The organism is Microcoleus vaginatus FACHB-2002, assembly GCF_040004035.1.
Taxonomy (GTDB): domain Bacteria; phylum Cyanobacteriota; class Cyanobacteriia; order Cyanobacteriales; family Microcoleaceae; genus Microcoleus; species Microcoleus vaginatus_C.
Genome location: NZ_JAMPLN010000016.1, coordinates 57,672 through 115,342 on the forward strand (window position 1 = coordinate 57,672; position 57,671 = coordinate 115,342).

Sequence of the window (57,671 nt, forward strand, 5' to 3'; positions counted from 1 at the left end):
GTTCCTTTTTTGCGGGTGACTTTAAACTGTTCAGGCGTGAGTTGTTGTTGCCATTCTGCGTCGGTTTTTTGAAGTTTTTGAGTCATAATTTGATATTTGGTTAAGATGTATTTAGCTGTTGAGTGTTGACGGTTAACTGTTGAGTGTTGACGGTTAACGGTATATTGCTAGTTAACTCAGGCTTCCATTAATATTAACCTAATTGGCTCGAAATGAACATACCAGGGAAAAGGATTGTCCTTAATAGCCCTCCACTTTTCCTTGAAAACTTCGGCTTGCAAGTGATAATCTTGGGAATCATTGGGAGGCGAGTGCAATTTGAGATATAATGTCACCCGGTGTGGAGTTTCTACAGTCGAGGCGATCCAACAAGCAAAAGTATTTTCACGATCGCACCCGCTAACAAAACTCAGTTGATGAGCCCGAATTCCCACAGAAACTAGAGATTTGGGAATTGGTTCGACTACAGTCAGAGTACAGCCCCAGTCGATCGCCTCCACGAGAGTTTCTGCGATCGGTTTAGCGGCAGAGAAGTTCTTACAGCCAGTCAACTGGGCGACGGTGAAATTGCCAGGGCGATCGAAAATGTTCTCCTTGGTATCAAAGGCGATCGGCTTTCCCTCAGCCAACACCAACAGATTTTTGCACACCCGGTAAACTTCCTCTAAATTGTGGCTGACAAACAAAGTAATTCCCCGATAATTAGCCAGCGTCAGCATTAACTCGCGTTCCAGTTGACTGCGTAAGTGAGTATCCAAAGCAGAAAACGGTTCGTCTAACAGCAGCAAATCGGGAGAAGGGGCGATCGCCCTAGCCAAAGCCACCCGCTGCTGTTGGCCCCCCGAAAGTTCCTGGGGGTAGCGGTTTTCCAGTCCCGACATTTGCACCGAAATTAGCTGTTGTTTTACCCGAAGTTTTTGCTCGCTTTCAGATAAATGCTGCAAGCCAAACGCAATATTTTGAGCAACAGTCAGGTGAGGAAATAAAGCATAGTTTTGAAACAAAAAACCGATGCGGCGGTCTTTAGAAGCTACATTAACACCCTGTGCTGAGTCAAATAACACCCTGCCATTGACTGAAATTTGACCGCTCCTAGGAGTTTCCAAACCGGCGATGCAGCGCAGAGTCATGCTTTTGCCTGAACCCGACGCGCCCAAAATTCCCAGCACTTCCGGGCCGATATCGAAGCCGACATCCAAGGCAAAGCTGGAGAGAGGTTTAAAAATGCTTAAACAAAGTCCGCTTTTCGGTTGTTGTTGTTGGGATTTTGTGGTAAAAGTAGACGCGACTTTAGGAAGATTTGATTGCAGTCTTTGGCTCGAATTCGGTTTGGGCGATATCCTTTGTAAATCAGTCCAAAAATTAACAGCAGTTAGCACGCTCAAAGAAAGACTCAGAATAATCAAAACCCAAATAGCAGCTTGCCCCATATCCCCAGCTTCCACAGCAAAATAAATTGCCATCGGGATAGTTTGAGTTTGTCCGGGAATATTCCCCGCTAACATCAACGTCGCGCCGAATTCACCCAAAGCGCGAGCAAATGCGAGAATAGTTCCTGCTAAAATTCCCGGCCATGCTAGCGGCAACATAATGCGCCAAAAAACTTGCCACTCCGAGGCTCCCAAAGTGCGGGCTGCGTTGAGAAGATTGGCATCAATTTGCTCAAAAGCTCCCAAAGCAGTTTTGTACATGAGGGGAAATGATACAACTGTGGCAGTAATGGCGGCCGCTTGCCAAGTGAAAATTATAGTTAAGTCGAATTGTAGAAAAAATTGCCCGATCGCCCCATTTCTCCCAAACAGCAGCAGCAGCAAAAATCCGACGACTGTCGGCGGCAAAACTAAGGGAGAAATGAAAATCCCTTCAATCAAAGCTTTACCTCTGATGCGAGTTGAAAGCATCCACCGGGCGGCGGCTATTCCCAGGAAAAAGGTGATAAATGTCGCAATTGCAGATGATTTAAGAGAAATCCAAAGCGGAGATAAGTCAAATTCCATATTTGGGATTAACTATCGCAGTCTTAAATGATTTGTGAAGGATTTTTTTTTTAACGAACCGCGAAGACGCGAAGAACACGAAGGAAGAGAAGAAAGTGAAGAAGGGTTTCTGAATATTTATAATTTTTACGCCTAATTATCGAACTATCCCAAATCCGTATTTCTGAAATACTATTTTAGCTCGATCGCCCGCCAAAAATTCAACAAACGCTTTCGCAGCAGCGGGATTGCGGCTGTTTTTAATAACTGCCAGCGGATAAACAATGGGCGAGTGCAAATTTTCGGCAGCCGTTAGCAGCACAGTTACTTTGTCGGAGGCTGTGGCGTCACTCGCATAAACTATGCCAGCATCAACGTTACCGCTTTCGACGAATGTCAGCACTTGGCGGACGTTATTTCCTAGCACTAATTTTGGCTGTATTTGCCGCCACAATCCAAGTTTATTTAGCATTTCCTGAGCATAGTGTCCGACAGGTACGCTTTTCGGTTCGCCGATCGCAATTTTCTTGATTCTGGCATCTGTCAACTGTTTGAAATCGCTCAAAGCAACACCGTTTTTGGGAGTAATCAAAACTAAGCGATTTGTTAGCAAATTGCGGCGCGTGTCGTTAATTAGCAGGTTAGATTGCTGCAAAGCATCCATTGGGTTGGTGGCGGCGCTGAAAAATACATCTACCGGGGCGCCTTGTTGAATTTGCTGTGCGATCGCGCCGGAAGCACCGAAATTATAAGTAATAGTAAAATTCGGATTACTGTTTTGATAAACAGTTTTGATTTCCTCTAAAGCTTTCGAGAGACTGATAGCAGCGGATACGTTTAAGGAGGTGCGCTGCGGCGTATCGACTGAGGAAAAGTTCTTAAATAGGTTCCAACTAATCAGCAGTGCTAGCATAACGGCGACTGCGAGAATCAAGTTGGGAATACGTCTACTGTTTAAGTTCACAGAAAATTGTTTTGAATCTTTTTACTCCTTACCAGGCTCTGCCTAGTAAAGCAGATTCGGAGGCTGTACCTCCAATTTTCATCCCGTCTTTGACGAGGCAGAGCCTCTGGAGATAGGTTCCCAGGCACAGCCAGGGAACCAGTTAATAATTAGTGCCGGAACGTTAATTTTAAATCTGCCTATGCTCGCCATTTGACGGAACAGCCTATCGCCTCTGTAGTTGAAGGCTCAACGGGTTGGTTATTGAGCAATTGGTCGATCGCACTCCGCAGATAAGACACCTGCACCGCCGCCGGATCGTCAGCGTTGTCGTCAATTAAACCTTTATAGCGTAGTTTGCCGTCTTGGTCTAACAAAAAAACCTCCGGCGTTTTAGAAGCCCCAAAACTTTCAGCCACATCTTGAGCAACATCTCGGATGTACGGGAAGTTGAGTTGATTGTTGGCGGCAAAAATTTTCATGTTCTCAAAACTGTCGTCGGGATACTGGTTTGCATCATTAGCATTAATCCCGATTAAAGTAACATCTCGATCTTGAAAATCTGCTTGAAGTTCTTTCATACGATTGAGATACAACTGCACGTAAGGGCAATGATTGCACATAAATATCACCGCTATCGCCCGAAATTTTTCTAAATAGCGAGCTAAATGGTGAACTTCGTCGTCAACTCCCGGCAGTTCAAAATCGGGAGCGTAGCCGTTAATGGGAGTACCCGTTGTATCCATTAGTAAACTCATGTTTTCAGGAGGTGAAGAGCAGTATTTGCCAGCATGAAAGATGAAACTGTCAGCACGAATAAAATTGGCTGTTGTTTGGCTTTAGCTTAATTCTAGCCTTGCCAACAGCCTATGAGTGATTCGTACTTCGCGATTTATTCCTCGTCTGGCTTTAGCCAACCTTGAGCCAGAGCTTGATATCCAATAAGTTTGTATGCTAATTTGGCGGCGGTAAATTCTGAGACTACAGAATCTACAATAGGTGCTAATTCCATAATGTCACACCCGATTACTTCGTAGGACTCGAAGATGCGGCGCAAAAATGCGGTGAGGGAATACCAATTTAACCCGCCCGGTTCGGGTGTTCCCACCCCTGGAATTAAAGTCGGATCGATGCCGTCTAAGTCGATCGTCAAAAATACTCGCTTAGTTGTTATGCTGGCAATTGCCCGATCGGCCCAATCCGGTTGAGTAGCGATTTCTCTGGCTCGAATCACGTTTAGCTGTTTTGCTTTAATCAAGTCGGCTTCTTCCTTGCAGATAGCGCGAATCCCGATTTGCAGTGTCGGTAAGCCCATATCGACAACACGTCGCATCACGCAGGCGTGGTTGTGAATCGAGCCTTCGTATTCGTGCCGCAAGTCGCCGTGGGCGTCGATTTGCACGACTGTGAAAGGTTCGTTTGGGTATGCTTGGCGATAACCTTCGACAACGCCTGCAGTGATGCTGTGTTCGCCTCCGAGAGAGATGACAAATTTATTTTCGGTAACTAGCTGATGCACTGCTGCTTGGGTGACTCGCAGCATTTCTGAGGAGGAAACTGGTTGCCTGTTGCGGGTATCGGCGATCGGCTCTTGTGTATAAATTCCGACATCGTAGCAAACTTCGGAGTCCAATTCTTCGTCGTAGCACTCGAGTTGATGAGAAGCTTCTAGAAGTTTAGCGGGCCCGTTTTCGCACCCCCGGCGGTAAGTGGTGGTAGCTTCGTAGGGAATTGGCAAGATTACTACTTTGGCGGTGTCGTAGTCTGGTACGATTTCTGACCCCAGAAACGGTACGACAGCAGTGGAAATGATCGTTGGCATAAGGGAAATTTTAATACAGCAAAGAAGTCAGCAGGTTTAATCGTGACATAATATCGGCTCTAACTGCAAAGGAAGAAGGAAGAGGAATTAACCGCAGAGGGCGCAGAGGGCGCAGAGGGAGGAGGGAAGGGAGGTTTGGGATTTATGTCCTAGCGGTTGCCTCGAATTGCGATACGGTTTGTAGTATTGACTTGAGTTCTTTGCAGTCTTGCATTCATCTAAAATCTAAAATCTAAAATCTAAAATCTAAAATCGTATGACATCTTCTACTCCCACTTCGTCAACTGCTGTTGCACCTCAAACTTGGCTGTGGAAAGGCTTTCCGATTTGCTACCAGGCTGCGGGTTCCCAGGGGCCTGCGGTGGTGTTTGTCCACGGTTTTGGTGCGTCTTGGGGCCACTGGCGCAAGAATTTGCCGGCGCTGGCGGCTGATTGTCGCTGTTATGCGATCGACCTCATCGGTTTTGGCGGTTCTGCTAAACCCGCGCCCAAGCTTGAGATTGACTATACTTTTGAAACTTGGGGACAGCTAATTGCTGATTTTTGTCGGGAAGTTGCGGGCGGGCCGGCTTTTTTGGTGGGAAATTCGATCGGCTGTGTGGCAATTATGCAAGCTGCAGTGGACTATCCCGATATTGCTGAGGGCGTAATTTTACTCAATTGTTCCCTGCGCTTGCTGCACGATCGCAAACGCGGCGAATTGCCTTGGTATCGCAGTTTTGGAGCGCCTATCGCACAAAAAGTTTTAAATGTCAAGTGGATAAGTCAATTATTTTTTAAACAATTAGCAACGCCAAAAACAGTAAAAAAAGTGCTTTTGCAAGCATATCGCCGTCCTGAAGCTGTCAGCGACGAACTGGTAAATATGCTGCTGAAACCTGCCCAAGATAGCGGCGCAGTTGAAGTATTTGTGGCATTTATCAGTTATTCTCAAGGCCCGCTACCGGAGGATTTGTTGCCACGTTTAAGCTGTCCGGCTTTGATTTTGTGGGGGACAGATGACCCTTGGGAGCCGATCGCATTGGGACGAGAATTGGCAAAGTTTCCGGCTGTTGAAAAGTTTATTCCTTTGGAGGGAGTGGGCCATTGTCCGCAAGATGAAGCGCCGGAATTGGTCAATCCTATTTTACTCGATTGGATTAAAGAGCGATCGGTAATTGCAGAAAATCCGCCCCTTTAATCAACAAAGGAATAGGCACTTTAGCTAAGCGATCGGGTTAACTTAGAATTGAGAGTTTTTAGGAGTTGAAGTGGGAGCTATATTTGCGCGATCGCGCCATAGCACCAACGGAATGCTTAACGTTCCTAAAATCATTACAACTCCAGTCAGAATCCAAACTAGCACACGATTTGGGCGATAATCACCTCGCTCAATTTGCCAGAATACTCGATTATAACGCCATGCTGCTAAGGCAATGACCGCAATCCCAAAAACGACCAGACTCAGCCCTAAAGTTTCTGAGTTGAAGAAGGGAGGGGAGGAAACTTCTTGCTGAGTCACTGTAGCTTGAAATTGACGCAGAAATAAACTGAACCGACTGATCGCAAACCCAAAACCAACTAAAGCCAGTGAAGTTCGTAACCATGCAAGAAAGGTGCGTTCATTTGCCTGATGTTCCCGCTGTCGGTCTATTTTATCACCCTTGTTCATCAACCCTACCTTTATAAAATATTTTAAGCTTTCCCTGGTTGATTATTGTTTCAGTTGAGATGGCGGAGGGAAGTATCGCTATTGCGATCGTGATTCATCATCACAAAAAAATATAGTATCAGTAAATCGACGAAAAAGCGATCGCCTCCATCTCATACAAACACAAAAGAAGAGGACACAGCAATGCTGTGTCCCTACCAATACCCCAGTTATAATCCAGTTTAAAAAGACTTAGCCGCACCGCCGGACTGAGCCTTTTTCTCCAACCAATCCTGACCCAATCTGATTGTCACATCCGACTGCAGAGAACCGGTACTCTCAACCAGCACATCTCCAAAACCCAAAAACTGGCGAATCGCTTGAGCACCTTTAATATCGCCCTGTTGAGCTACTAGGGTAGTTACCTCCAGCGGTTCGGGCCAAGCTTTATAAACCTGAACATTCCGATAACCGGCTTGAGTCAAATTATTGACAAAAGCTTCAACAGCCGAGGGATCTCCGGTACTATCTTGAATCGCCACATTCAGAAAAGTCGAATCAGCATTCTCAATTTGCCAAGTATTTTGGCCGAAGTCAAAATGTTCCGCCACCATAGTTTCGATGGCATATTGGTCGGGCAACCAAAAACTTGACTTGTAGTCCTTAGAATCGCTAAATTTACCGGGAACCATCAACATCTGCACGCCAGCGCGATCGGTTTGAGTAGCAAAACCAGCCAAAGCTACCAATTCTTCTATACTCAAATTGGTGTCAAGGTGAGACTGAATCACCGATAAAATCTTCGGTAGTCTAGACAGCAAACCTACATTTACTTCCTGTTCCACAAAAGCCCGCATCAACAATTGTTGGCGCTGCACCCGCCCAATGTCGCCCAAATCGTCGTGCCGGTAAAGCAAATATTGCACGATTTGTTCGCCGTTGAGCTTCTGCTTGCCCGCCTTTAAATCTATATATAAATGCTGGCTGTGATCGGTATACTTCATGTCTTTCGGGACATTAATAGTAATGCCACCAAGGGCATCTACCAAACTTTTTATGCCATGAATATTAACTGTGACGTAGCGGTCAATTCCCACACCGCCTAGGAGTCCGCTGACTGACTTCGCTGACGAAGCTGGACCCCCGTAGTAATTAGCTTCGTTTATTTTCACCTCGCCCCTACCTTCAACATAGGTGCGGGTGTCTCGCGGAATGGAAAGCACGCTTAACTTTTTATTTTGAGGGTCAAACCTAACCAACAGCATGGTATCGGTTAAGCCCTTAAATGAGTTTTCCCAAACCTCGTGTCCGACATTTTTGTTGACACTTCCTTCGATGTCAGAGGTCAGAACTTTAAGTCCTAAAACTAAAATATTAACTGGGCGAGTCAGCTCCGGCATTTTCATGTTGAGCTTTGCCATGTCGCCTTGAGAAAATACCGCCGCTTCTTCAGGGCTCAACTTTTGTTGCTGAAGCGGCGTTGTGGAAAGGGACACCGCTAGCAACGCTCCGGCTGTCGCTGAGAGCATTGCTACTCCCGCCAAACCAAAACCAAAACCCAGCCAGCGGCCTCGATGGGGCTGGGAAGCTTTTTTGGTTGCAGGTTGAGCAGTTGATTGTTGGATAGGGTCTTGATTAGGAATTTTTTGAGCTGGCACTGGCTTCCTCACACACAACAAAAATAAAAAAGATAATGGCAATATGTAGTATCAAGCTGAAGACGCACTCAATCAATAGGGTAGGGGCTTAAAAGAACCCTAAATTATGATAAATGTTTGCCTACTACTTGCTCGGCTACGCGACTAATTCCGGGCAACCATAGCGGTTGACGCTTCCAGAGGCGAACCATCAGTCCCAGAGCAACGATGAAATAGCTGGTGGTTAGCAGGCTACTCATTAATAACATGGGAAGTGTCGGAGATTCCGCAGAAATCGCTCCAGCTTCTAAAAGAATATGTCCTAAGAGCCAACTAAAAGCAAGGGCAATTGCCAATCGGCTGATGGCTTTGCGTTCGGGACTACCCTGACGGCGGTAAAGAGTCCACAGGGCGGGGAAAAAGCCGATGACGGGGATCATTAATACAAACAGACTGGCACGATCGAGTTCAGGATTTTCTAAGGGATCTGTTCTTTTCATAATTCGGTACTCAAAATTTGCAGAAGGTCAGATTTTGCACACAAGTTATTTGTTAGAGGGAAAATTTATATCCTAAACCAAAATTCGGAGAGCTGGGCTGGTGCGCGATCGCCAAACTTGTCTGTCAGAGGCAAAATTTTTCTGCCCTCCCAATCTCGCGACCGATCATTGGCAACTTTTCGACCCGGAGACCCGTATTTTGATAAACTGGATACAGCACAGCAGACAGGAGAACAGACTTAGCCATGACCCAATCCCAAAAACCAATCGTTATTGCTCCATCCATATTATCAGCCGATTTTAGCCGTCTTGGAGAAGAGATTCAGGCTGTCGATCGAGCTGGGGCTGACTGGATTCACGTAGATGTGATGGACGGTCGCTTTGTTCCTAATATTACTATCGGGCCGCTGATTGTTGAGGCAATTCGCCCCGTTACTACCAAGGTGATCGATGTCCACTTGATGATTGTGGAGCCGGAGAAGTACGTCGAGGACTTCGCTAAGGCTGGTGCTGACATTATTTCGGTTCACGCCGAGCATAATGCTTCGCCTCACTTGCACCGCACCCTCGGCCAAATTCGGGAATTGGGCAAAATGGCTGGTGTGGTTCTGAATCCTTCGACGCCGCTGGAGTTGATAGAGTACGTGCTGGAACTTTGCGATTTGGTGCTGATTATGAGCGTCAATCCAGGCTTTGGTGGTCAAAGTTTTATCCCGGCTGTTTTGCCGAAAATTCGCCAGTTGCGTAAAATGTGCGACGACAAGGGCCTCGATCCTTGGATTGAGGTAGATGGCGGTTTGAAGGGGAACAATACTTGGCAGGTTCTGGAAGCGGGCGCAAATGCGATCGTCGCTGGTTCTGCTGTGTTTAAGGCGAATGATTACGCAGCGGCGATCGAGGGTATCCGCCACAGCAAGCGTCCGACTCCTGAGTTGGCTGCGGTTTAATCAAAGATTTTTCGAGTTTTTCTGGTTTTTCTCGTTCCCAGCCCAAGCAGGCTGGGAACGAATTTTTAGACTCGGTTTCCAAGAGTCATCAATTATTTATTTCGAGACAGAGGCGAGAATGCTTTCCATCTCAGCAAGCTCGATCGCCCCGGAGAATGTTTGGCCGTTCATAATAAAAAATGGAGTGCCTTCAATCCCCAGTTGTTGAGCAAGTTGCACGTCTTTCTGAATGGCGGCTTCGGCAGCAGGGCTGTTGCGATCGGTGTTGAATTTATCTAATTTTAGATTGAGCTTTTGGGCGATCGATGCGTACAATGGTTCGCCTAACTCTTTCTGTCCTTCAAACAAAGCGCTGTAGTATTCCCAAAATTTGCCCTGCTGTTGGGCAGCCCAAGCTGCTTTAGCTGCTGGCAGCGCTTGAGGGTGAATTGAAGTCAAGGGAAAATGCTTGTAAGCTAAAGTAACTTTGTCTTGGTGCTTTGCCATAAACTGCTTGACAGTATCGTGAGCGCGCGCGCAAAACGGACATTGAAAGTCAGAGAATTCTAAAAGTACAATTTGCTGCGAAGCTGAACCCGTGGTGGGAGAATCCCCGATAGAAGATTTGGGATTAGTTTTCATCTCCTGCAAAAATGACTGCTGCGCTGCTTTGAGAGACTGCTGCTGCTGTTGCTGGTACGCTTGTACCGACTCTATAATTGCTTGCGGGTTTTCGCGGATAATCTGCAATACTTGCTCTTTCAACTTGGGATCGACTGAATTGCCAGCCACTGACTGGGCGGGGGAACAACCGATAAATACAAGGCAACCTGCCAGGAGTACAGCCAAGCAGAAGGCTTGCTGGCTGCGGAGTTTTCGCCAAATAGTGGATACGTTCATCTTTTTTTCTGATTCACAGCAACACTTAATCCTACATTTAATTTTGCGGAGTGTCAGGTATACCGCTGTTGACTGCTGTCGAGCTATTTTTAGCTTTCAGCAATAATTAGCCATTGGCAATCGGTAATTCGTAGTCGGTAATTTGCAAGGGGTGTTAATCACCTGAACACCGACTAACCTAATAATTAAGATTTAAATTATTGGAATTTATTATAATATAATTTCCCCTCAAACGACCCAATAAAAAATGTTTGTAGTTAAGACTTTAGTCCTGAGCAGATTCTGATCACTAAAGTCTTAACTACAAACGCGCTCACGGTTATTTTACTACAGGACTAGATATAAAAAATAAAAGGACGATCGCCCCGGCGATCGTCCTTTTATATACTGCACGTATTATCAGCTTTTAAACTGGTCTGAATCCGAGACTATTTGCGGTTGTTGAGCCATTTAGCCGCAACTATTCCCAAAATACCCGCCACAACGGGATTGCCCAAAAACTTCATCAAACTCGGCTGTTCTGCCAGCACTTCTTGGAAAATATCCGGGTGATTGTGATAGGTAAACGAAGCCAGCTTGGTAACATCGTCAGCATTCATACGGCTGGCGTGGTGGGTAGAAAGTCCTAGCTGCTTTTCCAATTTGCGATCGTCCAATCCTCTCTTCCCCAAATGCTTGAAGAATTCCCGCGCCACGTCGTCGCGTTCGTTGGGCTTAATTTGGGCGATCGCCTTTTGCAATTCCGGTTCCAACTGAGCCGGCGGGAGGGAGTCGTGATTCAGGGAACGCCCGAATAATTGTTTGCGCTGAGCCGGCGAAGTTCTCTGAGCAAAATCGTCAAAGTTTTCGTAATCTTCACCAGTTGTCTCCGGCATCATTTCTCGATCGCCCTGGGCTAAATCGTTCATGATTTGACGCTTGTAATTATCGCTGCTACTCATGGTAACTCTCTTCCAATCTACACAACATTTCAGTCTTAAATTGAGATGATTTCGACTTCAAAAAACTGCGGAATATTAAACCGCCACGCGGCTATCATTTAAGCTTGCTAACCCGGTCAAGACTTGTATTCAATCTGATTTGATTGCTGGTCGTACTTAGCAGTCAAAATCAGTTTCTTGTCAGGAGCGTAAACCAAAACACTTACATCCTGATTTGGGAAATTGCGGTGAAAACCTTGTGCTAAAGATTTCGCCAAATCTTTTACTTCAGTCGGGCGGACTTGCGGGGTAATTACAACTCCCAATTTGTTATTGTCGCGGACGTAAGCATCCTGAACCAAGCCCTTAGCGGTCTTTGTTACCCATTGACCAAAATCTTGACCTGCGGCGGTATTGCCACGTTCTAGCTGCGCGTAATAACCCTGACTGCCACCAATTGCTACAGGTACATCAGTCGGTTTTTGCGTTGAAATACTGGGCGCGCAGGCAGTCGTAACAGCCAGCATTAATACCAAGAGTACGCCCGCAATTATTTTGCGACTCTGCTGCAATAAACTCACCTTTTTTCCTCCGTTCTGAAAACAAGTTGAATATTTGAAAGGGTCAGGTTGTTCGACCCTCTCAATTAGGATGAGGCTTAGTCTAGTTTCTTTTTGAGCTCATCTTTTACATCTTCGATGGCATGACCAGCTTCAGCTTTTGCCTGCTTGGCTTTGCCTTCTGCTTTATCCTTCGGGTCGCCAGTAACATTACCTAGGGCTTCTTGAGCAGCGCCTGCGATGTTATTGCCAGTTGCCTTTGCTCTATCTTCAGTGCTCATGGTTTTCTCCCTATCTGTATCTAATCCGACATTTTTTACTTAATAAACTCATCATAGGTAACTAGGAGCTGCGTTGCACTCTACCTCTAGGAAGAAACAATGAAGAAAAAATGAAGAGGGAACATGAAAGATGGAAAAATTATTTTTCAATTTTAGACGGACTGCCACTCTCATACTTACCGGCTTTTTTTACCGTTTCTGCTGGCTGCAATCAACTATTTTTGTAAAAAACTGCTGGAGGGTTGCCCGTGCGTCCCAGACTATTTTTTTAAACCCAAAAGAATTTATGCTTGTTAAATTTTATTTAATTCTGCCTTAAAAAGGCGGGTGTGGGGAAGACCGCATCTTACCCACACCCGAAAAAATTCCGTATTAGTTTTAATCTACCTTATGATGACATTCTTCATCTATTTTGTGCTGCAGTTCTTCTTTCAACTGTTCGACAGCGCGCATAGTTTGAGCATCTTCTTGTTTTTGCGGGCCCAGGGCTTTTTCTGTTTCCTCACCGAGCAATATTTCCCTAGATTTTGGTAGCGTGACTTGGTTTTCGCTGCCAGTCTGGGTCGCGTTTTCTTGACTATTCATTAGTTTTTCCCCTATTGTTTGCAAAATTTATTTTTAACAAGGGTACTTAGAAGTTAACCTTATATTTATCATAAGGGAAATCACGAACACTTCCCTCTGTCTGAAGGGAGATAGGGGCTGGTGAAGAGTTTTGAGTTTTGAGTTTTATAGTTAAGATAAATTACGGAAACTGCCATTAGCCCCAAAGGAGATAGGTGAAGGGGAATAGTGCGTGAGATTGCTTGGTGAGTCGCAAGGCGCGGGCAGTGAAGGAGTTGGGAAAGGGGAGGAGGGGGGAGAATTTTTCTGCGGCGCGATCGCCATAAGTACCTTTTGTCGTTTGTTAGATGAGGCTGTTTCGACATCCTTGACATACTCCCCGACCGTCGCGGACGGAGATTCTAATTCATGGTTCATCGCAGTCTACTTGCTATCTCAGGGTGTATCGTCAATAGTAGAGGGGGTATTCTCCCCACGCTTTCCCTCTTTCGAGGCGGATTCCTCTTGCCCAGAGATACCGTTTTGCCCTTCCATCCCTAGCATCTTCATTCCCTGTTTCAGGATAATTAAAGTCAGTGAAGGAGTCGCCTCCTCCACTGCTCTCCAAAACTGAACGTGGGCGTTGATGAACTAAGGTATGATTAGTTCAAAGAAAAATTGGCAAAAACAATTAACTAAAAGTCAAAGCCTATGAAATGTCCTGAATGTAAATCAAGTCATCTCAATAAAAATTGCCATAAAAAAGGTAAACAGAATCATTTTTGTTTTGAGTGTGGTAAGCAATTCATAGAATGCTACCAACCCCATAAAGGTTACTCTCAATAAGTTAAGTAGGAATGCCTAAAGATGTATGTTAATGGTATGGGTTTTCGAGGAATAGAAAGAATCAAAGGTGTTCACCATACAACAATAATTAATTGGTCAAACAGGTGGGAGAACTTTTGCCAGACGCTTACGAACCAGACACAATTCCCGATGTCGGAGAACTAAATGAATTAGAAATATTTATTGGCTTAAAAAAAACAAAAGCTGGCTGTGGACAGCAGTAGACCACTTCAAAGCAGGTATTTTAGGATGGGTTTTAGGGAATCATAGTGCCCAAACATTTAAACCTTTATGGGAGAGCGTTGAGAAATGGAAATGCTATTTTTACGTAACAGATGGCTGGAAAATTTATCCCATGTTTATTCCCGATGGTGACCAAATCATCTCTAAAACTTATATGACTTGCCGTTGAAGGTGAAAATACAAGCCTCAGACATTATTGGGCTGGATTAAAGAGAAAAAATCTTTGTTATTCTAAATCCGAAGAAATGCTCAAACATTCAATTCGTTTACTAATTCACGATCCTCAAATTCTCGGACGTTCCCATTCCATATTCAAGTAATCATTTCGATACTCTGATGTGAACGCTATTCTACCTGAACTGCCCGGGACGGTTGTCTAATCATACCTCAATTCAGCAACGCCAAAAATTTTTGCAATGCCAGCACCACCAACTTTCTACTTATGGAATTGGTCAAGACGGAAGTATAGACGATTTATGGGAGGAAGGGTACTTTTCGGGACATCTTAGCCGTATCATCTGTTGTTTAGTTCACCCTACTTCATGCCGTTTCACCTGAGTTCGGCTCAGTCAAGGCAACTGCTAGTCATTGAGCAGCCTGCACGTTACTCATTGCGACTTCCCAAATGCCTTTTGCACAATAGCTGTAAAAGTTAGGAACAGGCAGAAACAATGAAAGCTACTGGTAAGGTGTATACAATTGATTTGGCTGGGAATCAGTATCAAAGCCCTCGCTACTTGCAAAGTCGGGCGAGGATTAACTCGCTCATCGACCATTATATGTCATTGGAAGTTTTGAGCGATCGACTTTCCGATCTCCCCCAGCAATTTTCCGCCCCGCATCCCCGCCCTTGGGAACCCATAGATTGGCAAGGAATCAATCGCGACCAAATTATTGGTGTCAAGCCCGAAATATTTTTACAAATTTTGGCAAGTGCGGCAGAAATTGAAGCTCCCATCCGCAGCTACGGTAGAGAAAGTTGGTGCTACTTACAGCATATTTACCCGCAAATGGCGCGGTTTATGGGAGGAATTTTTGATGACAACGGAAACATTCTAGAGATAGGTGTCTGGGAAAAAGAAGAACGCCAACATTGCCCGACCTTTAGGAAAATTTACCAGCAACTTACAGCAGAAAAACTGCAAGTTAAACCGAACTCTGTGAATGGCTGTCAATCCACAGGTGACGCTTGGCAAGATACCTACAAACACGTGATTAGTCGCCTGAGTACCGAGTGGGGAGCTACTTCTGTTTATTTATGGTTGATGGTACACTCAACAGGAGCGTTGCAACAGGCAATTTCCCAGCCTTTACAGGATGAGATCAATCATTTGGCTAAGTTTTGGGGTTTCAGCCGCTGGGCATTCTCCCAGAGTTATTTCAATCAACTGAAAGGCTCTACCAAAAACCTGATTGCTTTGCTGAAACACCATCAGATTGAACGCACGCACGGCAACGATGTGTTTAACACTTCACTCAGTCTCAAACAGCTTTCTTTGGTGTTGGAATTGACTTTTACATTCACGCGAGTGATGGTGCGGCTGCGGCGCTGGAACCGCGAACTTAGTCGTAGTTATCTCAGACATTTGTTTGGCACTGCGCCGATGGTTGATGCACCGCGCAAGGTCGCTTAAACTAAGTTACCCCCTCGCTCGGCGGTTGAAACAAGGGCAACCACGGGGGGATTGCCCCTACTACATAAACTTTCGTCCCAGCAAAGAGGGACTAAGAAATCAGGGGCATTTAAGCCGGATTTGGTATTAGCAATCAGAGCGGAGGCTGGAAGTTATGAAGCATAAAATCTACGCTGTTGTCAATCTCAATCACAAAAAACTATTCGTTGGTGAAGCCGCTCAGTTGACTATCAATTGGCCGCCTTTATTAGCTCGACTCAACAGCGGGAGGTATTCAGATACCGAATTTCAAGTTGTATGGAATCAGGAAGCAGACAAGCGCTTCTTTTCCTTTCACACTTGGCAAGATTTGGTGGATATAGCTAATACCTGCGATTTGGTAGGGTTGCCAAATTGTTAGACTTAAAGAGACAATTGAAATTAAAAGGTACTATAAATCATGCAAATTACGATCGCCCTTCCCGACAATCTCCCCCTGACTGAAGCCGATGTGCGACTCGAATTCGCGATCGGACTCGATCGGCATCACAGCGCTCATGACTGAAATATTGAAGTGCGATCGGGCATTATTTTCAAGTTTTATGGTTTGGGTGGTGGTTCCCACTTACAGATAGACTCTGGCGAAAGAGGACAAGTCTTGGGAGCGATCGGATTTCCGCTGAGGACTAAATCGGTCAGGTTAGTCAAGGATGCTAGCGGTTTGATATCGCTGATTTGATTGTTGTCGAGTCCAAGAAAAGTCAGGTTAGTCAAGGCTGCTAGCGGTTTGATGTCGGTGATTTGATTGTTGTCGAGCCAGAGAACAGTCAGTTTAGTCAAAGATGCTAGCGGTTTGATGTCGCTGATTTTATTATTGTCAAGGGAAAGCCAAGTCAGTTTAGTCAAAGATGCTAGTGGTTTGATGTCGCTGATTTTATTATTGTCAAGGGTGAGCGCAGTCAGGTTAGTCAAGGATGCTAGCGGTTTGATGTCACTGATTTGAGCTGCTTCGATTCTGAGCGCAGTCAGGTTAGTCAAGGATGCTAGCAGTTGGATGTCGCTGATTTGATTGCCGGCGAGGACGAGCGAAGTCAGGTTAGTCAAGGATGCTAGCGGTTTGATGTCGCTGATTTGATTGTTGTCGAGCCAGAGAAAAGTCAGTTTAGTCAAGGATGCTAGCAGTTTGATGTCACTGATTTGATTGTCTATGAGTGAGAGCGAAGTCAGGTTAGTCAAAGATGCTAGCGGTTTGATGTCGCTGATTTGATTTCCTTCAAAGACGAGCACAGTCAGGTTAGTCAAAGATGCTAGCGGTTTGATGTCGCTGATTTGATTTCCTTTGAGGGTGAGCTCAGTCAGGTTAGTCAAGGATGCTAGCGGTTTGATGTCACTGATTTCATTGCCGCCGAGGGCGAGCCAAGTCAGGTTAGTCAAGGATGCTAGCGGTTTGATGTCACTGATTTCATTGTTGTCGAGGGCGAGCCAAGTCAGGTTAGTCAAGGATGCTAGCGGTTTGATGTTGCTGATTTGAGCTGCTTCGATTCTGAGCGCAGTCAGGTTAGTCAAGGCTGCTAGCGGTTTGATGTCGCTGATTTCATTGCTGATGAGGGTGAGCGTAGTCAGGTTAGTCAAGGATGCTAGCGGTTTGATGTCGCTGATTTCATTGTTGTCGAGGGTGAGTTCTGTGACACTCGAAAGTTCTCGATCGGCCTCATCACACTCAGTAGTCCCTGCTTTCTCCAACAGCACTTCAACAGTATGTTTAGTTTCAGAACTCAAATCAGCTTTTTGGCGACACCAATCCGCAAATGTTCTGTTTTCCGATCGCGTTTCTTCGGCCTTCGCTCCAAGTACATTTCCAAATAATGCTACGATCGCACTCAAAGCAACTACTATCAACCTTGATAAATTCATATGTTTCTATGCAACTATAAATTTCATCATCTTGCATCTCTAATTTTCTGAATAGGCAATGGCAGGTTGGCAAACTGTCACGGCACTGCCAGATAGTTCTAAAATAACTGTGATATTAAACTAATAGCCAATAACTTTATCTGCACAAACTCAGGAAAATACCTTATGAACGGCCCAGCATCTTACGCATCATCTCAAATCACCGATCGCGATCGCGCTAACCTCAGCCGCCTGATCGATTACACTTCCATTCAATCGATACCCGAATTTTGGGCGATCGTCAAACAAAAATTCGGTCAAACGGTAGCCCTCCACGATCCCCACACCCAGCCAGAAATCAAACTCACCTACACCGACCTCTACCAGCAAATCCAGCAATTCGCCGCTGGCCTCCAAGCCCTCGGCATCGAACCAAATCCCGAAGAAGCAGTCCCTCCCCGCGTCGCCCTCTTCGCAGACAACAGCCCCCGCTGGCTGATAGCCGACCAAGGTATCATGATGGCCGGGGCCGCGAACGTTGTTCGAGGCGCCACCGCCGACCCTCAAGAACTCCTGTACATAATCCAAGACAGCGGCAGCACCGCCTTGGTAGTCGAAAACCTGGCATTACTGAACAAACTGCAACACCGCCTCCCTGATTTGCCCATTCAACTCATCGTCCTCCTCTCCGACGAAGAACCGGAAACCAGCCAAACCCTAAACACAGTTAAATTTTCCCAAGTGATGACCACAGGGGCAAACCGTCCCCTCAAACCCACCAACCACAAGCCTCAAACCCTCGCCACCCTCCTCTACACCAGCGGCACCACCGGCAAACCCAAAGGCGTCATGCTGACTCACGGGAACCTGCTGCACCAACTCAACACCTTGGGCACAATTCTCCAGCCCGAAGCCGGCGAATCTGCCCTCAGCATTCTGCCCAGTTGGCACGCCTACGAACGCAGCGTCGAATACTTCCTGCTTTCCCAAGGATGCACGCAAATTTACACCAGTATTCGCTATTTCAAACAAGACTTTAAAACTTACAAACCCCATTACATGGTCAGCGTTCCGCGCATCTGGGAATCGATTTACGAGGCTGTACAAAAGCAATTTCGGGAACAGCCACCTAACAAACAAAAATTGGTGAATTTCCTGTTATCTTCCAGCCAGCAATATATCGAGGTCCGCCGCATTTTCCAAGGATTAACTCTTAGTTTGAAACCGGCTTCTGCTTCCGAAAAACTAATCGCCCGCACTAAAAGCATTCTGTTGTCGCCCGTACACGCCCTCGCCGAAAAATTGGTTTACAAAAAAGTCAGGGAAGCTACAGGAGGACGCTTAAAATGGGCAATTAGCGGCGGCGGTTCTTTGGCAACGCATTTAGACAATTTCTTTGAAATAGCGAATATCGGCTTGTTGGTGGGATACGGTTTAACCGAAACTTCGCCGGTTTTAACTGTGCGCCGCCCTTGGCACAATCTTAAAGGTTCCGCAGGACAGCCGATCGCCCAAACGGAAATTAAAATAGTAGACCCGGAAACCAGACAGCAACTCCCAACAGGCCAGCGCGGCTTAGTATTGGCGCGGGGGCCGCAAATTATGCAGGGCTACTATCTCAATCCCCAAGCGACTGCCAAAGCCATAGACTCCGAAGGCTGGTTTGACACCGGCGATTTGGGCTGGCTGACACCGGGAAACGACTTAATCTTGACCGGGCGGGCCAAAGATACGATCGTCCTCAGCAACGGCGAAAACATCGAACCCCAGCCCATAGAAGACGCCTGCGTCCGCAGCCCCTACATCGACCAAATTATGCTAGTAGGTCAAGACCAGAGATCCGTTGGCGCCTTAATTGTCCCCAATGCAGAAGCCGTGCAGAAATGGGCAGAAACTCAGACTCCCCCATTACACGAAATTGACTGGAATAGCAAGACAATTCAAGATTTATTCCGCAAAGAATTGAACCGAGAGGTGCAAAATCGCCCTGGATACCGCGCGGACGATCGCATCGGCCCGTTCCGGTTGATTCAGGAGCCATTTTCGATCGAGAATGGAATGTTGACCCAGACCCTGAAAATTAAGCGCCCGGTTGTGACGCAACACTACCGCGATATGATTGACGGGATGTTTTGAAATATTCGCAGGACTTGGGGAATGGAAAAGAAAAAATTATCCCAACACCCGAGTCCCGAGTCCGAGTCCTCAGTCCTGGGCCATTAGTTCATGTTTACCAACTAATGACTCATGACTAATGCCTAATTCCTAATTGACAAGCAACAACTTTTTTATGGAACCACAATTACTCTTGAAACGATCGATTAACGTTAAAGTCATCGTTACTCCCCGCTGGAAAGAAGAAGCTCAACAGCAACTCCAAGCCCAAATCAACCAAATAGACTCTCAGCTACAACAGTTAGAAATGCAAGGGCAGCGGATGATTTCAGAAATCCAAAAGCAAAATCTGCAGCCACCAGGCCCGCAAGTAATGCAGCAAATAGAAAACATTCAAGTGCAGGTGAATCAAAGAAAAAGCGAACTGCTAGAACAGAAAAACCAAAACCTGCAACAGCTTCAGCAAGTGCAGGTGCTAGACCTGGAACAAGAAGTGAGTCAAGGTCAAATTGACGGCACATTCACTGTCGGGCTCGGAGAAAACTTGATTCAAAAAATGCAAGTAGAAATTCTCCTTCGCGACGGCATAGTCGAAGAAATTCGAGGTGATATTTAGAAATTGGTAAGTGGTAATTGGCGATCGGTAATTGGCAATTGATTTTGAGTCAACAGTCACACATCAAGAATGCGAGACACTGGCATAATAATAAGTATTGCCGGTGGCCGATCGCCAATGCTCAATTGCCAAATACCGATTACCTATTACCAACACAAAAGGACTTTTTACAGATGATTCGCGAAGTTTTCATGCCAGCCCTGAGTTCTACCATGACAGAGGGCAAAATTGTTTCCTGGGTCAAATCCGCCGGAGACAAAGTAGAAAAAGGCGAAACGGTGGTGGTGGTTGAATCCGACAAAGCCGACATGGACGTGGAGTCTTTCTACGAAGGCTATTTAGCAATAATTATCGTACCTGCGGGCGAAGTTGCTCCGGTGGGGGCGGCAATCGCCCTGGTAGCAGAAACAGAAGCCGAAATCGCCACAGCTCAGCAGCAAGGAGCCGCCGCCCCAAGCGCAGCAGCAGCCCCCGCTCCCAGCCCCGCTCCTGTGAGCGCAGCTACATCGTCAGCAGGTTTGCAGCAAAATGTCAGCCGCCAAAACGGCCGCAGCGTCGTTTCTCCCCGCGCTCGCAAGTTAGCCAAAGAGTTTAAAGTAGATTTGAATTCTATCAAAGGCAGCGGGCCCAACGGTCGCATTGTCGCAGAGGATGTGGAAGCAGCAGCCGGCAAAGCCCAACCCGCTCCGGTTCAGCAAGCGGTAACAGTCCCCGCAGCACCCGCCCCCGCCCCCGCAGCACCCGCCCCCGCGGCAGCCAAACCCGCACCCGCACCAGTCCCGGCGGTGGCACTTTCCGGTCAAAGAGTACCGATGAATGCGCTGCAAAATGCGGTGGTGCGGAATATGGAAGCAAGTTTGAGCGTGCCGTCTTTCCGCGTCGGTTACACAATTACTACTGATAATCTCGACAAACTCTACAAACAAATTAAGTCCAAGGGCGTCACGATGACGGGTATGCTGGCGAAGGCTGTAGCAGTAACTTTACAAAAACATCCTCTGCTGAATGCTTGTTATGTGGAGTCGGGAATTCAATACCGCGCTGATATTAATGTGGCGGTAGCGGTGGCGATGGATGGCGGCGGTTTGATTACGCCGGTGTTGCAAAATGCCGATCGCCTCGATATTTATTCGCTCTCCCGCGCTTGGAAGGATTTAGTCGATCGCGCCCGCACCAAGCAGTTGAAGCCTGATGAATACAGCACGGGAACTTTTACTCTTTCCAATTTGGGAATGTTTGGAGTAGACAAGTTTGACGCGATTTTGCCGCCGAATCAAGGCTCGATTTTGGCGATCGGCTCTTCGCGGCCGCAAGTAGTGGCAAACGAGGATGGTTTGATGGGAGTGAAGCGCCAAATGCAGGTGAATATTACTTGCGATCACCGGATTATTTACGGTGCTGATGCTGCGGCATTCTTGCAAGATTTAGCGAAATTGATTGAGACAAATCCTCAATCTTTGACGCTTTAATTAGTTAACTGTTGACTGTTGACTGTTGACTGTTGGCAGTTGACAGTTGACAGTTGACAGTTGACAGTTGACAGTTGACAGTTGACAGTTGGCAGTTGACAGTCAATGGTTTGCCATAAACTATGTTAAAGGAGCTAATATGGAAAGCTTCCAACAGCTAAGAGTTTATCAATTAGCGGAAAAAATATCAAATGAAATATGATTTATTGTTAAAAAGTGGGACGACTTTGCCAAGGATACGATGGGCAAACAAATAGTGCGATCGGCTGATAGTGTTGGTGCTAATCTTGCAGAAGGACATGGACGCTATAGCTAGCAAGATAATCAGCGTTTTGTGAAAATTGCTCTTGGGTTCATTAAACGAAACAAGACATTGGTTGAGACTTGACGGAGCTCGCAATCTTTTGACTCAAGAACAGAGCGATCGACTGCATCCGTTATTAAATGAACTTTCACCAAAACTTAATCCCTATCTTAACTCATTAACACATAAACCCAAAGGTTAACAGTCAACAGCCAACAGCCAACCGTCAACAGTTAACAGTCAACCGTCAACCAATAACTAATTACTCGATCGCACAGTCAAAACTTGCGGCGGCGTCGCATCGGGCGGATACAAGAAATCCACTTGCACCAAACGGCGTTCCCCCGGCTTCATATTCACATTCACCAAAGGTTCCCCCTGCTGTCCCCTGCGCTGCACAATGTGAATGTAGCGCGTCAAAGTCTTGCCCGTATCATCCTTAAACATCACCCGCACCGTACCTCGGAAAAATATCCGATTTTCAGGAGGATCGTAAAACATCAATCCCCCCGATTCTGTATTTGCCTTGACGGGTGTTTGCATTTTAATGCTAACAGATTGAGACTCGCGAGATTTGTTGTAAAGCGGAAAAGTTAAGTTGTATTGAATCCCGTAATTACCGTGAGCAAAATAAGCAGTATCGGGATAGCGAGCTAACATTTTAGCGCTTTGAATTTGACCAGTTCCAAAAGTACCCGTATCAGTAGTGCTCAAAGCATAGGAAAAGGACTCGCCGCGCTTGGGAATAGTTAAATAATCGGTTCTCGAATTGTCCGTAATTTTAGCTTGCCACTGGGAACCTTCCGCTACTCCTGCCACGCGGCCATAAATTTTTTGCACCGGATTTTCGCCTCTCGGAGTTGGTGCTAAATCTCTTGGCCCCGCTAAACCTTTGGTATTTAAAATATTTTCCCACTCTTCTAAAGTCGGATATTGCTCCACTCCTTCTGGATTTGTGGGAGCAAACATGGCTAATGATGCTACATAAACCGAATTGCTGCTCGACATTCGCATTAAGGTCGATCGACCATTGGAAGAAGGCGTGACATTGCCCACAGGTATCGGCAAATTCATCAGCATTCGGCTCTGATTCGCCGGAATCTCGATCGCAGCCGGCAAAATGGCTTGTCTGAACCCCCGCAGCACATCGCTGGTGATGCGGCTTCCAGGCCCCGCAAACACAGTGCCGAATCGATTTTCTAAATACGACGGCAAATCGACAAACAAGGCATCCGGCCGAGTTAAATAAGTTGCTCCTTGCAAGACATTTAAAGTAACAGGTTCGGAGTTGGGATTGTGGACAATTATTCCTTGAAATAAGGTGCGAGTTTCGGCGCGATTTTTAGCTTTGGCGATGTGGTGGGCAAAGATGTCAAATCGGCCTTTGAAGGGAAAGTTTAAGTGTGCAGAAGGTAGTTGTTTTCCTTCCGGGGGAAATGTGGAGAGCAAAATGCCTTCGGTTTGCACAACTTCGGGGCTGTTGCTATTGAAAACCGGGATGCTGTCGAGTTGTCCTGGTAAAACGCGCACTTGTTGGGGCACCGTCAGGGTTTTCAGCGGGCTGCTGCTTGGCTGTGGCGGCAAATCCAGTTCGTTTTCGGGTACGGGGACTTCTGGGTCGATGATCAGTTGTTGTTGGGCGGGAGGTGCGGGAATTGTTTGAGCTAGGGGGAAAATTGGCAAAAACATTGCTGTGAGCGCGTTTAACTGAACTTGTGTTGATATTTGACCGATCCTCTTGGAGGGCTCCGCTAATCGGCGATCGACACAAAACTTTACCACAAGTTGGTTGATGTGTTTGAGGAATTTTGGATTTTAGGTGGATGTGTGCAGTAAATTCGACGCCCAACTTAGCACTGACAGGGTATCGAAGATAAACCACACACTCAAGAATCAACGCGCACTGATTACCGGAGGCAGTCGCGGCATTGGGGCTGCGATCGAAAGCAGCGTTTGGCCCGTGAAAGCGCTGATGTTGCCTTTAATTATACCAATTCGCCCGATCGCCCAATTTAGCACAGACCTGGCGCTCAGCTTTCGATCGCACCTTCTGAGTCCGCGCACCATTTCCAAAATTGTTGGGCGTGAAGTCGGTTTCGATCGTCGGACGCTCAAACAATTTACCAATTACCAATTACCAATTACCAACTTGCGTTATTTCTGTTTTAGGACTACCAACGTAATGTCGTCAAAAACTTTATGTTGGTCAATATGTTGCCGCAGATGATCAATTACTGCTTCCCGAATTTCTTCAGCCGTTTTGTAGCGATTTTCTTTGGCCACTTGGCACAATCTTTCTATGCCGTAATACACTTTATTTATATTTTCAGCTTCGGTAATTCCATCTGTGTAAAGCACTACTACATCCCCTGGATTAAGATGCACTTGAACTTGGGAAACAAAATCAGCAATATCTTCCTCTAATCCCAGAGGAAAGCCGAGTTCCATTGTATCGATCCGTTCGATGTTACCATCAGTACGGACTACAATTATTTCTTCATGTTGACCGCTGAGGGTAAGGTTACTATCTTGATAATCTAACAAAGCCAAGGTCATGTTTCTAGACGAGTCGATGCGCTCGATATTGGCATAAAGGGTGCGGTTTAACACATCAAGAAACTTCACCGGATCGGTTTCGTTCATTTGTTGGAGAGTGCGGACGGCGGTTTGCGCCATAATCATTAATACGCCACTTTCTAAACCATGTCCCGTAACATCGCCGATGCTAATTTTTACCTGATCATTTTGGGTTAGCACGTCGTAGTAGTCGCCACCAACTTCATCGGCAGGTTGCATATATCCAGATATTTCTAATCCTTTAATTTTATCTAGTTCTGATTGTTTGGGCAAGATCATTTGTTGCAGTCGTTTGGTGACTTCTAACTCAGCACTGAGGCGGATGTTTTCGGCTTTAAGTTTGTTATTGAGGCTGCTAATTTCCTGGTTTGCTTGGGCGAGTTGAGCGGTGCGTTGTTGCACTTTATCTTCTAAAGTTTGATAGAGACGGGCATTTTCGATGGAGATCGCAGCTTGGGCGGAAATGATGTTGAGGACTTCTAAGCGATCGCGCGTAAAAGCCCCCGCTGTTAAATTATTTTCTAGGTATAAGATGCCCACCAATTTACCTTGATTGCTCAGGGGGCTACACAAGATAGATTTAGGTCGCTGCTGAATAATATACGGGTCAGATGCAAACCTGCTTTTATTCGTTGCATCATCGATCGCAAGAGTTTGTTGCGTGCGTTCTACATAATTAACCAGCGAGATAGGAATCTCTTGACTTTCAGTCGCTGACTTGGATATTAATTCACATCGTTCACCCGTACATTGAGCTTCAATTTTCCACTTACCTGCTGGGTCAGGTAGGAGGAAATAAAACTTTTCTGCTCCCGCGTTTTCCAGCAAGACTTGCATCAACTTCGAGAGTAACTTATCTAAATGAACTTCCCCTGAGAGCGCTTGGGAGGCTTTGATAATTGTTGATAAATCCAGCTCGTTTGCAGCACCTGAACTGGTAGAAGTGACAGTAGTTCTGGTCTGAACAATCGTTTCGTCTCTTCCACTCGTCAGGCTGTTTTTCCTACCGACGACTGGTGCGAGTAATTCAGAATAGCGCTCTTCTAAATCTTTAACTTTTGCCTTTGCTCCCCAGCGAATATAAGCATAGTAAGCGTCTATCATGTAGGTACGCGCTACTTTCTGACGACCTAATGCTAAATAGAATTCTCCAGCTAATTCATTGGCGAGGGCTTCATCCTGGACGTATCCATTTTCCTTGGCTCCATCTATCGCCCGGTCGTAATATTCCATTGCTGAGAAAGATTGCCCCAATACGCGGGCTTTTTCTGCTTCTACTAAGTCATACTTATGCTGGTAATTGGCTGGGCAATGGAAAGCCCAATACTTCATCTTTTCCTGATTTTCTTCTACTTGTTTCAGGTATTGTTGCTGCTTTTCCTCAGTTTCCTGAAAATACTGAGCTAAAAGAGCCAGAGAATAGTAATAAACGTGGTTATTAAAGCTAATGTTAGCTTGAACAAGCATTGAATTATTTAACGCTGTTTTAGCATAAATTATAGCATTTTTATAATCTTTAAATAAATAGCAAAGTAGGGTTTTTGCAAAAAGCACTCTAAATAAAGACATTAAATTATTAATTTTTGTCAAATAAGCAATAGCTTCTCCCTCATTCAAAAATTCACCAGTTAAAATCAGGCTATTATCTGTTATACCTCGTAAATTTGCGACTAATTGACCAATTATTTTGAGCAGATAAAACTGATATTCTTGGGAAAAATTATCTGCAAAATCAATATAGTGTTTTTGTTGTTCTTGCACGTAGTCTAGATGCTCGCCATTAAAAAACAGATGAGCGCAGTAGTAATCAGCAGCATGACAAGCATATTCTATATCTCCAAATTCTAAGCCGCTATTAATTGCTTGACGAAGGGGTTCTATAGTTTCCCTAGTATGCTTTTTGAAGTGCGTAATACAGATGGAAACATTAACCAATATTTTAGAACGAAACTCTTTGGCATCTAACTGCTCTAATACTTGTAAAGAAAGTTTACCAAGTTGATAGGCAAAATCTATATCTGGTATGAGCCAACACACCAGTGCTCCGTAAATAGAATAGGCAAAAGTACACTGTGGCGAATTCCCATACTGACGAGAAAGTTCGATCATAGTATATAGAATTGGTAGCGATAGCGGGCTTTCTGCGAAGCAAGCTGGTGGGAAAATTAGAACTAAAAGCTCCATAGCCGCCAGCTTGTAGGGATCGGTCATTTTTGGCAGCGTAGCTAACTCCTCAATATTAAGTTCTTGCGGGGGTAATTGAGATATTGTCACTCCCAGTATTTCTAGGATTTGTAGCCCAGTATCTAAAGCAGATTTAATCTGGTTTTTAGCGAGTTCAAGCCTAATTTTCAGCACATATAACTTGACTTGGTCGAGGATTGTTTTGGCTTTTTGGAGAGTGCGATCGCACAAAAATTCCGCTCGTTCTAAATTAGCATTAAGATATTCGGCTTCCGCTGCTTCCAGATAGAAGGTAAATGTCAGATCGTATCTACTTTCCCAGCTATCTTGACTCAGGAGTTCTATACCTACATTCAAATAATTAACAGCAGCTTCATATGCAGTAGCTGCCTTTGCTTTCTGTCCGGCGATCAGGTTTAATTGGGCTAACTCATCTTTTTCTGACTGATTAGTTAGCAAATCTGTGCCAAAATTCAGTTGGTTAACCAGAGCAAAAATATTATCTTTTCGCTCTTGCTCTGTTGTATTATTCAGCAACAGTTGACCAATTTTCAAGTGAGTCGCTTTTTTCTCTGACTCTGGAATCAAAGAATAAGCAGCTTGCTGCACGCGGTCGTGCAAAAATTTGTAGTCAACTTTGATATCGCGTATAGATGCCAACTCTTCCTGGGCAAACACTAGAGGAATTTTGTAATTTTCAGACAGCGGCAGAATCAAACCCGCTTGCAGTGCTTCCCACAAATGAGCAGCCGTCGCTATGTTTGATTCTTCATTGACAATTGATAAAACTTCTAAGTTAAATTGGTTGCCGATACAAGCCGCTAATTTTAATGATTTCTGGGTTGTTTCAGGGAGTTTGCGAATATTGCGAGCAACCAGTTCAACGATATTGAAATCTGCGATACCAATTGCTTGGATTTGTTGAATATCCCACTCCCAGCGGTCTGTGTCTACCTGATAAACCAGCAGATTTTCCGAGTACAGGGTTTTGAGTAGCTGGGTTAAGAAAAACGGATTGCCTTGGGTTTTATTAAAAAGTAACTCGGAAAAAACTTTTATTTCGTCTGAATTTACGCTGGCATCGAGAGTGTCGGCGATTAATTGGTTGACGCTATCCAAAGCCAGCGCCTGAATGGTGATATTATTCACCACCGTTTCATTTTCTTGAATTTTTTCTATTGTCTGAATTAAAGGATGAACGGGACTGACTTCGTTATCTCGATAAGCTCCAATCGTTAACAAATATTTGTTGTCTGGGTCAGTGACTAAGAGTTGGATTAACTTTAGAGATGCCGAATCTGCCCACTGTAAATCGTCTAGGAATATGACTAGCGGGTGTTCGGGTTGACAAAAAACGCGACTAAATTGTTGAAATACCCGATTAAATCTGTTTTGGGATTCCGATGAACCCAGTTGAGGAACTTCAAGCTGTTTACCGATAATTAGTTCGACTTCGGGGATAACATCAATAATAACTTGACCGTTATTATCTAGCGCCTTTAATAAGTTTTCTTTCCAAATAGCAATCTGTTCGGAACTTTCGGTTAATAGCTGACGAACTAATTCCTGAAATGCTTGGATTAACGCCGCATAGGGAATATTGCGCTTAAACTGGTCAAACTTACCCGCAATAAAATATCCCCTAGCTGCTACAATTGGTTTATGAACTTCATTGACGATTGAAGTTTTACCAATCCCGGAATAACCGGAAACTAACATCATCTCGGTGGCACCGAGGCTGACTCGTCCAAAGGCATCTAGAAGAATTTGGACTTCGGTTTCTCTACCATAAAGCTTCTGGGGAATGAGTAATTGGTTGCCGCGATCGCGTTGACCGATGGGAAAATTTTCAATCTTTCCAGTTGTCTGCAATTGCTGCAAACAAGTTTCCAGGTCAAATTTTAATCCCGCCGCACTTTGATATCGGTCTTCCGCATTTTTTGCTAACAGTTTCATCACAATATCTGAAACCGCTTGAGGAATTTCTGCTACCTCTTTAGGTGGGACGGGTTGTTTGGCAATATGACAGTAAACCAACTCCATCGGATCGGTGGTAGTAAATGGCAACTGGTTGGTCAGCATTTCATAGAAAGTCACTCCTAAAGAATAGAAGTCGGTGCGGTAGTCAATTGCTCGATTCATCCTCCCCGTTTGTTCGGGTGACATATAAGCGAGAGTCCCTTCTAGCAAGTTGGGATTGCTAATGCTTTGGTTTTTCAATTCCAAGCGCGATGAAATACTAAAGTCAGTCAGTTTTACTTTCCCTGTCTCTGGATTGATAATGATATTTGAGGGCTTAATGTCTTTGTGAATGATCGGTACTTGATGGAGATAGATCAAAGTTTCGGATAGAGCGATCGCTAGCCTCAGAAACTCGGTTATTGACAGGTGATTGGCTGCCATAAAATAATAAAGGGATAGACCCCCAAAATCTTCTAATATTAGCGCTAAACTATTCTGATAATTTTCTAAGTTGTAAGTTTTGACAATTCCTTCACACTCTAAATTTTGAGTAATTATAAATTCTTGCCTTAAATTAGTGATTTGTTCAAGGCTAGGATAATCATATTTAATAATTTTAATGATAACTGGTTGTCTGTAACCATGTTTTTTAGCTCTATATACAACAGTCCTTACTCCTTCGTAAATTTTTTCTATCATTTCGTATCCCGAAAGAACTATCATTGTTTTCACCTTACCCTTTTCATTAACTATTCTAAATCACAGGCAGATTCATGGATTATCTGCCTGTTAGTAAATTTTTACTCGCTTTCAAAGCGCGGGTACAACTCTTTAGCAAACAACTCCTGAATCTCTTTCTCGAATTCCGGCGGAGATTGGAAGTTCTTTGCTAATTCCTCGTAATCTTCCGGCAACGAGATTTTGTATTTAGCTGAACGAGGCCCTATTTGTTGTAACCAAGCTGTATGCAATGTGAATGTAAAGTCAAGGGATTTATGGCTGAGTTTGCATTTCGGCCCGCCAGACAAATTGTCAGCCTCGAAAATCCAAATTTCATTTCTTTGGGGAGTGAAAACGGTGCAAACTATATAACCGTTGGTTGAACTACCTTGATTACCGCGACGCGGCATAAACTGCGGTGAACTCACGATGTAGCCAGGATCAAACTGATAGCGATCGGCAATTTCCATCGACTGCGTGTCCAGCCGCAGCAAGCAAGCTGGTATGCCCTTTTCAGCAAGAGCCAAAACATCTGACTGCGGTACTTTCTGGTACTTATAATGCCGGTATAATTGGCACAAGTAATCGGTCGTTAAATCCTTCCACAGTCCGAAAGAAATCCAGTAGATATTATCTAGCTTTCTGGGAGTTTTACCTGACGGTAATCGGTCAAGGTAGGCGTATAATCCCAGCCCCCATGTATATTCGGTATCCCAGATAACTTTTGGCTCGATGGTTTGATCTTGGTTGTTTAGGTCAATTACGTAGCGTCCCAAACGGCTGATGTCCATCTCATTCAGTTCCATCCCAGGCAAGTTTTTAGGCACGGGATTGTGAGGTTGATAAGGGGAAATATCGTATTGACGCAGCCATTCAGCAACGTCCCAAGCACAAATATGAGCTACGTGGAGCGTAATTTTCTCGTTAGGATTTTCATAGTCCACCAAAAAGTGAGCCGCTTCGAGGGGAATTACCACTTTTCGCGCGACAACTTTAACTTCAGGTTCGTTCAAGGCTGGACGCTGCCCCTTCCCCTTTTGCAGATCGCTGCGGCTAACGATATAAATAATAGAATCGGGTGACGGTGGACTTTCTAATAATTCCCTTAAAATTCTTTCTAGCTCTTTGTTTTCTGGAAAAGGATTGGTGAGCAACTGCTCCAGTCCAGTGCTAAAGGCTGTGTCCATCAAAATTACATAATTTTCCGTTACTCCAATCTGATGGATAGTTTGCTTGATGCTGACTGGCGAACCATCAGGATTTACCAGCGTCCACCGCTCCAAGTGAGTCACTCCATCCCAGCGAATCAGATAGACAAAATCTTCTAAACCCTTAAATTTTTCCCAAAAGTGACGAACTCCTGGAAAGCGTTCGTCTATCTTCTCAATGAAAGGTATAGTATCAAGAAAATTCTCTAACGATCTACCATAATTAACTGCGAACATCTCGCCCGTGTAGGTATCAAAAGTAGGATGGGCGGTACTAAAAATGGGTGGAAAAAGATAGGGCAGAGGAGCTTCAGGACGCCACTCTTTATTTGACCCAACTGGCGTCACCAGATGGAGGGTATCGGTATCAATTTCATAAGGACGACCCGCGTCATAAGTTACTAGCAAGCGCTCAGGTTCGTCTTGAGAGAATTTTACGGGCAGAAAAGCTGTATTTAACTCGTTGCGAGCGCCCAGAAGTAAGGAAAACCTTAAGATCCCATGATTGCGAAATCCCAACTTAGTACCCTTAGTTGCCTCGTCAAAATGGTAATCTAGAGGCTTGGCAATCCGCGTTTTCAAAATTACTTGACCCTTTTGATTAAAATCAAGTCGGTAAATCATGCCATCGCCATTCAAAAATGAGTCTCCATCGGGAAAAGGAAGACCTCCTGATTCAACGGTTCCTACTGGCGCAACAATGAAGATATAACCCTGTACCTCTTCTGGTAAGTCCCCTTCAATTTCCAGTTGGATGTTATCTAGTTCGTCCCTGCTTGCGGTCATAATCGACTGAGGAACTGGGGGACAGCCTGTTTTGGCATTGCTTTGAGGGGATTCGCTCATGTGGCTCTCCTGGGTGAGATGTAATAATGGTAACAGTGTAGATCAGTATTTGATTTATGAATGGGGGCTGAGGATGGGAACTTAGATACTCTGCTTGGTAAGGATTTCCTCTTCTCCCCTCCCCTGCGTCAAAGCCCAATTGCAATCGACATTAACTTATTATCGGCTTTCTCGTACTTATGGTGATAACGCAAGCTAATAATTTAGCACGATCGAGGGTTTCAACGTTCAGACTCAGATACTTAGTATCATCTGCTACTTTTAACACCAAGCATCGGGGAGAGCCGAGGAAAAAATTATGTGATTAGATGTTTGCATCGACACTGATGTCATGAATGCTGCACTGGGGCAAGCGTAACAAGTCGCTTTAACTGACACATCAAGATGCGGCTGACCTAAAATGTGGCGCGCCACATTTCTGGGGCAACTGTTCAATTAATGCCATGATATAAATGTGTGGCAATGCTCATACTGACGATCGCCACCAACCAACAACCAATTTGGGCTAGAACTACCAGAAGGTTGCCAGCCTCTGCGCTCTCAAATCGGTTCTATCAAACCGACACATTTTTAATGACAATAATTTTAACCAACGACGACGGAATAGACGCTCCAGGGATTCAAGCACTTTTGCAGGCTGTAGATGGCAAAACAATTATGGTGGCTCCGCAGGGGCAATTGTCCGGCTGCGGGCATCAGGTGACGGCTCACAGTCCGATTCATGTCGATCGGCGATCGGAATGTGAATATGCTGTAGGGGGAACACCGGCCGATTGCGTGCGTATTGCTCTTCATCACGTTTGTGCGAAGCCGGATTTGGTGCTTTCGGGTATTAACGCGGGTGGCAATTTGGGGGTTGACGTGTATATTTCGGGTACGGTGGCGGCTGTGCGCGAAGCAGCCATGCACGGTATTCCGGGCATCGCAATTTCCCACCGGATTAAAAGGCCGCTCGAAATAGACTGGGATGTCGCTACTCGCTGGACATCGCGGGTGTTGGCGGATTTGCTGAACCGGGAACTAAAGTCTGGGTGTTTCTGGAATGTAAATTTGCCGCATCTAGCGCCGGGAAGTGCGGAACCGGAAATTGTGTTTTGCCAGCCTTCGACGCAGCCACTGCCAGTGGTTTACCGGATGGAGGGAGAATACTTTTATTATGCCGGAGAATATGGATCGCGCGATCGGGCGGCGGGGACTGATGTTGACGTGTGTTTTGAGGGTAATATTGCAGTTACTGAGATATCGCTGTGATAGATTTGGGCGATCGAACTATATTTATTTTTCCACAAAGTCTAAATAGACGGTCTAAAATTCGATCGGCTACCGAAGGTTTCATATTCATGGCTAAAAACAGATTTCATTATACTTTGGGTTTAGCACTGCATATACCCTAGGTATAATAAACCTGTTTTCGGATTATCCCAAAATAGGATATTGTAATTTATTCAGAATTGATACTAATAAAACTTAAACACCATTAATCACAGTTCAAAGAGTGGGAGCTATCTCTACTTGCGGCCCTCGCTGCTACCATAATTTTTTTTGTCATCCTTCGGCTTAGCAACACCATCAGGTTGTTTCTTTGGCTTTTTGACTTCTTTGTTGCTTTTTCTTTCTTTTGACATGATTATTCCTCAATTTTGACTCAGCATAACATAGATTGACACATTTGCCTAACTGCCAGTATAGGGGGTGAGCCTATAAAGATCTTACTCGCTATTAGTTTTGTACTATCTGCAGTATATTATCTGCTAGGTTTTGAACGAATACCCTCTACCGTTAGGCATATCGATAAATTCCTCAGAAGTACAAGGTCTGAAATTATTTTTAACCCGGATCGACTCAAGGAAATATTGAAAAGCGCGATCGTATAAATGCTGCGAGACAACAGAGAAAAATTATCCCTAATTAAGCTGTTGTTCCCCATCTAATTTTCCTGTAAAATGACAGTAGATAAAATATGTATCTATGACCCTGCCCGCCTTCGCGACACCTAAAGCAAACACAACTAACAAATTTGCAGTCTCCGTTTAAAAAAGCTGTTAGTCACAGTGGACAACAAGAAAATTGATTTTAACTATTGATTAACTCTTCGGACAGTGTTTGATGGCTTACCTACTGAGAATAACGGTTTCACGGATCTCAGTACGATCGCGCAACGCTTGCCGAATCACACTAGAGACCCACGATAAATCAAGGGTTTCAGACTATGACCTCAAAACGGTCGGGACTCTGGAAAAAGCACAAAGTGTAGCAATCCTCGCATCATTTGTGAATTTCTTACTCCCTCCCTGCAGGTTCGGGGAGGGTTGGGGTAGGGTAAAAATTTACGACTCCTGCAAGGATTGCTATATATGTATAAATATAAAGTTAATTGTCAGCTTTCTTGAAAGTGCGATCCACTCCGCTCCCTTTGAGATAAAATACTTATAAAGAGTGTTTATTTCTAAATAAATTTCTGCTATTAGGAATGTGACCCGTATGGAAGTAACCGAGCTGCTCAAAGAGTACGAAAATGGAAACAGAGACTTTGCTGACGCAAACCTTAGCGGAGCAAACCTCAGCGGAGCTATGTTAGTTGGCGTAAACCTTTCGAGGGCTAACCTGTCGGGAGCTAACCTGAGTCGGGCACATCTGACCAAAGCAGAACTCAACGAGGCAAACCTTTACAGGGCAAATCTGAGTTTTGCCAAAATGGGCCAAGCCAGACTAGCGGACGCAGAGCTTACCAAAGCCAATCTCAGCGGAGCTTTCCTCGTCAAAGCAAAACTGCCCAGGGCAAAGTTGAGTGGCGCCCAACTCATCGGTAGCAACCTGCGGAGCGCCATCCTATGGAACGCCAATTTGTGTACAGCCGACCTGCAATTCATCAATCTGCGGGGTGCCAACCTCACGGGAGCCAACCTCAACTGGGCCAACTGCGGAGGGGCAAAACTCAGCGGTGCAAAGCTTTTTGGCGCTCAACTAACAGGCATCTATCTCAGCAAAGCTTACATCAATGGGATCGACCTGAGCAGGACGGATCTCAATGGCGTCAACCTGAGCGGAGCCAAACTGAACGGGGTAAACTTGGAAGGCTCGAACTTGTTAGCTGCCAATCTCAGCGGGGCTCAGTTGCGGGGCGTCCAGTTGATGGGAGCAGATTTAACCAGGGCAAATCTGGTGGGAGTTTCTTTGGTGCAGGCAAACCTCGATTGGGCTAGGCTGTGCTATGCAGACTTGAGCGAAGCCGACTTGAGCGGGGCAACGTTCACGGGAACCAACTTTGAGGGTACTCAGTTAGCCGGCTCAACAATGCCCCCATCTTTGAGCAATGATGTCTACTTAACTGCAGCACGTGGTGTAGCAGCTTAGGCAAGGCCCAAAATTAATTTCTCATCCGAGTGGACGACTCTCGCATTAGTTTAACTTTTGATGCAGACATCATTACTTTTGTGAGAGTGTGGCACCGGCAAGAAATTTACTAATATTTGCGAGAGTTTGTAGCTTCACAATTGAGCTCACCCGATTAATTTCGCGACTCGCAAAGCAGAGGTAATGGCTCCCTCGTGCAAACCATCCCCCAAATAAGCTCCCGCATGATAGGTGTTGTTCTCGCCATTAGTCTCGATAACTTCATCTCGATATCGAAAAGACTCGACAGTGTACAGCGGCGTGTGATGTTTCTGAATGTGAATAATGTCTTTTTTGGCGATCGACTCCTGCAGTTGAAAAGCTAAACTGTACTCTCGTGGGGATGAAATGCCGCAAAGCTGATTCAAGCTCGCATTATATCCCCATCCCTTGTCCGTCTCGAAAAAATCAAATTCTGATAGCTTGCGGATACCGTAGCGATCGTACATTGATGTATCCGAATGCAGTACAGTGGTGGCATAATTGGCTTTCCACGCCGAAAACCGCTTCGTTTCCGCCTCCGTCGGATCAGACAATAGCCTCATAACTTGATCTGGTGGCATCGCAAAAACCACCTTATCAAATTCCTGGATTTCCCCATCAGAAAGCACAACTTTTACAGCATCCGCACTTCTAAAAATATTGGCAATCTCCACATTTAGCCGTATATCGCCCTTAAATCGCTCCAAAATCTTTTCAATGTAAGAATACACCCCGCCTTTAATCCTCACCCAGTTGACCGAGGCATATTCGCGTAGAACAGGCATCGCTAATTCTGCCGGAAAATTGTCGAGCAATTCAAACGGTATCGAGTAGCTGTACATCGTCAGCAACTTCAGCCAATAATTGCGGACGCACGAGCTTTTCAAAGACTCCGAAAGCGGCACATCGTAGAAATCATGCTGTTTAGCAAACCGCATTTTTAAAATAAATCCAGCCGAACGAGCGTAGATACTATCGAGCCGCAAATACTCGATCAGGCGTTGGATTCCGGTAAAATTTTTCCGGATAGAAACCTTAGACAAAAAGTGATCGCCCTCTTTAAGAAACAGTGCGGAACCAATCTGCACGGGTTCTAATTCAACGCCTAGCTCCTGCATAAAAGCCACGAAATTGTAAAACACCGTGGGAAATTCCAGCACCCCATTTTCTAATATTTCATTGCACTCCGATTGATTTGGCGCAACATTTTTGTTGAGCGTCCGAATGTGTCCGCCTAAAATCGGCTGCTTTTCCAACACAGTGACGTGATGCCCCTGTTTATCGAGCCAGTAGGCTGCTGCCATACCGCTCGCTCCGCCCCCAACAATTGCAATTCTCATAGTTCACTCCTAGATTGATAGAAGGAATAAGAAAGAAAGAAGAAAGAAGGAAGAAGGAAGAAGGAAGAAGGAAGAAGGAAGAAGGAATAAATTTTAGTTCCCAGGTAGAACCTAGAAACGCATTTCACTGTTGCTGTGCCTCGTCATTTTTAAGAGGAGGCAGAGCCTCCAGAAATTCATTCCTTGGCAGAGCTAAGGAACAAGATAACGAGAGCAGAAACGAGAGAGTTTTAAGAGGAAGCAGAGCAAGAGAGAAATTCATTCCTTGGCTTTGCCAAGGAACGAGAGAAACAGGAAAATAACCAATTGCCAATTTTCCTTAGCCTAAAATCGCATCGCCGGATAAACGTTGATAAAGCAGCGCCCCCGTCCAAAATGTCGGTGCAAAGCCTGGATAGCCCGATGAGGCGTTGCAGAAATAGAAATTGTTGAGGGATGTTTCATGATTTAGCCGATCGACCCCCATGTTGCGTGGCGTCAGGCTGGAACCGTAGGAATTACCGTTAGGACACCAACAGAAGCGCTCGTTAGTCGTCGGACTTCCGGTAATATGAAAGACCATGTGTTTGCGGAAATTCGGAACATAGTGTTTTTCAACTACATCTAAAATCGAGTCCAGAATCTCTTGTTTCTTCTGTCTGTAAGCTTTGCGATCGCTCTCCCAAAGCTGTTTAAAATAGCTGTAATTAGCAACAGTCAGAAATTCTACAATTTGACAATCTTCTGGACAATCCCCCCGCGCTTCCGTCAGTAGAGTTGGCGTTGTAATTGCAAAGCTCGGACGAGAAAAATCATTTTGCTCATACATTTGAGCAAAAGCTTCATTTAGATCCAAGTGTTCCGTATGAAACGTATTCCACTTGCCAAATCCATAGTCTCGGAGATCGATATCTTTGACAACGCAGTACACCATGTAGTTAGATGCAGAATACTCATAGTTGAGTTTCCGCCGCACTGTTTTAGAGAACTGTTCCTCTCCAATCATCTTGGCCGCTCTTTTCGGGTCAAGGTTGCAAATCACCGTGTCGCCCGTGAATTCATGGGTTTGATGGGTGGTCAAATCCATCGCTTCAACTCCAGTTACTGTTCTGTTTGTCACCCTAAAATTCGTGACTTCATGGTTTAATAGAACTTTCCCCCCGTTGGATTCAATGACTTTAACTAAAGAATTGATGACATCTTCAAAATGCTGCGTTGGGTAAAATGCGCCTTCTTGATAGCCTCTAAACAAGGCAATCCAAGCATAGAAAGAAAGCTGATTTGGAGGCAGCAAAAAGTCCGGCCATTGCAGGGCTAATAGGGTTTGGGCGGCTTGCGGGAGTTGGAACTTGTCGAAAACATCCTGAAGTGTACTGTTGAGGTGTTGGACGGCACAGAATACGTCACCGAAATTTTTGAGCAATTCAATTGGTTTGACGGGAGGAGCGAGTTTTCTGAGTCCTTCGCCGGTTTTCTCGACTTCGTTGACGAATTGGCGAATTCTCTCGCCCGCTTCGGGAAACAGCGCGGACAATCTGCGGCTCAGTTCCTCTGGTTCCGAGGGAATATCGAGCGCATACCCAGGCATTCTCATGTGGTCGTAGCCATTCGGATCGTACCGCTCAAAGGTGACGTCTCGATCGAGACCGAGTTTTTTGAGAACTCGATTGACTGTATGTCCTTCGCCGCAGTCCCAAACGTAGTGGAATTGGGCATTAAAGGTGTATTTTTTGGCCATCGTAAAGGTGTGACCAAAACCTCCGGGATGCTCGTGAGCTTCGAGGATGTGTACGGTTTTGCCGGAGTTTGCCATCAAAGCTCCGAAAACCAGTGCTGATAAACCACTGCCGACGATGAGGTAATCTGTTTTCATGGTAAATTTCCTCGATCGATTGAATGGGGTGATCGTTGTCTATTTAAACTAACTATCAATTCTGAGAAAATTCTGAAGTCCAGCAACAATTTTTTGAGGCGCGCTGGTTTAAGGATTGTATTAAAGTCTGAGTACGGTTGCTGTTAAGCTTAAGCAAGCTGTTGTGGATAGAACTTATAGCTGCGGAGGCGGACTCGAAAGCCCGCCCCACAAGGGAACAAACCGGGTTTATACCTGTGTTCGTAACTTTTAAGGCATAAAGTAGCCTACCTAATTAGGACGATTTTAATTAGATGCGCGATCGCTTATTTGTGCGGCACAATCACATCAAAAAAAGCATCCTCCAAATCATAACCAAACATCTGCGACATCGCCATCAACTTCGATTTACTGGGGATTCCCTGCTGATTCAACCAATCAGTCAACACAAAAATTTTGTTCATCAAAAACATTTCCAAAGCTTCAGGATTGTACTGAATACCTTGAGTGCGGTGAAACTGGTGCGGCACCAACATCGCGGCATAGCGCGCCAATTCTCCCGCTTTCCAATCCAGCAAAAATGGCAGCCAAGGGTAACAAGCATCCAAGCGAATAAACCACAGCCGCACTTCGGGAATTTCTGAAATTTCTCGCGGATCTAACTCTTCGCGCGGATACTCAATTTCAAATTGTAGCTGTTGTTCATTTTGGGCGATCGCTCCTTCGGCCAGCCACTTTTCAATCACAGTCCGCACGGGAGACAAATCTAAACTGTTTATGCGATCGGCATCTATCGCTATCATAATACTCATAAAAAGTCAACCCTATAGCAGTAATTTATATCAAATCCGGTCGTTCGACCGCGATTTACCGTTGGGCAGGTGCGGGTTTATGAGACTATCGATCTCAACCAAATATTGTTGGAAAAACCCGCCCCTACAGGTTATTGACAATGGTGTCACATCTCATCTCTATCCCACCTATAATATCACTACCAATGCCCAATTATCAATATTATCAATTAGCAATGCCCGATGCCCAATTCCCGATGCCCAATTCCCAATTACCCATTTTTCCCAAACTTGCTATCTTGCAAAGAATTACCAATCCCCTGGATAATTCCCCGCCCGATTAAACCAATTCCCCGCCCTATAACCTGAGTCAAAACGTAAACAACCCCAGCACCCAACAGCGAAATAACCGCGCGAACTCTAGGTGCGATCGCATCCCTGGTTTCCAGCACCAAAGTCAAGGCTAACTGCCACCCAGACAACTGTGCTAACTCCAGATTTCTCGGAGCATAAATAGAAATTTTCTTAATTCCAGAATCGCCCAAAACAAACAGCCAAAACCTGCTTTCAAAAATAGCTTTCGGTTCCACAAAATATCTATCCCAGCTATATCTCCACGACAAATCATTCCGAAATCTCTCAATTTCTCGCGTCGAAATCAACTTACCATCGTAAAAAATTTGCTTGATTTCTTCAATATTTGCCAAATTATTTAGTAGAGGCTGTACCACTCCGCTAGCCACTTGAATTGCCAAATTTTCCAACAAAGCTTCAGCTCGCTGCATTGCTTGCGGGCTGCCAGAAACACAAGAAATATTGTCAACTGTTAGAGGAATTTCAAATAGCAAATGTGCAAAAAAATCAACGGTCATCGGTATTTTGTCAAGGATTTCTGCTGCAACTACATCAGCATCTGCCAGCAGCATCGGCACAACTTCTACGCCGCTGCCTGCCAATAGATAAGCAGCGCTTCCCCCTTGGCTTTCTTCCAGTTTTAAGTTGGCTTGACTGCCATCAAAAACCAGATTTTCTTCGGTTTGCAGTGTATAGTATCTGCCAAAAAAATCTATGATTGTCGCCTCCCACAAATTCCGTAAAATAGCAGGCATTTTTTGCGACAATTGAGTTTGCTGCACTTGCGAAAAGCGCAATTCTTCCAGCAAATCCTTTAACTTCCGCAGGATGGAACTCATCAATTCACGCTTTTTGGGCGATCGCAAAATATCGATTTCCAAAGGCAAACCAGTCAAATTCACTAAATCAAACTGCAATTTAGCTGCCACTGAGTCAAACAAGCTACCTTGCCAATTAGTTGCAACCACCAAAGATTGAGCCGAAACCTGTGAATTCGCTAATTGCAATTGAGAATTATTTAACAAATCCTCGCCTCTGATTTCTTCTTTCTGCCTTTTGCCTTCTCTCCTCTGCTTTATGCCTTCTGCCTTCTGCCTTCTGCCTTCTGCCTTCTCCCCTTTCCCTTCAAATAATAACTGACTGACAATCCAGCGAGCGGCCAGCAATTCTCTGCGGCGCCCGCTGAGTACAACCCCATCTAAAATAGAGGGCAAATCTGTCGGATTTGCCGCTTTAATCTCTTGCAAATCAGCTTGGACAACCGCCAAAGTTGCATCTATTTCCCGTAGTCCCGACTGACAAAAATAAGCCAGCATTTTTTTGTGCACTGGCGTATCAACGGTCGAATTATCTGCATTGTTATCGGCAATTACTGCGGACTTTTCTACTGTTTGAACCACCGCTGCATTTAGTTCTATTTCCGAGTTAGCGGTCGCATCCGTCGCCCAATAAGTGCGACCAGATGCCACCGCGCGAATAGCTTCGATTGTCAAGGAAATATCTCTACCTTTAGGAGAATAGCCATTCGCGCCCGTAGCCTGTAATTCCGCCAACAGCTCCGGTGTCAGCGGCCCGCCTAGCAGCAACAGGGGCAGGTTGGGGTACAAACTTTTGAGTTCGCAACAAAATGCCAGGGCCTCTGTTTGACCCGATCGCAAATTTAGGGTCTCAACAGCCAAAATTACCAAATCTGCGGGCTTCTTGGCTGCTACCGAGTCGATCGAGCGAGCTTCTAGAACTCGCAAAGCCTCGGTTGCGGTGGAAACCTCTGCAACAACTTGCAAGTCTGGATACTGCTCGCAAGCGACTCGCAGCCCCAGCCGGAAAATGGGGTCGCCCTCGATCGTCAGCACTTGGAAATTACTCACTTGATTTTAGATTTGAGATTTTAGAGACCGATCGCGCGAACACCCAATTACTCGGGCAGCAAATTAGCATCAGGAGGCCCAGCCGATTCAGGAATCGAGGGCGGCGCAGGTTCCGGAGCCGGAGCCGGAGGAGCAGGTTCCGGAGCCGGAGCCGGGGCCTCTTCTCTCGCGGGCGGATAGTAAGGTTCCGGCTCCCTAGCGGGCGGATAGTAAGGTTCCGGTTCCGGCTCTCTCGCGGGCGGATAGTAAGGTTCTGGTTCCCTAGCAGGTGGATAGTAAGGTTCGGGAGCCGGCGCCTCTTGTCTGGCAGGCGGATAGTAAGGCTCTGGCTCTGGCGCGTACTCCTCCTGTCGCGGAGCTGGCGCGTACTCCTCCTGTCGCGGAGCTGGCGCGTACTCCTCCTGTCGCGGAGCTGGCGCGTAATCGCGAGCGGGTTCCGGCGCGTAATCGCGAGCGGGTTCCGGCGGCGCACTGTTGGCTCTGAGTTCAGCACTCCAGCGCCCGATCGCACCAGCAGCCTCTGAATACAGCGCCCTACCGTAACCGATTTGGGAAGCCGTATCGATCGCCGCTCCTAGACTGCCTTGAGATGCCAATTCCGCAGCTCGATCGAGAATCGGTCTGTCTTGAGCAACTTGCAGTTCGCTCACCCACTGATAGACATTATCCTGAGCTTTCGCGTACAAAGTCCTACCGCTCTTAATTGCCGAAGCTTTTTCAATAGCAGCACTAAGTTTTCCTTGCTTCGCCAGGGCGATCGCTTCATCCAAAAAAGGCTGATCTTGAATAACTTCTATGCGTTTCGTCCACTGAGCCAAGAGAGTTTGCGCCTCTATCCTGCGGGGGCGGTTTTGAGCGATCAGGAGTAGCTGAGCCATGCCGCCCTTGAGTCCTTCAACCGTTTGCGGTTCGGCCAACTGCTTCGCCAGAGTCAGAAAAGATTGGTCTTCGATCCGCTGAATTTCGCGGCGCCAAGCAGCCACCAAAGTTTGAGCGTGAATCCGCCGCGGCTGCTTGATTCCGATGGTTTGCGCTTGCTCGATCGCGAGTCCAAACGTCCCTATCTGACCGAAACTAGCGATCGTGCTGGCCACTTGCAGACGCAGCAAATCTTGAAACTGCACCTGCAAATTTTCAATTTGAACTTGAGCTTGCTTATACAGAGGGCGACCCGGAGCAATTTGGCTAGCAGCCCCCTGCCCTTCCAGCAAGCTAAAAATGTGTTGCGGCAGCGGAGTTGATATCGACTGGTTCCACGTCACTGCCTGAGCCCTACCCAACTGCATCAAATCTTGAGCTTCCGCAAACAGCGGGGAATCCTGCGGCACAACAGAAGCAGCCTCGATCGCCCCCGGCAGGTCTTTCGCCCCCAACCGCTTAGTAGCCATTGCCAGCAAAGTCCGGCTCCATCCCTCAATTTCCTTTTCAGCTTTAGCGCGGGCAAAAAGCTGCGAGTCTATTTTGCGAGCCAGGACTATCGCCTCAGCGAACTTTTGCGGAGTCTCGTCCTTCGCCAAATCTCTAGCTTCTTGCAAGCGCTGCCAGCCGTTTCTTTCCAAAGAAATCTGCTGGATCAGCTCGTTGTAACGCTTCTGACTCCAGAAAATATTTTCCAGCTTGAACAAAGCTTGAGCATAATCCCAAGCCTTCCTTAAATCCTCACTTTTCAAAGCTGCTAGGGCTGTATCGTAGAGTTTTTGGCCCTCCTGCCAATTTTTTTCCCAAGCAGTCACAGCCTCTTCTACTTCGGGGTAAGACCGACTGGTTTTCGGAATTTTCGCCACAATCTCCAGAGCACCTTTTAAATCGCCCCTCTCAATTTTTGCCCTGGCAAATCCCAGAATGGCCTTGGACCATTCCCCTATCAAATGTTGACCTTGCGAGTATAGCGGATGTTCTTTCGGCCAAGCCTGCACCAATGCCATTGCCGATTCTAGCTGTTCTAGCTTCCCCGACTTAGCAGCTTGTTGAGCGCAGTAAAGTCGCTCTCCGTCCGCCGCCAGCGGCGACAGTTGCTGGCAATTCGGCGGTGGCGGCATCGTCAGCAACCACAGAAATGCAGCGGCACCCGTTACTCCAAATCCCACCAGGAGACTCAGCCAGATTAGCTGCCACTGCCAAAAAGTTCTTTTTCCCTCGGTCGGCAGCGCCGTTAATGAGGAACTCGCATCGCCTGTCGCCTCTGCACTGAACTGTGCCGTTGGTTTAGGGGATGGGTTGTATTGCGGTGGTGTGTGGAATTGGTCAGATTGTCGTCTCGCCATTACTTCAGCCTGTCCTGTAATGCGCACTCTTCATGTGACACTCCCACATCAAATCTATAGATTGTGATGTCGGCTTCTGAGTCCTGTTAAGGAGATCGAGAACTTCCTTCAAGGTACTGGCAATCTTTCCCTCTACGGCGTTTTATAGTGAGGTTTGTGTCCAGCCCCACTGGTTGCTTCCGAGTATTTTAGGCTCTCGAAGCACGTAAATCATACCAGTTATCACACAGTTATTGACAGATCCGGGGGGCGTTTAGCAGAAAAAACAGTATAAAGCCCCGTCAGTCTATCAATTTTTGATTTTTGATTTTTGATTTTTGATTTTTGAATTGACTCTGCACATGAATTGTGGGAGGGATTCAACTAAGCTCTCATATTAAATCCGGGTCAGAAATTCCACTATCGGACTCAGCGGTTGAAACCAATAATGCACAAATTTTGCTCCCCTCCAAGCCGATTAAAAAATAAAAGGGGTGTTAAACCGGATTTTGTCTACACTTTTACCTGTAGGGGGTAGGAGTGATTTTTTGGGTTTAGTCGTAAATTTTCTTCCCGATCGCCAAACTTGCCGATCGAGTTTCATTTTTCTGTTTTAATTTTTTTTCTACTGTGCCGAATTCCGGCGGGCGACGCTCAAAAAAACCGATAGAACCCAGCAAAATACTTAAATTATTTTATACGACCGACTGGCCGATCACAAAGATCGGTTTTGCTTCCAACAGCCGCTGCTTGATCCGTTACGAAGCCTTTGGCGTATCGCTGACACTCGATGCTTCCGTGGCGGACTCTGCCGAGCGATATCCGTAGAAATCTATCCGGTAGTCTACAATTTTGACACCCGTTTGCTGTTGGATTAACTCGATCAAGTCGATCGGCAATTCCACATGAACGTCTAGAATCTGAGCCGTATCAAGACAATTGACGTGAGAGTGAGAATCGCTGACATTGCCGTACAAGCGTCCCTCCGAGCGTTCTATGCACTCAATAATCCCTGCTCTCGACAAAGCTTCTAGATTTTGATAAACAGAAGTATGCCCGATCGAATGCGCTTGTTGGTTGAGGCGATCGTAAATTTCGCGAGCCGAGAGGTGTTCTTTTGCCTCCCACAAAAGTTCTAGAATAAATCGACGCTGGCGGCTCAAGCGCATTCCCATCGCCTGACAGCGGTTTAAAGCATCTTCTAATGAACGAATTGGTTTCACAGCTACCGCCTTATAAAGCCTGCTCGATTTTTAATTCTGGTACAATATTGCACGCCTACATATCCACTCATTCTAACGCAGGGTTGCCCAACAGTAGAAGGTAGAGCGCAAAAATCTCGAAAGAGTGAATTTTTTCGAGTTGCTGCTCAACTCAGGCTGCCAGCACCCTCCTGAAAATTATTCCCCTCAGAAATATTGCTTTGACCAAAAAATGGGTTTCAAGCCTCGCCCATAAGCGGGCGACTTTTTCGTGCTAGACTATTGCCGTAGAGTTTTTCCACGTCAAATGATCGTTCTGGAATTTAAAGTCAAAGGAAAAACAACTCAATACGCTGCAATAGATGAGGCGATTAGAACGGCTCAGTTTGTCCGCAACAAGTGCATCCGTTACTGGATGGACAACAGAGGCATTGGGCAGAAAGAGCTTTATCGCTACAATACAGCGCTGAGGGCGGAATTTCCGTTTGTCAAAACTTTGAATTCCCATGCTTGTCAAGCCTCGGTTGAGCGGGCTTATAATTCAATTGCTCGGTTTTACGACAATTGCAAGCGCCAGGTTCCCGGTCAAAAAGGCTATCCAAAGTTTAAGAAAAACTTTCGTTCAGTTGAGTACAAAACTTCGGGGTGGGCGCTTTCCCAGACGCGCAAGCAAATTACCTTTACCGACAAAAAGGGTATTGGCAAGTTGAAACTGAAAGGGACTTGGGATTTAAACTTCTACCAAATAGACCAAATCAAGAGGGTGAGATTAGTTCGCCGTGCTGACGGTTACTACGTCCAATTTGTAATAAGGCTCGATCTCCAGGTCGATACAAATTCCACAGGTAGAACAATCGGTTTAGATGTTGGACTCAAAGAATTCTATACTGATAGCAACGGTCATAGCGAACCGAACCCTAGATTTTACAGAAAAAGTGAGAAGCGGTTGAAGTCTCGACAGCGCCGGGTTTCTCGCAAAAAGAAAGGTTCTACCAATCGAAAGAAAGCCATTAATCGATTAGGGCGAGCACACCTCAAAATAAGTAGGCAGCGTCAAGAACACGCTAAGAAAATAGCGCGTTGCGTAATCCAATCTAACGATTTGGTCGCCTATGAAGACTTGAGGATTAGAAACCTGGTTAAAAACCATTGTCTTGCCAAGTCGATTAATGATGCAGGTTGGTATCAATTCAGGAAATGGTTAGAGCATTTTGGAATTAAACTTAGGAAAATAACGGTAGCTGTTAACCCTGCGTACACTACTCAAAACTGCTCTAACTGTGGCACGGTCGTAAAAAAATCTCTATCTACTAGAACCCACATTTGCGAATGTGGACTTGAATTAGATAGAGATTGGAATGCGGCTAGAAATATCCTGAATCTAGCCTTGGGTACTACAGGTCATGTAGGAACCTGGATCTTAAATCCGAACGCTTCGGGAGATTCGACCTCTACTCAGGCTGGAGAAATCTTGTCTGGGCAAGTTGAGTCAATGAACGAAGAATCCTCACGCCTTTAGGCCCAGGAGTGTCAATCTATCTTCTACTGCAACACCTCCTAGTTCGAGGATTTGATGGCGTTAACCAGTAACTTGGCGATTTCCGAGAGTTGCTTTTTGTTGAAAGTTTTGAGCAAAAGCTTGACTACCGCCTTCGGTTCGGCTGGAAGTGCTACTTGCTTCGACGCTGCGGCTGGGGCTGCGGCGGCACTTGCCTCTGCTGGTTTTGGGCTTGCTGCCAAAAGTAGCAAATTTTTACTCGGAACGATCGTCTTGACTTTCCCCACTTGTACCAAATCGCCAGCTTCCTTGAGTTCTTTGATAATCAGCGGAGCTAAGACTTTATAAGAGTTTTTGGGATTAACGATCGCCGCTCTAGCTGTTTTAACTAAATTTTGCCAAGTCTCAATTTTACCTCCCAACTTATAGAGGCGAACGCACACAGCCGTCAACTCAGAGCGACTAGCAGCCGATTCTTTCTGCTTGAACACCTGCAACATTTCTTTGAGTAAAGTCATCACTTCAACAGCAAAATTCGCCGGCACAGCGCCCGCTGTTGGAGCGGCGGGCGTACCAGACCCAGCAGCAGCCTGCACTTTGCCCGACGCCAATTTATCGAGGTGAGTTTCCAGTTGAGCAAAAACAGGCATCACTTGCTGCACGAGTTTTTCTCCCTCCTCATTCCTCAAGCCGAAAGGCCCCTCCAGTCGCCCCAGCAAGTCCTTAAGCGTATCAACTCCCTTTAAAAATAGGGATTCTGCCGTTTGGTCAACCTGCTTGACGGGCCCGTCCTTGAGCACCTTAAAACAATCTTCCAAGCGGTGAGCGGTTGTTTTAATACTATCTAAGCCGAGCATAGCCGCCCCTCCTTTGACGGAATGGGCGGCTCGAAACATCTCTTGGACGCTTTCGGGGTCTTTCATCGTGGACTTTAAATCCACTAAACCATTTTCTAGAGTATCGAGGTGCTCCTTAGCCTCCTCTATAAACAAACGCATAATTCGGTCTTGCTGATCTGACACGACAGTCCTCCTAACAATCTCAGCACCCTCCAGAAAGCACCCTCTTCGCGGGAGAAAACGCGACTCCTTGCTAAAGTCGGAAGCTCCCATGCAAAACATTCTAGCCTGCCTCAGCTAGCAGACTCAAAATACTGGTGTCGGGGCAATCTTAGCTCTAAAACTGGTGCGGTGGAGATTGAGCCTAGAGTTCTGAGGGAGTATCTGGAGCGACTTCAATACCCATTCCTTGTTTCATCATCTGCTGAGCCGTAATCAAGTCGCTTAACTCCTTGACTTCGACGCCGATGTCTTGGCAAGCCTTTTTCAATTCCCGCTCGAAGGTGTTGAGGTCGCCTCCGTAGCCACAAAGCTTCGCGGCTGTGGCGATTCCTTGTTGGGCGTTAGCTTTGGCGCAGTCGATCAATTCAATGCCTTTGAGGGGTTGGGAGGATGCCATAATTTCAAGCCACAATTTATCTTTTCTCCTACTGTACCTAGAAGGTTGAGGTCGATCGATCTATCGAAAGGCATGAACAATCCTGCCTGTGCTGGGTGTTACTCATTCATAGCTATTTGTATGGGACTTCCGGGCCAGATATCAGTAGTTGGGATTTTCTAACCCCCTCCCAGCAGAAACCAGGTTTTGCGTAAGTCCCAAGATTTATTGACAAAACGAAGTCATAACGAGTATGATTTAACAAGAAGCAAAACAGACAGCCGCCATGAGGATCGAAGAAATACCCCTCAACCAGATTCGCCGCCCCCTGCCACGAGTCAACGACCAAACCAAAGTCGCCGCCCTCATGGAATCAATCCGCGAGGTAGGTTTAAACGAACCCATCGATGTGCTAGAAGTAGATGGTCAGTATTACGGATTTTCCGGTTGCCACCGCTACGAAGCTTGCCAGCGTCTCGGTTTAGAAACTATCCGCTGTAAAGTACGCCGAGCTACCCGTGCCGTGTTGCAGATGCACCTGGCCTGAGCCTCTCAACAGAAATTTCACAACAGGCAAATATTCGATCGACAATCACTAATAACAAGCTAAAAACCTATGACTACCAACAATCACAAACAACATCTTTACCCCACCCGCATCGATATGTCAGCCGCCACCCGCTCTCAAGTAGTCGGGCTGCTAAACGCCACGCTGGCAACGACTCTGGATTTAAAAACTCAAGTCAAGCAAGCTCACTGGAACGTTAAAGGCATGGACTTCTACCAGTTGCACTTGCTGTTTGACGAAATGGCAACAGAACTCGAAGAATACATCGATTTGGTGGCCGAACGGGTCACAGCTTTGGGCGGTTTGGCTGTAGGAACAGCCCGCACAGCCGCTGCAGATTCAATCCTGCCAGAATTTCCTTTCGACATTTTAGACGGCAAAGAATACGTGACGGCATTGGCAGATCGCTACGCGCCCTACGCCCAACACCTGCGAGTCGCCATCGACAAAGCAGACGAACTCGGCGACGCCGATACAGCGGATCTCTACACGGAAATTTCGCGGACAATTGACAAGCGTTTGTGGTTCCTAGAAGCGCATTTGCAAGGTTCTGCGACAACTGCAACAGCCACCGCCCGCGAAAAAGTAGCCGTCAAATAGCCAGCTTTCAATAATTGAACTTGCATCGGAATAAATTGCGAAACTCTTGTGGGGCGGGCCCAACAGCCCGCCCCAAAAATGTATTTCGTTAAGGCTCGTGACAGTTTACGATCGAGAATATGTCCATTTATTAATTTGGATGAGTTTTTCGTGACTGCCAATATTCCAGATTATGCTCCTCAAATGCAACGCCTGATGGAACAGGCGGGGCTTTCGAGCGATCGAGAACTCAGCAAAAAAGCAGGAGTTTCCGAGATCCAGCTAAGTCGCTTGCGTCGCGGCTTAGCCCTGCAAACCCGAGCCGACATCCTGCTCAAAATCAGTCAAGCTTTGCAAATTTCCTTACCCGAACTGCTGGCAACCTTGACGCCAGACTATGTAGAGTTAGAACAGGCACCACCGACTGCCCTAGAACAAGAATATCAGCGCCTGCAAGCTTCGATCGAACAGCAGCGAGAATCTTTGATGCAGGAATTCCAGCTATCTAGCGTGCAAATTTTAGAATCTTGGATGTTGCAGTGGCCGACTGCTGCGAGCAAAGCTCAGGAAAATCACAACTTGCGGGCTCAGAAACTACTGCCCTTGCTGCGGCCCGTCGAGCAGTTATTGGAGCATTGGGGAGTGGAGTCGATCGCCCCAGTCGGAACCCAGATTCCCTACAACCCCCAACAGCACCAGCTCATGGAAGGAACAGCCGAACCCGGAGAACCCGTCAAAGTCCGCTACACCGGCTACAGACAAGGCGACAAACTGCTCTACCGCGCCAAAGTTAGCCCAGTTTGATTAATAGCAGAAGGGCATTCGGCAGAACCAAGATTGTCTCTCTCTCAAAATTCACTCCCGGCGAAGCGCGGCGACTCTGATCAGCGTTGCGATCCGCGACGATCACCATCTTTTGTACTCAAAACTATTCTCCCGCTCTCAGGCTCTGGGGCTTTCCTCCTCTCTTATTTGGATCGGAGTCCATCTCGCAGCTATACTAGCCTAGTCTGGCTAGAAATTCTGACATTCCCACCGCAAAATATGAGTCCTGTAGTTAAAATTATTCAGCCCTCTGGCATTTTAGACGGCACCAAGGCAAGTCAATTCCGCCAAGAGATTAGCGACCTAGTGGAAGCGGGAGCCGATGTGGTATTGATAGACTTCACTGATGTGACATTTATGGATAGTTCTGGTTTAGGCGCTTTAGTCTTGGCGCTCAAAACAGTCCGGGCCGCTGGGAGTCAATTAGTTGTCTGTTCTATCAACGAGCAAATCCGCATCTTATTTGAACTCACCAGCATGGATCGAGTTTTCGAGATATTTCAGACCCGCGATGCTTTTAATAGCAAAATTCCCTCAGCTAACTAAATCTTTTGGCTGCTGCCTTCTTGCTATTTGGTCGCAGATGCAATGCAAGAAGTCAGCTAGCCAAAGTTTACCTTGAGTAAAGACCAATCATCATCAAAAACTGCTTTAGCGTTCAACTTTTGAATGTAGTTCAAAACCAGCTCTAACTGGTCGGCACTTGCACCGTTGTAAGCTGCTAACAAATCTACAAAAGGGTCAAGCCCCCAGATATTGCCGTCAGGTTGGTGGATCTCGTATACCCCGTCGCTAAAGATGTAGAGAGTGCTCAAATCCTCGACATCGCAGCAATTATCGACATAGGGGGCGTCGGGGAACATTCCAACCGGCATTCCGGGGGTTTTTAATCGCTGGATTTTAGCGGTGCTCGCAGGGGACTGGGAAATCAACACGGCTGGTGGATGGCCGGCGCTGGCATAAACTAGCTGGCGAGAAATGCGGTTGTAAACGCCGTACCAGATGGTGAAATACTTGTCATTTTGGTAGCTCATCTGGAAGGTGGTGTTGAGGGCGCGCAAAACGTCGCTGGGTTTGTAGTAGTCTATGTTGGGGAGCGTGCGCGATCGCAGCAAATTCAGCACTGCCACAGAAGGCAGCGCCGCCCGCAAACCGTGACCGGCTACGTCGAGCAAGTAAATCGCCAAATAATCGGCATCTAGCCAGTTGTAGTCGAAGCAATCTCCCCCCAACTGCCGCGAGGGAATGAATTTTGCTTCGATGCTGAAAGGTTCCGTCATCGGATCTGGCAACAGCGATTGCACGTACTCGGCCGCCTCGGCTAACTCTGCTTCCAGACTTTGCTTGGCAATTTTCAAATCTCGGCTGAGTTGGTGCAGCCTCAATCCCGCCCTTACTCTCGCCTGTAATTCGTTGAGTTCGATCGGCTTTGAGATAAAATCGTCGGCACCGGCGTCGAGGCCTTTGACTCGATCGGCGATCGAACCCAAAGAAGTCAACAAAAAGAATTGTGTAGTTGACAGATCCGGATCTGCCTTAACTCGACGGCAGACATCGATGCCGGTCAAGCGCGGCATGATCCAATCGCAAATTATCAGCGCCGGACGCAATTTTTGCGCTTGGGCTACACCGTCTTCGCCATTGCTTGCTACTGTTACTTCGTAACCCTGTTTTTTCAGGGTTCTTCTCAGCAGTTCTTGAACAGCCGTATCATCGTCAATAACCAGAATTTGAAACATGGGCACTTAGGTACTACAAGTTTTTCAAGGTCTGGGGGTCATTTAAAATATATCCTGTCAGCGCCCTTGTCTGAGATTGAGTATAGTTTATTGGCATCGCTTTCGAGGTAATTGCTTTTGAGGGCGGGTCGTTGAGTTCAATTTACGTTAAAATTTGATTTAAATTTGGCGCGATCGAACTTCACTCAGTTTATACTCAGAATATAAATTTTTATAGACTTTTATTTGCCACAGGCGCTGGTTGACAGGGAAATGCTATTTATAGTATAGTGACTAACCGATTAGTGGATTAGACAGGGATCGACGGCCCACCAGAGCTAGTATCCTCAAACTACCATTCAATTTTGCCGCCGTTGTATTTTGTCTCATCGTATTTTTTCGAGTTGTATTTTGCCCACCGGCCGATGAAGAACTTCTGTCGTGAGCGTGATTGAATTAAAGGGTTCCGAAAAGTTGCCGATGCTAAAAAAAGCGGATCTTCAAGTCAATACAGGTCTGAACGGATTAAGCTGGGTTTTGTCGTGGTTTGCACAATTGTACGACTCGCGAATTCCTACAAGTGTGTGGATACGGTGTCAGTTGGCTTTGGCTGAGGGCTTTACGAATGCGGTGCGTCACGCCCACAAGGGCAAACCAGCGGATTTGCCTGTTGACATTCAGGTGGCGGTGTTCGCTGAATCTTTAGAGATTAAAATTTGGGATTGGGGCGATCCGTTTGATTTAGAGAAAAAAATCAAAGATATTTCGGAAAAAGTCGATATTCACTCTCCGGGCGGGCGGGGTCTAAAATTGATTAAAGACATCGCAGACAGTATTAGTTACGAGAGAACGGCTGATGGACGGAACTGTTTGTCGATCGTGAAAAATTATACTCCTGTCTCAAGGCCGAACAATCAAGATGATATTTTGGAAGTGGTAGAGGAAATTTCTGATTAATGGGTTCATCGGGTTTTAAACACGGGACAAAGGATTCAGCCACAGCAGAATTGTCCGTTTTAATTCATTTAATTCCCGATACACTTCTTGTTTGACCCATTGCCCGATCGCATCGAAGGGTGTAAAAATTTGACCTACAGGCCAGCTAACATCTTGCCCCAAGGGCGTTTGATGGTTGCCAGTCAGAGTCTGAACTGTAATCATGTCGGGAAATCGTGCTTTTAGCAGTTTGGTCAACAACAGGGTTTGGTCGATGTTGTCGCCGTTAAATTTAACTAAAAGATTGCGCCGGATTTGATAGCTATCTTGGACGAGGCGATTAGTCTCTTGCGGGGACGGGGTAAACTCGACGTTAAAGACAGGGGAAATTTGCTCGACGATCGGGATTGCTTCTGATGCCGCATAATTGTTGAAAGAAATCAGAATATTGCCTGCCCTTTCTACGTCAAACACAGAACCGATCAGCAAGTGCAGTTTGCATCCCATGCTGTGTCCCATACCGTAAATGGGGAGATAGGAAGATTTGAGCAATTTAGTGCCGCGCAGGCGATCGAGGGCATTTTCAAATTTGTTAAGGACATCGCGGGCGATCGCAATATGATCTAAAGTATTGACAAACGGCGTTGCTACTACAAGATATCCTTGGTTGCCCAAAGCTTCTAACAGCCAGCGATAGGTGAGTTGCGGTGCAGTCGCCACAAATGCACCGCCGAGAAAATGTACGATCGCGATCGGTCTTGAAGGAATTAATACCCAGTTGCCCGAAATTTCTTGCCAGTCCATAAATTCAATCTAATTCCCAATAAAAAGGCGATCGTTCTCTGAAGGTAGAAAGCAGAATTTTTGCTAAATTTTTGCTTTTATTTTCTGCCTAAAAAAGGGGTGGGCTACCCATTTTTTCATTCAAAAAACTTGGCTCTTTACTTATATTATGATATTTAGTGTAACTGTTTTCGCAGCAAATAGCACGGCGGGGTAACGCTGCTATTAGCGCCCTGTAGAGGGTTGAACCTGGCGGCCGAACAAATCAAGGCTGACATCCGCGACTTTCAAAAATTTTTATATTGTCTCCCAGCGCACGGCTGCAAGGGGCGGTAGCTGGTATTGCGGGTAATTGACCCGACAGGATATTAAGAGTCAAATACGGCTCAAAACCCCAATATCGCCTATTAACCAGTCTCTGGGCGATCGGCTTCGATTCGGCTTGATTGGCAGCACCAAATTTCTTGACTCAACCCGCATACAACTATAACATCCTTTAGGAGAACCCCCCGATTTCAGACGACCGCTGGGGGTTTAATTGTGGGGAATGACTGATACCTTCTGCGGTTTGATGACTCAACTTTTCGTGAGTCTTCATCCATTTCCACTTGTGAACAGTAGCTTGCGGATTGAGCACGGTGGTAGCGACGCCGTAAACAATAGTAGGCAAAACCTCCCGATTTAACCAACTTTGTCCCAGCTTTCTCATGTAGTGCAGTGCCAAAACTTCTCTAAATTTGTTAAGCCTTTGCCAAAGCGGCAAATTCTTAAAACATAACTGTTCGTACTCGTGGAGTGATAACTCTTTTTCTCCCCGCAAGCGCCGCAGTTGGTTTTCCTTGACACAATCAGAAGCTATGCGCTTTTTCAGCCAGTGCTTATCTGTGAGAGATTTCCCTCTAATTCTATAATTTCCCAAAGGTTCTGTCGCCGCTAGCAAGCCGTACTTTTGAGCAAGTTTGGTAAATAACTCTGTATCTTCTCCTACCTCCCAATCTTCTGCAAACCCGCCTTCTTGGACAAGAATGGAGCGATCGACTACAACAGAAGACGGGAAAACCCAAGGACTTTCGCCTGTCTCCTTAATCGCCTGCATTTCTGCTTTAGTTGTAGGATAGGTGGGAATATAACTCAACTTCTTACCGTGCTTGTCTAAATATCGCAAAGCGTGAGCCACAGCTTTGACTTCGGGATTGTCTGCGAGCATCTTCAAGCAAACTTCTAACTTATTGGGTTCCCAGGTATCGTCGCTATCGATAAACGCTACATACTCGCCTGTAGCGCGATATATCATTAAATTTCTCGACTTAGAAACCCCGTAATTTTGGGGATTCCTGAAGTATTGAATTCTCGAATCTTGCTCGACCAGCTTAGCAGCAACTTTGTCAGTAGCATCAGTAGAGCAGTCATCAACAATTAAAATTTCTAGATTCTTGTGGGTGCCATTGAGTACGGAGGCAACTGTCTCGGCCAGAGTGTCGGCAGCATTGAATGCAGGAATGATTACACTAACTTTTTGGCTGTTCATAACTTGCATTAAGGTGTGGTTTGGTAGTTTTTGGCCGAAGTATAGTCTCTCAGCAGACACTCTAACTCATTTACGTGCAAGTACCTGTAGCCAGGAAACTTGCCTACATACTACCAATATAACAGGTTTACCGAGGTCAGTGTTATCTACCATAAGGAGGGGACAGCCCTTAGCACCCGGAGTGCAGACTATTATTTGGCGGGCAATTTGTCTGACACAAAGGCGACTGCTGCGAGGGATTGAGGGTTTTTTCCGGGGACTGGAGTTGTCATAAATTCGATCGCATCTTTTTGCTTAAATAGGACTTACCCAGAAAAATCCGGCATCATGCAGAATGATTCTTTTGATAACTATACAGCTACAAAAAAAACTCGTTTCTGACCGAAAGCACCCAGAATACAAGCCCCCGCATTTATCCGTGGGGTCAATGCTTCAATTCTTTAATCTAAAATCGTTCGACTGAGCGTCTGGGCCCTGAGCCTGTCGAAGGGTCACGCCGAAGTCTCAAATCTCAAATCGATTCACTCAGTTCGATTCCGGTTAATCGCTAATCATAAATTGGTTTTTCGTCCCCCAGGGGCTGGCGAGTGAGGACGTTAGATTTCTCACTACCAACCTAATTATAATTATTAAATCCAACGTGAGAGCAAGATTGGGTAAATCCTGTTTTATTGATTTACTCACCAGTCGAACAACTCCCCAAAAACTGCTAGGCTAAGTCTGCTATTTATTGCATTGCCATAGCAATTACCTACAATACTGATTGTTTTGCTGGCCTTTGCTTAATGAGGCTAGGTAAAAAAATAATGTAAAAAAATCAATTGAAAATTCCGAATTTTTGTGAATAATGTTTATATGATTTGCATCTTTAGTTTTTCCTACAGTAAATCAGCAACGCCGTTTTTCTTCGTGCATCATTTTTTTTTAATCAGTATTTTCTGAAAAAAGATGCTTTTTCTAACTTGTTTAATTATTAAATTGCCATAAGCTGTCTCTGCTTTTTCTCTTCCTCTTGTACCCCGACAGGTTCCCAGGGTCAAATCGTCTCCCCATCTGCCATAACAGGTAATTTATTTGCGGTTGAACTCAGTACCGCTAGGTTTTAAGAAAGATACTCCTAAAAGTATACTATAAAAAATCCTCGCCTCACCCGTAAAAAATGTTGCCCAATTTCTTGAGAAAAGTGCAAATTTATACTTGTTGCCTAACAGTCTTGGTGTTGGGTGGCTGCCAGCAGCAGCTACAGGCAACCTTGCAGCAACAGCGTAGCAAACAAGGAATGGCAGTTTCAGCTCACCCTCTGGCGAGCGCTGCGGGGCTGGCCCTGCTGCAACAGGGCGGCAATGCAGTGGATGCGGCGGCTGCTACGGCTTTGGCTATTTCGGTGGTGGAGCCTTTTTCGGCGGGTATCGGCGGCGGGGGTTTTTTGCTCCTGCGGCGGGGCGAAACGGGGACTGTGCAAGCGCTGGATTTCCGGGAACGAGCTCCGAAACGGGCGGCGCGGGATATGTACCTCGACAAGCAAGGTAAGGTGCGCCCAAGGGCAAGTCGGGACGGGCATTTGGCGGCGGGTATTCCGGGTACTGTTGCTGGACTTTATACGGTGCACCGCGAGTATGGTAAGTTGCCTTGGGCCCAGGTGGTGGCCCCGGCGATCGCCCTGGCTGAAAAAGGCTTTCCGGTAAGTTCGCGGTTTACCACGGCTACCGAGCGACGACAGGATGTGTTCAAAAAAAACCGGGTGGCGCGGGAGGTTTTTACTCGTGGTGGCATTTTATACCAGCCGGGTGAGCTTTTGGTGCAGCGGGATTTGGCGCGGACTTTGCGGCGGATTGCACAAAATCCGCAGAGTTTTTATACCGGGGACATTGCGCGGGCGATCGCCGCCGATATGGCTAAAAACGGCGGCCTTATCACTCTCGAAGATTTGAAAAACTATACGCCGATTTGGCGAAATCCGGTTTGTGGCAACTTTCGCAGTTACGAAATTTGCGCCCTGTCGCCTCCTTCTTCCGGCGGCGTTCATTTGTTGCAAATCTTAAATATTCTGGGAGATTCGGATCTCAAGAGGTTGGGGAGGCAAAGTCCAGATACTTTGCACTTGCTGGCGGAGAGCATGAGGATTGCTTATGCTGACCGGGCTGAGTATCTGGGCGACCCGGATTTTGTGAGTGTACCGGTCAAAGCTTTGACTAGCAGCAATTATGCCAAATTGAGACGATCGCAAATCCCAATGTCAAAAGCCAGACCCTCTAGCGAGGTAAAGGCTGTTGACGCTGAAACTTTGAACCGTCTGCTGTGGGAGTCTCCCGAAACTACCCACCTGACGGTAGTTGACAAAGAGCGCAACGTAGTAAGCTTAACGTTTACGGTGAATGGGGGTTTTGGGGCAGGAGTCGTGGCTGCAGGTACGGGAATTTTGCTCAACAACGAGATGGATGATTTTGCCGCCGCGCCGGGAGTGCCGAATTTGTTTGGTTTGGTGGGCGGGGAGGCAAATTCGATCGCCCCGGGCAAAACTCCTTTATCGAGCATGACGCCGATTATCGTGACAGAAAATGGCAAATTTCGCCTCGCTGCGGGAGCTCCCGGAGGCAGCACGATTATTACCACGGTGTTGCAAATTGTGTTGAATGTGTTGGTTTACGACATGAATGTTGGTGAGGCTGTCTCTGCACCTAGAATTCACCACCAATGGCAACCGGATCGCCTGAGGGTGGAACGGGGAGGTTTTGAGGCTGCGACGCTTTCGGAGTTGCGGCGGCGGGGACACCAGATTGTCGAAGGTGACGGCTGGGGCAATGCCAATGCGATCGTCCTGACTGCAGACGGTTGGTTGGAAGGGGCTGCCGATCGGCGCGGGGAAGGAGAAGCAAGGGGGTTTTAGTCATCAGTCAGTCGATTAGAGATTTTAGAGGGGGGCGAGACTTTGGCGACTCGACGATTTTAGATTTACTCCACAGATGAATCTGGGATGTTGAACTCGGATCAAAAATTTTGATCTCTCTACGACAGGAATCGGGGGCTTGTATGGGTTTTTTGGGCGAGGTCATCTTTCATGAGTTATTAGCTATTAGTCATTAGTCATTAGTCATTAGTCATTAGTCATGTTGGAGAGCGCAAACGGTATTAAAACCCGGTTTCTTTTGTCTCCAGTGCGTAAGTCCTGAAATTATTAGTCTGTGCAACTGTATTTTTGCATCCGTATTTTTGCGCTGAGGTTTAAAGGCTGACTAATTGCCAAGAACTACCAAAAAAATTAGCCCCAAAAAGCGTATATACACTTATGTGTAAAGTTATTGTAAAGGCCCTCGACATTGATACTTATATAATGTAAAAATGAAGTTGTGCATTGGATCAGGTTTGTATCTTCCAGGAAAAATTTATGATAATTACTCACAAAATTGCTGGCTTAACAGCTACCTTAACTACTGCTCTGAGTTTGTTGGCAGCACCAGCAATGGCATTTTCGGTAGGGGCAACTAATAACACTGAGATTTTAAAAAATAATTTATTGGGGGCTAATACAGTCGGGTTGAGTAATTTCTCTGTTTCAATTAC

49 protein-coding genes and 2 pseudogenes (2 of these 51 cut by a window edge) are annotated in these 57,671 nt (G+C 46.1%); 21 read left to right on the forward strand and 30 right to left on the reverse strand.

Going from position 1 to position 57,671, the window contains the following annotated elements:
- The 5 genes from msrB to speB all read right to left on the reverse strand — a co-directional run.
- A protein-coding gene (msrB, locus tag NDI35_RS15465; protein WP_445313512.1) for a peptide-methionine (R)-S-oxide reductase MsrB crosses the window boundary here: on the reverse strand, window positions 1-86 show its 5' end (the start). 313 nt of this gene lie to the left of the window's left edge; 86 of the gene's 399 nt are visible here — the first part of the coding sequence; its start codon is at window positions 84-86; its stop codon lies off the left edge, out of view.
- Window positions 87-176: 90 nt separating this feature from the next.
- The gene (modB, locus tag NDI35_RS15470) at window positions 177-1,997 is read right to left on the reverse strand and encodes a molybdate ABC transporter permease subunit (RefSeq protein WP_445313513.1); all 1,821 of its coding nucleotides are present in this window, start codon (window positions 1,995-1,997) and stop codon (window positions 177-179) included.
- Window positions 1,998-2,133: 136 nt separating this feature from the next.
- Window positions 2,134-2,940, reverse strand: a complete 807-nt coding sequence (gene modA / locus NDI35_RS15475; RefSeq protein ID WP_445313514.1) for a molybdate ABC transporter substrate-binding protein — start codon at window positions 2,938-2,940, stop codon at window positions 2,134-2,136.
- 179 nt (window positions 2,941-3,119) lie between these two features.
- On the reverse strand, window positions 3,120-3,677 hold the full coding sequence (locus NDI35_RS15480) for a thioredoxin family protein (RefSeq protein ID WP_445313515.1): 558 nt from the start codon (window positions 3,675-3,677) through the stop codon (window positions 3,120-3,122).
- A gap of 134 nt (window positions 3,678-3,811) precedes the next feature.
- Entirely contained in the window at window positions 3,812-4,741 is a 930-nt protein-coding gene (gene speB, locus NDI35_RS15485; RefSeq protein ID WP_445313516.1) for an agmatinase, read from the reverse strand.
- A 256-nt stretch (window positions 4,742-4,997) separates the two neighbouring features.
- On the opposite strand from speB, the gene NDI35_RS15490 reads away from it, so the two are divergent.
- Window positions 4,998-5,921: an alpha/beta fold hydrolase gene (locus NDI35_RS15490; protein ID WP_445313517.1), complete on the forward strand. Its 924-nt coding sequence runs from the start codon at window positions 4,998-5,000 to the stop codon at window positions 5,919-5,921.
- Window positions 5,922-5,963: 42 nt separating this feature from the next.
- Here the strand turns inward: NDI35_RS15490 and NDI35_RS15495 are convergent, their stop codons facing one another.
- The 3 genes from NDI35_RS15495 to NDI35_RS15505 all read right to left on the reverse strand — a co-directional run bounded on the left by NDI35_RS15495 (window position 5,964) and on the right by NDI35_RS15505 (window position 8,508).
- Window positions 5,964-6,392, reverse strand: a complete 429-nt coding sequence (locus tag NDI35_RS15495) for a YidH family protein (protein ID WP_333209163.1) — start codon at window positions 6,390-6,392, stop codon at window positions 5,964-5,966.
- 221 nt (window positions 6,393-6,613) lie between these two features.
- On the reverse strand, window positions 6,614-8,029 hold the full coding sequence (locus NDI35_RS15500) for an LCP family protein (RefSeq protein WP_445313518.1): 1,416 nt from the start codon (window positions 8,027-8,029) through the stop codon (window positions 6,614-6,616).
- A 104-nt stretch (window positions 8,030-8,133) separates the two neighbouring features.
- Entirely contained in the window at window positions 8,134-8,508 is a 375-nt protein-coding gene (locus NDI35_RS15505) for a hypothetical protein (protein WP_333149078.1), read from the reverse strand.
- A gap of 245 nt (window positions 8,509-8,753) precedes the next feature.
- Between NDI35_RS15505 and rpe the strand changes: the two genes are divergently transcribed.
- Window positions 8,754-9,455 (forward strand): ribulose-phosphate 3-epimerase, encoded by a 702-nt coding sequence (rpe, locus tag NDI35_RS15510; protein ID WP_006632078.1) that lies wholly within the window; start codon window positions 8,754-8,756, stop codon window positions 9,453-9,455.
- A gap of 96 nt (window positions 9,456-9,551) precedes the next feature.
- Here rpe and NDI35_RS15515 read toward each other — a convergent pair whose 3' ends face one another.
- The 5 genes from NDI35_RS15515 to NDI35_RS15535 form a co-directional block, all read right to left on the reverse strand.
- Window positions 9,552-10,334 carry a DsbA family protein gene (locus tag NDI35_RS15515; protein WP_445313519.1) on the reverse strand — a complete coding sequence of 261 codons (783 nt, stop codon included), beginning with the start codon at window positions 10,332-10,334 and terminating at the stop codon, window positions 9,552-9,554.
- 428 nt (window positions 10,335-10,762) lie between these two features.
- Complete coding sequence (locus NDI35_RS15520) at window positions 10,763-11,275, reverse strand: hypothetical protein (RefSeq protein ID WP_333237131.1); 513 nt, start codon at window positions 11,273-11,275, stop codon at window positions 10,763-10,765.
- A gap of 116 nt (window positions 11,276-11,391) precedes the next feature.
- On the reverse strand, window positions 11,392-11,835 hold the full coding sequence (locus tag NDI35_RS15525; RefSeq protein ID WP_445313520.1) for a hypothetical protein: 444 nt from the start codon (window positions 11,833-11,835) through the stop codon (window positions 11,392-11,394).
- A gap of 77 nt (window positions 11,836-11,912) precedes the next feature.
- Window positions 11,913-12,095 carry a CsbD family protein gene (locus NDI35_RS15530; protein ID WP_006632074.1) on the reverse strand — a complete coding sequence of 61 codons (183 nt, stop codon included), beginning with the start codon at window positions 12,093-12,095 and terminating at the stop codon, window positions 11,913-11,915.
- Window positions 12,096-12,473: 378 nt separating this feature from the next.
- Entirely contained in the window at window positions 12,474-12,680 is a 207-nt protein-coding gene (locus NDI35_RS15535) for a hypothetical protein (protein WP_333179096.1), read from the reverse strand.
- A gap of 669 nt (window positions 12,681-13,349) precedes the next feature.
- On the opposite strand from NDI35_RS15535, the pseudogene NDI35_RS15540 reads away from it, so the two are divergent.
- The 3 genes and pseudogenes from NDI35_RS15540 (at window position 13,350) to NDI35_RS15550 (ending at window position 15,761) form a co-directional block, all read left to right on the forward strand.
- Window positions 13,350-14,069, forward strand: a pseudogene (locus NDI35_RS15540) (IS1 family transposase).
- A gap of 329 nt (window positions 14,070-14,398) precedes the next feature.
- Window positions 14,399-15,361 carry a hypothetical protein gene (locus tag NDI35_RS15545; protein ID WP_445313521.1) on the forward strand — a complete coding sequence of 321 codons (963 nt, stop codon included), beginning with the start codon at window positions 14,399-14,401 and terminating at the stop codon, window positions 15,359-15,361.
- A gap of 154 nt (window positions 15,362-15,515) precedes the next feature.
- On the forward strand, window positions 15,516-15,761 hold the full coding sequence (locus NDI35_RS15550) for a hypothetical protein (RefSeq protein ID WP_445313522.1): 246 nt from the start codon (window positions 15,516-15,518) through the stop codon (window positions 15,759-15,761).
- Window positions 15,762-15,940: 179 nt separating this feature from the next.
- Here the strand turns inward: NDI35_RS15550 and NDI35_RS15555 are convergent, their stop codons facing one another.
- Window positions 15,941-17,254 carry a leucine-rich repeat domain-containing protein gene (locus NDI35_RS15555; RefSeq protein ID WP_445313523.1) on the reverse strand — a complete coding sequence of 438 codons (1,314 nt, stop codon included), beginning with the start codon at window positions 17,252-17,254 and terminating at the stop codon, window positions 15,941-15,943.
- 165 nt (window positions 17,255-17,419) lie between these two features.
- Between NDI35_RS15555 and NDI35_RS15560 the strand changes: the two genes are divergently transcribed.
- The 5 genes from NDI35_RS15560 to NDI35_RS15580 all read left to right on the forward strand — a co-directional run bounded on the left by NDI35_RS15560 (window position 17,420) and on the right by NDI35_RS15580 (window position 21,939).
- Window positions 17,420-19,369, forward strand: coding sequence for a long-chain fatty acid--CoA ligase (locus NDI35_RS15560; protein WP_445313524.1), 1,950 nt, complete (start codon window positions 17,420-17,422; stop codon window positions 19,367-19,369).
- Between the two features lie 154 nt (window positions 19,370-19,523).
- Entirely contained in the window at window positions 19,524-19,964 is a 441-nt protein-coding gene (locus NDI35_RS15565) for a YlqD family protein (protein ID WP_333373172.1), read from the forward strand.
- A 173-nt stretch (window positions 19,965-20,137) separates the two neighbouring features.
- A complete protein-coding gene (locus NDI35_RS15570; RefSeq protein WP_445313566.1) occupies window positions 20,138-21,433 on the forward strand; it encodes a dihydrolipoamide acetyltransferase family protein in 1,296 nt (431 codons plus the stop codon).
- A 241-nt stretch (window positions 21,434-21,674) separates the two neighbouring features.
- On the forward strand, window positions 21,675-21,749 hold the full coding sequence (locus NDI35_RS15575; RefSeq protein WP_445313567.1) for a four helix bundle protein: 75 nt from the start codon (window positions 21,675-21,677) through the stop codon (window positions 21,747-21,749).
- Between the two features lie 88 nt (window positions 21,750-21,837).
- Window positions 21,838-21,939 (forward strand): hypothetical protein, encoded by a 102-nt coding sequence (locus NDI35_RS15580; protein WP_445313525.1) that lies wholly within the window; start codon window positions 21,838-21,840, stop codon window positions 21,937-21,939.
- 56 nt (window positions 21,940-21,995) lie between these two features.
- Here the strand turns inward: NDI35_RS15580 and NDI35_RS15585 are convergent, their stop codons facing one another.
- The 4 genes from NDI35_RS15585 to NDI35_RS15600 form a co-directional block, all read right to left on the reverse strand.
- Window positions 21,996-23,426, reverse strand: a complete 1,431-nt coding sequence (locus NDI35_RS15585; protein WP_445313526.1) for a DUF3370 domain-containing protein — start codon at window positions 23,424-23,426, stop codon at window positions 21,996-21,998.
- Between the two features lie 204 nt (window positions 23,427-23,630).
- Window positions 23,631-23,852, reverse strand: a complete 222-nt coding sequence (locus NDI35_RS15590; RefSeq protein WP_445313527.1) for a hypothetical protein — start codon at window positions 23,850-23,852, stop codon at window positions 23,631-23,633.
- 39 nt (window positions 23,853-23,891) lie between these two features.
- Window positions 23,892-29,183, reverse strand: coding sequence for an AAA family ATPase (locus tag NDI35_RS15595; RefSeq protein ID WP_445313528.1), 5,292 nt, complete (start codon window positions 29,181-29,183; stop codon window positions 23,892-23,894).
- A gap of 77 nt (window positions 29,184-29,260) precedes the next feature.
- A complete protein-coding gene (locus NDI35_RS15600; RefSeq protein ID WP_445313529.1) occupies window positions 29,261-31,234 on the reverse strand; it encodes a carotenoid oxygenase family protein in 1,974 nt (657 codons plus the stop codon).
- A 573-nt stretch (window positions 31,235-31,807) separates the two neighbouring features.
- On the opposite strand from NDI35_RS15600, the gene surE reads away from it, so the two are divergent.
- Both surE and NDI35_RS15610 read left to right on the forward strand, forming a co-directional pair.
- Window positions 31,808-32,485 (forward strand): 5'/3'-nucleotidase SurE, encoded by a 678-nt coding sequence (gene surE / locus NDI35_RS15605; RefSeq protein WP_445313568.1) that lies wholly within the window; start codon window positions 31,808-31,810, stop codon window positions 32,483-32,485.
- Between the two features lie 1,230 nt (window positions 32,486-33,715).
- Entirely contained in the window at window positions 33,716-34,588 is an 873-nt protein-coding gene (locus NDI35_RS15610) for a pentapeptide repeat-containing protein (RefSeq protein ID WP_445313530.1), read from the forward strand.
- Between the two features lie 146 nt (window positions 34,589-34,734).
- On the opposite strand, the gene NDI35_RS15615 is transcribed toward NDI35_RS15610, so the two are convergent.
- Window positions 34,735-35,949, reverse strand: coding sequence for an FAD-dependent oxidoreductase (locus NDI35_RS15615; protein WP_445313531.1), 1,215 nt, complete (start codon window positions 35,947-35,949; stop codon window positions 34,735-34,737).
- Window positions 35,950-35,963: 14 nt separating this feature from the next.
- Here NDI35_RS15615 and NDI35_RS15620 point away from each other — a divergent pair, with 14 nt between their 5' ends.
- The gene (locus NDI35_RS15620) at window positions 35,964-36,251 is read left to right on the forward strand and encodes a hypothetical protein (protein ID WP_445313532.1); all 288 of its coding nucleotides are present in this window, start codon (window positions 35,964-35,966) and stop codon (window positions 36,249-36,251) included.
- Between the two features lie 17 nt (window positions 36,252-36,268).
- Here the strand turns inward: NDI35_RS15620 and NDI35_RS15625 are convergent, their stop codons facing one another.
- From NDI35_RS15625 to NDI35_RS15650, 6 genes are all read right to left on the reverse strand, one after another.
- Window positions 36,269-37,801 (reverse strand): phytoene desaturase family protein, encoded by a 1,533-nt coding sequence (locus tag NDI35_RS15625; protein ID WP_445313533.1) that lies wholly within the window; start codon window positions 37,799-37,801, stop codon window positions 36,269-36,271.
- Window positions 37,802-38,106: 305 nt separating this feature from the next.
- The gene (locus tag NDI35_RS15630; protein WP_333218718.1) at window positions 38,107-38,592 is read right to left on the reverse strand and encodes a CRR6 family NdhI maturation factor; all 486 of its coding nucleotides are present in this window, start codon (window positions 38,590-38,592) and stop codon (window positions 38,107-38,109) included.
- 251 nt (window positions 38,593-38,843) lie between these two features.
- Window positions 38,844-40,793, reverse strand: a complete 1,950-nt coding sequence (locus NDI35_RS15635; protein WP_445313534.1) for a DUF3685 domain-containing protein — start codon at window positions 40,791-40,793, stop codon at window positions 38,844-38,846.
- A 47-nt stretch (window positions 40,794-40,840) separates the two neighbouring features.
- Window positions 40,841-43,057 (reverse strand): hypothetical protein, encoded by a 2,217-nt coding sequence (locus NDI35_RS15640; RefSeq protein WP_445313535.1) that lies wholly within the window; start codon window positions 43,055-43,057, stop codon window positions 40,841-40,843.
- Window positions 43,058-43,590: 533 nt separating this feature from the next.
- Window positions 43,591-43,716 (reverse strand): hypothetical protein, encoded by a 126-nt coding sequence (locus NDI35_RS15645; RefSeq protein WP_445313536.1) that lies wholly within the window; start codon window positions 43,714-43,716, stop codon window positions 43,591-43,593.
- A gap of 78 nt (window positions 43,717-43,794) precedes the next feature.
- A complete protein-coding gene (locus tag NDI35_RS15650; RefSeq protein ID WP_445313537.1) occupies window positions 43,795-44,259 on the reverse strand; it encodes a Fur family transcriptional regulator in 465 nt (154 codons plus the stop codon).
- 286 nt (window positions 44,260-44,545) lie between these two features.
- Between NDI35_RS15650 and NDI35_RS15655 the strand changes: the two genes are divergently transcribed.
- A complete protein-coding gene (locus tag NDI35_RS15655) occupies window positions 44,546-45,757 on the forward strand; it encodes an RNA-guided endonuclease InsQ/TnpB family protein (RefSeq protein ID WP_445313538.1) in 1,212 nt (403 codons plus the stop codon).
- A gap of 38 nt (window positions 45,758-45,795) precedes the next feature.
- On the opposite strand, the gene NDI35_RS15660 is transcribed toward NDI35_RS15655, so the two are convergent.
- Both NDI35_RS15660 and NDI35_RS15665 read right to left on the reverse strand, forming a co-directional pair.
- Window positions 45,796-46,857, reverse strand: a complete 1,062-nt coding sequence (locus tag NDI35_RS15660) for an Hpt domain-containing protein (protein WP_445313539.1) — start codon at window positions 46,855-46,857, stop codon at window positions 45,796-45,798.
- 82 nt (window positions 46,858-46,939) lie between these two features.
- Window positions 46,940-47,194 (reverse strand): hypothetical protein, encoded by a 255-nt coding sequence (locus NDI35_RS15665; RefSeq protein WP_190656149.1) that lies wholly within the window; start codon window positions 47,192-47,194, stop codon window positions 46,940-46,942.
- A gap of 256 nt (window positions 47,195-47,450) precedes the next feature.
- Between NDI35_RS15665 and NDI35_RS15670 the strand changes: the two are divergent.
- From NDI35_RS15670 to NDI35_RS15685, 4 genes and pseudogenes are all read left to right on the forward strand, one after another.
- Window positions 47,451-47,720, forward strand: a pseudogene (locus tag NDI35_RS15670) (ParB N-terminal domain-containing protein); the annotation flags it as partial.
- Window positions 47,721-47,789: 69 nt separating this feature from the next.
- The gene (gene dps / locus NDI35_RS15675) at window positions 47,790-48,341 is read left to right on the forward strand and encodes a DNA starvation/stationary phase protection protein Dps (RefSeq protein WP_445313540.1); all 552 of its coding nucleotides are present in this window, start codon (window positions 47,790-47,792) and stop codon (window positions 48,339-48,341) included.
- A 78-nt stretch (window positions 48,342-48,419) separates the two neighbouring features.
- Window positions 48,420-49,124 carry a helix-turn-helix domain-containing protein gene (locus NDI35_RS15680; protein WP_445313541.1) on the forward strand — a complete coding sequence of 235 codons (705 nt, stop codon included), beginning with the start codon at window positions 48,420-48,422 and terminating at the stop codon, window positions 49,122-49,124.
- Between the two features lie 240 nt (window positions 49,125-49,364).
- Window positions 49,365-49,691, forward strand: coding sequence for an STAS domain-containing protein (locus tag NDI35_RS15685; RefSeq protein WP_445313542.1), 327 nt, complete (start codon window positions 49,365-49,367; stop codon window positions 49,689-49,691).
- Between the two features lie 56 nt (window positions 49,692-49,747).
- On the opposite strand, the gene NDI35_RS15690 is transcribed toward NDI35_RS15685, so the two are convergent.
- Window positions 49,748-50,884 (reverse strand): PP2C family protein-serine/threonine phosphatase, encoded by a 1,137-nt coding sequence (locus NDI35_RS15690; protein ID WP_006632014.1) that lies wholly within the window; start codon window positions 50,882-50,884, stop codon window positions 49,748-49,750.
- Window positions 50,885-51,310: 426 nt separating this feature from the next.
- Here NDI35_RS15690 and NDI35_RS15695 point away from each other — a divergent pair, with 426 nt between their 5' ends.
- Window positions 51,311-51,820 (forward strand): ATP-binding protein, encoded by a 510-nt coding sequence (locus tag NDI35_RS15695; RefSeq protein ID WP_445313569.1) that lies wholly within the window; start codon window positions 51,311-51,313, stop codon window positions 51,818-51,820.
- A gap of 15 nt (window positions 51,821-51,835) precedes the next feature.
- Here the strand turns inward: NDI35_RS15695 and NDI35_RS15700 are convergent, their stop codons facing one another.
- Window positions 51,836-52,603: a DUF1350 family protein gene (locus tag NDI35_RS15700; protein ID WP_190733552.1), complete on the reverse strand. Its 768-nt coding sequence runs from the start codon at window positions 52,601-52,603 to the stop codon at window positions 51,836-51,838.
- 475 nt (window positions 52,604-53,078) lie between these two features.
- Window positions 53,079-54,110 (reverse strand): glycosyltransferase family 2 protein, encoded by a 1,032-nt coding sequence (locus tag NDI35_RS15705; protein WP_445313543.1) that lies wholly within the window; start codon window positions 54,108-54,110, stop codon window positions 53,079-53,081.
- Window positions 54,111-55,269: 1,159 nt separating this feature from the next.
- Here NDI35_RS15705 and ggt point away from each other — a divergent pair.
- Both ggt and NDI35_RS15715 read left to right on the forward strand, forming a co-directional pair.
- Window positions 55,270-56,997, forward strand: coding sequence for a gamma-glutamyltransferase (ggt, locus tag NDI35_RS15710; RefSeq protein WP_445313544.1), 1,728 nt, complete (start codon window positions 55,270-55,272; stop codon window positions 56,995-56,997).
- Window positions 56,998-57,495: 498 nt separating this feature from the next.
- On the forward strand, window positions 57,496-57,671 hold the 5' portion of the coding sequence (locus NDI35_RS15715; RefSeq protein ID WP_445313545.1) for a choice-of-anchor L domain-containing protein. The gene runs 703 nt beyond the window's last position; 176 of the gene's 879 nt are visible here — the first part of the coding sequence; the start codon lies at window positions 57,496-57,498; its stop codon lies beyond the right edge, outside the window.

Excerpts from the sequence above, each read along its gene's own strand:
- NDI35_RS15495 (WP_333209163.1), bottom strand. The coding sequence starts at position 6,392 with ATGAACAAGGGTGATAAAATAGACCGACAGCGGGAACATCAGGCAAAT.
- surE (WP_445313568.1), top strand. The coding sequence starts at position 31,808 with ATGACAATAATTTTAACCAACGACGACGGAATAGACGCTCCAGGGATT.
- NDI35_RS15530 (WP_006632074.1), bottom strand. The coding sequence starts at position 12,095 with ATGAGCACTGAAGATAGAGCAAAGGCAACTGGCAATAACATCGCAGGC.
- NDI35_RS15595 (WP_445313528.1), bottom strand. The coding sequence starts at position 29,183 with ATGATAGTTCTTTCGGGATACGAAATGATAGAAAAAATTTACGAAGGA.
- NDI35_RS15560 (WP_445313524.1), top strand. The coding sequence starts at position 17,420 with ATGAACGGCCCAGCATCTTACGCATCATCTCAAATCACCGATCGCGAT.
- rpe (WP_006632078.1), top strand. The coding sequence starts at position 8,754 with ATGACCCAATCCCAAAAACCAATCGTTATTGCTCCATCCATATTATCA.
- NDI35_RS15600 (WP_445313529.1), bottom strand. The coding sequence starts at position 31,234 with ATGAGCGAATCCCCTCAAAGCAATGCCAAAACAGGCTGTCCCCCAGTT.
- NDI35_RS15515 (WP_445313519.1), bottom strand. The coding sequence starts at position 10,334 with ATGAACGTATCCACTATTTGGCGAAAACTCCGCAGCCAGCAAGCCTTC.
- dps (WP_445313540.1), top strand. The coding sequence starts at position 47,790 with ATGACTACCAACAATCACAAACAACATCTTTACCCCACCCGCATCGAT.
- NDI35_RS15570 (WP_445313566.1), top strand. The coding sequence starts at position 20,138 with ATGATTCGCGAAGTTTTCATGCCAGCCCTGAGTTCTACCATGACAGAG.
- NDI35_RS15585 (WP_445313526.1), bottom strand. The coding sequence starts at position 23,426 with ATGTTTTTGCCAATTTTCCCCCTAGCTCAAACAATTCCCGCACCTCCC.
- NDI35_RS15680 (WP_445313541.1), top strand. The coding sequence starts at position 48,420 with ATGTATTTCGTTAAGGCTCGTGACAGTTTACGATCGAGAATATGTCCA.
- NDI35_RS15520 (WP_333237131.1), bottom strand. The coding sequence starts at position 11,275 with ATGAGTAGCAGCGATAATTACAAGCGTCAAATCATGAACGATTTAGCC.
- NDI35_RS15660 (WP_445313539.1), bottom strand. The coding sequence starts at position 46,857 with ATGTTTTGCATGGGAGCTTCCGACTTTAGCAAGGAGTCGCGTTTTCTC.
- NDI35_RS15665 (WP_190656149.1), bottom strand. The coding sequence starts at position 47,194 with ATGGCATCCTCCCAACCCCTCAAAGGCATTGAATTGATCGACTGCGCC.
- NDI35_RS15625 (WP_445313533.1), bottom strand. The coding sequence starts at position 37,801 with ATGAAAACAGATTACCTCATCGTCGGCAGTGGTTTATCAGCACTGGTT.
- NDI35_RS15630 (WP_333218718.1), bottom strand. The coding sequence starts at position 38,592 with ATGAGTATTATGATAGCGATAGATGCCGATCGCATAAACAGTTTAGAT.
- NDI35_RS15690 (WP_006632014.1), bottom strand. The coding sequence starts at position 50,884 with ATGTTTCAAATTCTGGTTATTGACGATGATACGGCTGTTCAAGAACTG.
- NDI35_RS15490 (WP_445313517.1), top strand. The coding sequence starts at position 4,998 with ATGACATCTTCTACTCCCACTTCGTCAACTGCTGTTGCACCTCAAACT.
- ggt (WP_445313544.1), top strand. The coding sequence starts at position 55,270 with ATGTTGCCCAATTTCTTGAGAAAAGTGCAAATTTATACTTGTTGCCTA.
- NDI35_RS15640 (WP_445313535.1), bottom strand. The coding sequence starts at position 43,057 with ATGGCGAGACGACAATCTGACCAATTCCACACACCACCGCAATACAAC.
- speB (WP_445313516.1), bottom strand. The coding sequence starts at position 4,741 with ATGCCAACGATCATTTCCACTGCTGTCGTACCGTTTCTGGGGTCAGAA.
- NDI35_RS15615 (WP_445313531.1), bottom strand. The coding sequence starts at position 35,949 with ATGAGAATTGCAATTGTTGGGGGCGGAGCGAGCGGTATGGCAGCAGCC.
- NDI35_RS15705 (WP_445313543.1), bottom strand. The coding sequence starts at position 54,110 with ATGAACAGCCAAAAAGTTAGTGTAATCATTCCTGCATTCAATGCTGCC.
- NDI35_RS15545 (WP_445313521.1), top strand. The coding sequence starts at position 14,399 with ATGAAAGCTACTGGTAAGGTGTATACAATTGATTTGGCTGGGAATCAG.
- modB (WP_445313513.1), bottom strand. The coding sequence starts at position 1,997 with ATGGAATTTGACTTATCTCCGCTTTGGATTTCTCTTAAATCATCTGCA.
- NDI35_RS15505 (WP_333149078.1), bottom strand. The coding sequence starts at position 8,508 with ATGAAAAGAACAGATCCCTTAGAAAATCCTGAACTCGATCGTGCCAGT.
- NDI35_RS15685 (WP_445313542.1), top strand. The coding sequence starts at position 49,365 with ATGAGTCCTGTAGTTAAAATTATTCAGCCCTCTGGCATTTTAGACGGC.
- NDI35_RS15555 (WP_445313523.1), bottom strand. The coding sequence starts at position 17,254 with ATGAATTTATCAAGGTTGATAGTAGTTGCTTTGAGTGCGATCGTAGCA.
- NDI35_RS15550 (WP_445313522.1), top strand. The coding sequence starts at position 15,516 with ATGAAGCATAAAATCTACGCTGTTGTCAATCTCAATCACAAAAAACTA.
- NDI35_RS15480 (WP_445313515.1), bottom strand. The coding sequence starts at position 3,677 with ATGAGTTTACTAATGGATACAACGGGTACTCCCATTAACGGCTACGCT.
- NDI35_RS15610 (WP_445313530.1), top strand. The coding sequence starts at position 33,716 with ATGGAAGTAACCGAGCTGCTCAAAGAGTACGAAAATGGAAACAGAGAC.
- NDI35_RS15535 (WP_333179096.1), bottom strand. The coding sequence starts at position 12,680 with ATGAATAGTCAAGAAAACGCGACCCAGACTGGCAGCGAAAACCAAGTC.
- NDI35_RS15700 (WP_190733552.1), bottom strand. The coding sequence starts at position 52,603 with ATGGACTGGCAAGAAATTTCGGGCAACTGGGTATTAATTCCTTCAAGA.
- NDI35_RS15565 (WP_333373172.1), top strand. The coding sequence starts at position 19,524 with ATGGAACCACAATTACTCTTGAAACGATCGATTAACGTTAAAGTCATC.
- NDI35_RS15655 (WP_445313538.1), top strand. The coding sequence starts at position 44,546 with ATGATCGTTCTGGAATTTAAAGTCAAAGGAAAAACAACTCAATACGCT.